The sequence below is a fragment of the Candidatus Frackibacter sp. WG13 genome (genome assembly GCF_900114655.1).
Classification (GTDB): domain Bacteria; phylum Bacillota; class Halanaerobiia; order Halobacteroidales; family Acetohalobiaceae; genus Frackibacter.
This window is the reverse complement of record NZ_FOTT01000026.1, coordinates 1-46762: the sequence shown is the minus strand read 5'-3', so window position 1 is coordinate 46762 and position 46762 is coordinate 1. Positions and strand designations below refer to the sequence as shown.

The 46762-nt window shown below is 34.5% G+C and carries 39 protein-coding genes and 1 pseudogene; 1 reads left to right on the top strand and 39 read right to left on the bottom strand.

Annotation, left to right across the window (positions count from 1 at the left end; all coding sequences use genetic code 11):
* From BM077_RS12000 to BM077_RS11820, 38 genes and pseudogenes are all read right to left on the bottom strand, one after another.
* Positions 1-298, bottom strand: a 298-nt coding sequence (locus tag BM077_RS12000) for an FAD-dependent oxidoreductase (protein ID WP_177188348.1), incomplete at its 3' end; no start/stop codon positions are given.
* A gap of 219 nt (positions 299-517) precedes the next feature.
* Positions 518-805, bottom strand: a complete 288-nt coding sequence (locus BM077_RS11995; RefSeq protein WP_089750674.1) for an ArsR/SmtB family transcription factor — start codon at positions 803-805, stop codon at positions 518-520.
* Positions 806-871: 66 nt separating this feature from the next.
* Positions 872-1078 (bottom strand): DUF2283 domain-containing protein, encoded by a 207-nt coding sequence (locus BM077_RS11990; RefSeq protein WP_089750671.1) that lies wholly within the window; start codon positions 1076-1078, stop codon positions 872-874.
* Positions 1079-1281: 203 nt separating this feature from the next.
* The gene (locus BM077_RS11985) at positions 1282-1485 is read right to left on the bottom strand and encodes a cold-shock protein (protein WP_089750670.1); all 204 of its coding nucleotides are present in this window, start codon (positions 1483-1485) and stop codon (positions 1282-1284) included.
* A 174-nt stretch (positions 1486-1659) separates the two neighbouring features.
* A complete protein-coding gene (gene rlmD, locus BM077_RS11980; RefSeq protein ID WP_445082269.1) occupies positions 1660-3039 on the bottom strand; it encodes a 23S rRNA (uracil(1939)-C(5))-methyltransferase RlmD in 1380 nt (459 codons plus the stop codon).
* A gap of 34 nt (positions 3040-3073) precedes the next feature.
* On the bottom strand, positions 3074-3874 hold the full coding sequence (locus tag BM077_RS11975; RefSeq protein WP_089750668.1) for an amidohydrolase family protein: 801 nt from the start codon (positions 3872-3874) through the stop codon (positions 3074-3076).
* Positions 3875-4108: 234 nt separating this feature from the next.
* Entirely contained in the window at positions 4109-4837 is a 729-nt protein-coding gene (locus BM077_RS11970) for an amidohydrolase family protein (protein ID WP_089750665.1), read from the bottom strand.
* 524 nt (positions 4838-5361) lie between these two features.
* Positions 5362-6357: an isocitrate dehydrogenase (NAD(+)) gene (locus BM077_RS11965; protein ID WP_089750663.1), complete on the bottom strand. Its 996-nt coding sequence runs from the start codon at positions 6355-6357 to the stop codon at positions 5362-5364.
* Positions 6358-6413: 56 nt separating this feature from the next.
* Positions 6414-7556, bottom strand: a complete 1143-nt coding sequence (gene nifV / locus BM077_RS11960; protein ID WP_089750661.1) for a homocitrate synthase — start codon at positions 7554-7556, stop codon at positions 6414-6416.
* A gap of 493 nt (positions 7557-8049) precedes the next feature.
* The gene (gene gatB / locus BM077_RS11955) at positions 8050-9486 is read right to left on the bottom strand and encodes an Asp-tRNA(Asn)/Glu-tRNA(Gln) amidotransferase subunit GatB (protein WP_089750660.1); all 1437 of its coding nucleotides are present in this window, start codon (positions 9484-9486) and stop codon (positions 8050-8052) included.
* A 22-nt stretch (positions 9487-9508) separates the two neighbouring features.
* On the bottom strand, positions 9509-10969 hold the full coding sequence (gatA, locus tag BM077_RS11950; protein WP_089750658.1) for an Asp-tRNA(Asn)/Glu-tRNA(Gln) amidotransferase subunit GatA: 1461 nt from the start codon (positions 10967-10969) through the stop codon (positions 9509-9511).
* A gap of 22 nt (positions 10970-10991) precedes the next feature.
* A complete protein-coding gene (gene gatC / locus BM077_RS11945) occupies positions 10992-11288 on the bottom strand; it encodes an Asp-tRNA(Asn)/Glu-tRNA(Gln) amidotransferase subunit GatC (RefSeq protein WP_089750657.1) in 297 nt (98 codons plus the stop codon).
* Between the two features lie 216 nt (positions 11289-11504).
* On the bottom strand, positions 11505-13448 hold the full coding sequence (locus BM077_RS11940) for a methyl-accepting chemotaxis protein (protein WP_089750655.1): 1944 nt from the start codon (positions 13446-13448) through the stop codon (positions 11505-11507).
* 210 nt (positions 13449-13658) lie between these two features.
* Positions 13659-14558, bottom strand: a complete 900-nt coding sequence (locus tag BM077_RS11935) for a carbon-nitrogen hydrolase family protein (protein ID WP_089750653.1) — start codon at positions 14556-14558, stop codon at positions 13659-13661.
* 29 nt (positions 14559-14587) lie between these two features.
* Positions 14588-15559 (bottom strand): annotated as a pseudogene (gene arcC, locus BM077_RS11930) (carbamate kinase).
* Between the two features lie 316 nt (positions 15560-15875).
* A complete protein-coding gene (locus tag BM077_RS11925; RefSeq protein ID WP_089750649.1) occupies positions 15876-16628 on the bottom strand; it encodes a cyclase family protein in 753 nt (250 codons plus the stop codon).
* Between the two features lie 108 nt (positions 16629-16736).
* Positions 16737-17918: a CaiB/BaiF CoA transferase family protein gene (locus tag BM077_RS11920; RefSeq protein ID WP_089750647.1), complete on the bottom strand. Its 1182-nt coding sequence runs from the start codon at positions 17916-17918 to the stop codon at positions 16737-16739.
* A gap of 43 nt (positions 17919-17961) precedes the next feature.
* Positions 17962-19212, bottom strand: a complete 1251-nt coding sequence (locus tag BM077_RS11915; RefSeq protein WP_089750646.1) for a YlbE family protein — start codon at positions 19210-19212, stop codon at positions 17962-17964.
* A 99-nt stretch (positions 19213-19311) separates the two neighbouring features.
* Positions 19312-19488 (bottom strand): fdrA domain protein, encoded by a 177-nt coding sequence (locus tag BM077_RS13560; protein WP_095206364.1) that lies wholly within the window; start codon positions 19486-19488, stop codon positions 19312-19314.
* Between the two features lie 50 nt (positions 19489-19538).
* Positions 19539-21092, bottom strand: a complete 1554-nt coding sequence (gene fdrA / locus BM077_RS11910) for an acyl-CoA synthetase FdrA (RefSeq protein WP_089750643.1) — start codon at positions 21090-21092, stop codon at positions 19539-19541.
* Positions 21093-21130: 38 nt separating this feature from the next.
* Entirely contained in the window at positions 21131-22072 is a 942-nt protein-coding gene (locus BM077_RS11905; protein ID WP_089750641.1) for an oxamate carbamoyltransferase subunit AllH family protein, read from the bottom strand.
* A 353-nt stretch (positions 22073-22425) separates the two neighbouring features.
* Positions 22426-24135 (bottom strand): PucR family transcriptional regulator ligand-binding domain-containing protein, encoded by a 1710-nt coding sequence (locus BM077_RS11900; RefSeq protein ID WP_090095272.1) that lies wholly within the window; start codon positions 24133-24135, stop codon positions 22426-22428.
* A gap of 259 nt (positions 24136-24394) precedes the next feature.
* Positions 24395-25792 carry a uracil-xanthine permease family protein gene (locus tag BM077_RS11895; RefSeq protein WP_089750636.1) on the bottom strand — a complete coding sequence of 466 codons (1398 nt, stop codon included), beginning with the start codon at positions 25790-25792 and terminating at the stop codon, positions 24395-24397.
* A gap of 211 nt (positions 25793-26003) precedes the next feature.
* Complete coding sequence (locus BM077_RS11890; RefSeq protein ID WP_089750633.1) at positions 26004-27950, bottom strand: OadG family transporter subunit; 1947 nt, start codon at positions 27948-27950, stop codon at positions 26004-26006.
* Positions 27951-28009: 59 nt separating this feature from the next.
* On the bottom strand, positions 28010-29560 hold the full coding sequence (locus BM077_RS11885; protein ID WP_089750631.1) for an acyl-CoA carboxylase subunit beta: 1551 nt from the start codon (positions 29558-29560) through the stop codon (positions 28010-28012).
* 392 nt (positions 29561-29952) lie between these two features.
* Entirely contained in the window at positions 29953-30765 is an 813-nt protein-coding gene (locus tag BM077_RS11880) for an Asp23/Gls24 family envelope stress response protein (protein ID WP_089750629.1), read from the bottom strand.
* A gap of 30 nt (positions 30766-30795) precedes the next feature.
* On the bottom strand, positions 30796-32091 hold the full coding sequence (locus BM077_RS11875; RefSeq protein ID WP_089750627.1) for an MFS transporter: 1296 nt from the start codon (positions 32089-32091) through the stop codon (positions 30796-30798).
* A gap of 403 nt (positions 32092-32494) precedes the next feature.
* Positions 32495-34540: an NAD-dependent DNA ligase LigA gene (gene ligA / locus BM077_RS11870; protein ID WP_089750625.1), complete on the bottom strand. Its 2046-nt coding sequence runs from the start codon at positions 34538-34540 to the stop codon at positions 32495-32497.
* A 93-nt stretch (positions 34541-34633) separates the two neighbouring features.
* A complete protein-coding gene (locus BM077_RS11865) occupies positions 34634-34900 on the bottom strand; it encodes a ubiquitin-like small modifier protein 1 (protein ID WP_089750623.1) in 267 nt (88 codons plus the stop codon).
* A 12-nt stretch (positions 34901-34912) separates the two neighbouring features.
* Positions 34913-36712 (bottom strand): aldehyde ferredoxin oxidoreductase family protein, encoded by a 1800-nt coding sequence (locus BM077_RS11860; RefSeq protein ID WP_090095270.1) that lies wholly within the window; start codon positions 36710-36712, stop codon positions 34913-34915.
* Positions 36713-37198: a 4Fe-4S dicluster domain-containing protein gene (locus BM077_RS11855; protein WP_089750622.1), complete on the bottom strand. Its 486-nt coding sequence runs from the start codon at positions 37196-37198 to the stop codon at positions 36713-36715.
* Between the two features lie 247 nt (positions 37199-37445).
* On the bottom strand, positions 37446-38609 hold the full coding sequence (locus tag BM077_RS11850) for an iron-containing alcohol dehydrogenase (RefSeq protein WP_089750620.1): 1164 nt from the start codon (positions 38607-38609) through the stop codon (positions 37446-37448).
* 477 nt (positions 38610-39086) lie between these two features.
* Positions 39087-41051: a sigma-54-dependent Fis family transcriptional regulator gene (locus tag BM077_RS11845; RefSeq protein ID WP_089750618.1), complete on the bottom strand. Its 1965-nt coding sequence runs from the start codon at positions 41049-41051 to the stop codon at positions 39087-39089.
* A 215-nt stretch (positions 41052-41266) separates the two neighbouring features.
* Positions 41267-41437: a Sec-independent protein translocase subunit TatA/TatB gene (locus BM077_RS11840; RefSeq protein WP_089750616.1), complete on the bottom strand. Its 171-nt coding sequence runs from the start codon at positions 41435-41437 to the stop codon at positions 41267-41269.
* A 14-nt stretch (positions 41438-41451) separates the two neighbouring features.
* A complete protein-coding gene (locus tag BM077_RS11835; protein ID WP_089750614.1) occupies positions 41452-42225 on the bottom strand; it encodes a C-GCAxxG-C-C family (seleno)protein in 774 nt (257 codons plus the stop codon).
* A gap of 397 nt (positions 42226-42622) precedes the next feature.
* Positions 42623-43150: a YeeE/YedE thiosulfate transporter family protein gene (locus BM077_RS11830; protein WP_089750612.1), complete on the bottom strand. Its 528-nt coding sequence runs from the start codon at positions 43148-43150 to the stop codon at positions 42623-42625.
* Positions 43151-43190: 40 nt separating this feature from the next.
* Positions 43191-43415, bottom strand: coding sequence for a sulfurtransferase TusA family protein (locus BM077_RS11825; RefSeq protein WP_089750610.1), 225 nt, complete (start codon positions 43413-43415; stop codon positions 43191-43193).
* An 18-nt stretch (positions 43416-43433) separates the two neighbouring features.
* Positions 43434-44048 carry a YeeE/YedE thiosulfate transporter family protein gene (locus BM077_RS11820; protein WP_089750607.1) on the bottom strand — a complete coding sequence of 205 codons (615 nt, stop codon included), beginning with the start codon at positions 44046-44048 and terminating at the stop codon, positions 43434-43436.
* Positions 44049-44153: 105 nt separating this feature from the next.
* On the opposite strand from BM077_RS11820, the gene BM077_RS11815 reads away from it, so the two are divergent.
* Positions 44154-45065 (top strand): LysR substrate-binding domain-containing protein, encoded by a 912-nt coding sequence (locus BM077_RS11815; RefSeq protein WP_089750606.1) that lies wholly within the window; start codon positions 44154-44156, stop codon positions 45063-45065.
* Between the two features lie 104 nt (positions 45066-45169).
* On the opposite strand, the gene pdxR is transcribed toward BM077_RS11815, so the two are convergent.
* Positions 45170-46660, bottom strand: coding sequence for a MocR-like pyridoxine biosynthesis transcription factor PdxR (gene pdxR, locus BM077_RS11810; RefSeq protein ID WP_089750604.1), 1491 nt, complete (start codon positions 46658-46660; stop codon positions 45170-45172).
* Positions 46661-46762: the final 102 nt, after the last annotated feature.

Sequence of the window (46762 nt, the reverse complement as noted above, 5' to 3'; positions counted from 1 at the left end):
CTTTTGCCAAATCTTTTACCCTTGCTTCTTTCTTATTCGTATCAATATCAATAACTTCATTTTGAACTCTAACATCAATATTGAATCTAGCTTCCATCCGTTCTGGAGTCTGGACTAATAATTTATCTCTTTCTTCAATCGTTCCTCCAATATAATATGGCAACCCACAATTAGCAAATGAGATATATTCTCCTTTTTCAAACATAATAATCTCCGCATCTTCATCCATTCTTCTTAGTCTAGCCGCTGTACTTGCTCCGCCGGCTACACCACCAATAATTAGTATCTTTTTAGCCATTAATTTAACCTCCATCAGTTGTAGTATAATTTAGTTGGTCTATTATAATATATATAATTCATCTGTATCTCAGTTAATTAAATCGGTTAATTATAATATATTAATTGTATAATTAAAAAAATAATTGAAACTTAAATTTCAATCATAACCACTCTATAGAAGAACTATAGTTATTTACTCAATTAATAATATATTTATAATTAGAATTGTAATTATAACTTAACTGAATAACGTCTCAACTATTGCCTTTGCATCTTCATTAATTACTGAATAATTAATCTCAACACCATTTCTTTTTCCTGTAATAATTCCTGCATTACGTAATTTAGCTAAATGTTGTGAAACTGTAGATTGTGGCACCTCTAAACAAGACTGCATATTTGAAACATTACAGCTACCAACCTTTAATAAACCTTTTACAATGCATAACCTTACTGGATGAGCTAGAGCTTTTAATATCTTTGCTTTTCCTTTTAAAAGCTCCATATCCACATCAAAATCTTTCATTTAACCTCTTCCCCCTAATTAATATTCATATTAATATATTATAATAATTAAATTTGACTGTCAAGATTAATCTAATTTAGATAGGAGAGACTTGGGTAGACCATCCTTCCCATCTAAAAACTCTATCCCTAATAATCTACCATCTTGGTCAAAATCTAAGACCTTATCCCCTACTCTAACCGATTCATTAACTCCACCTGGTGGAATATCTTCCAAATAAATATATGCTAAATCTGCTTTTTGGTCATAAGTGATTCTTAATTTAATTTCCATCGTATTTATTAATCCCTCCAAGGGAAAGTAGATTATGTATCGCTATCATTATTATTTATCTACAATAACGTAATTAAATACTTAACCAGAAATTCCTCTTTAAAATTTATGAACTTTTTATGTAAACACTTAAAAAGGTCTAGGGAAAGCTCCTAGACCTTTATTTTCTAATATTCAATTTTTGATAAAACATCTCATTATTTCTACTGGCGTTTTATTACATTAGAGGCCTGTAATCCTCTTTCTCCGTCTACCACATCAAACTCGACTTGTTCACCTTCTTCTAAACTTTTAAATCCTTCATCTTCAATTGCTGAATAATGTACAAAAACATCTTCTTCTCCTGGAACTTCAATAAATCCATAACCTTTCTCATTACTAAACCATTTCACTGTTCCTGTTTTCATAAAACTAAATTCCTCCTAAATCATTTACTTAATTAATTCTGATTCTTAAGATACATGCATAGTATCCGAGTTATTAAAGTGCTTTATACATAAAAGTTTAATTTTTTATTAAAAATCTTACATAATTAATTGCTGCCACCCAAAAATTTTATGTTAATTGTGTTTTAAATCTAATTATGAAATTGGCTTAATTAATTTTACTACTGTCTCTATATGATAAGTCTGCGGGAACATATCAACCGGTTGTACTTCTGCTACTTCATAATCTGCAGCAGTTAATATTTTTAAATCTCTAGCTAGACTACTTGGGTTACAAGAAACGTAGATAATCTTATCTGGTTTTAAATCTAAAAAAGTTTTTAAAACTTCTTCATGACACCCTTTTCTTGGTGGATCGACTACTATAACTTCAGGATACAAGCCATCCTGTTCCATCTGAGGTAATACTTCTCTTACCTTGCCCACTTGAAAGTCACAATTATTAATTCCATTTAACTTTGCATTATCTCTTGCATCTGCAATGGCTTGTGGTACTACTTCTATTCCATAAACTTTCTTTGCCGCTTGGGCTAAATATAGTGAAATAGAACCAATGCCACAATAAGCATCGATAACTCTTTCTTCTCCATTTAAATCAGCAGCTCTTAATACCTGCGCATAGAGTTTATTAGCTTGTAGTGTATTAACCTGAAAGAATGATTCTGGTGAAATCTTATATCTTATCTTACCGATATAATCTATGATCTTGTCTTGACCTGCTAATAGAATTGTCTTATCACCTAAAATAATATTTGTTTTACGGAAATTAATATTTTGGTGAATGCTAATTAACTCTGGTATCTCCTCCATTAACTGCTGACTGAGCTCTTCTTGGTAAGGTAGTTCTTCATCTTTGGTTACAAAGACTAACATAGCTTGATTTGTGCATACACCAACCCGAACTATTAAGTGACGTAAGATACCACTATGCTTCTCTTCATCATAAATGGAGATCTCATATTCGTTAATTAAGTTTAAAGTCTTCCTAACTATCCTATTAATTAATTGGTGTTGAATCAAACACTCTTGTGTCTCTATAATTTGATGACTACCAGCTGCATAAAAGCCTGCTACTACCTCTTCTTCCTTAATACCTAAAGGAAATTGAGCTTTATTGCGATAAAAATAAGGATTATCCATGCCAATTACTGGATTAACCTCTATTCCCTCCAAATTACCTATTCTTTCTATAGCATCTTTTACAATCTCTTCTTTATATTCTAATTGGGCTGCATAATCAATATGTTGCAATTGACAACCGCCACAATCATTACTTACTTCACATTGTTCAGTTACTCTTTCAGGAGCAGCCTTGACAATATCAATGATTTCACCTCGAGCATAATTCTTTTTAACTTTAGTAACTCTTATCTTGACTCTTTCCCCAGGTACTCCTTGAGGAACAAAGATAGCAAACCCTTCTTTTCTCCCGACTACATCGCCACCATAAGCTAAATTTTCTAATTCTATTATTACTTTTTCTCCTACTTTAACTGGTCTATCTTTGCTCAACACTTTTCAACTCCTTTGTTATTCTCTTTCTAATCTTTTATTCTACCCCTAATTCTTCTAATAGTTTTAGTCCATTCTTACTTAAAATCTTTAATCTATCTACTAAATCTAAACCTAAATCTGTTAACTGCCTCATCTCAGTTAATGGATCTTTGATAGGAAAGTCAGAGCCAAATAAGACCTTATCTACTCCATGAGTATTAATAATCTCAACTACTACTTCTTCTGGTAAAAAGTCTAAGGCACTAGAAGTATCAATGTAAATATCCTCTCCAATTAAATATTCCTTAGCTTCTTGCCACATTTGATAACCACCTAAATGGGCTGCAATAACTCTTAATTCAGGAAAGTCAGCTATAACCTGTGCTAATTTTTGTGGAGTACTATAATTATTAGCTGGCTCTTCTACTTGGTCTCCGACATGGAAGAGAACCAAAAAATCAGCACCTATTGCCTCATAAATAGCATATGCCTCTTTTGAAATAATATCAAACTTCTGAAAATCCGGATGAAGCTTAAGCCCTCCAACCCCTGCTTCTTTTAAACGAGTCAATTCTCCTTCTATATCTTCATATTCAGGATGAATTGTACCAAAGTTGACTAAATTCTCATCCTTAATTTTTAATAACCAGTCATTCACTGTTGGCACCTGTCTCGGTACAACAGCTGCTGCATGGACTACTGCTTTATATAATTCAGCTTCTTTAAACTTATTCATGAAATTATCAAAAGTCCCATTATTCTTAATCTGCAATTGATAGTGATTCTCTAACTGCTCTACCGCTCTACTTGCAATCCCTTCTGGAAAAATATGAGTATGAAAGTCTACTACCTTCACTTTTTAATCTCCTCCTATAATCTCTTCTCCTTTTATCTAAAATCGTCAAAGAAAACTCCATCTAAACTACTGTATTAGGTGGAGAGGTTCACAATAGGTCAAATCTAGACAATAACTCAAATCCGTTCTTATATAGTATCTTCCATTTATCTGTTAGACTAAGGTCTAAATTCAATACATTCTTTATCTCTTTAGCAGGCTTTTTGAGCAATTTGATTAATCTTATGGTCGTGTTTAGTCTAAATTCAATACATTCTTTATCTCTTTAGCAGGCACCTCCATTGGATAATCAGAACCAAAGAGAACTTTATCTGTTCCATGAGCCTTAATTAACTCACTCGCTCTTTCTAAAGATATGTAACGAAAGACGCTAGAAGTGTCTAAATATATATCGTGACCAATAATATTCTTTTCTGCCTCATCCCACATTCGATAACCACCTAAATGACCGGCTACTGCATTTAATTGAGGAAAATCTTTAATTACTTGTGCCATCTTTTGGGGGGTGCTATAGTTATCTTCAGTAGGATAAACATCATCTCCTACATGAAATAAAACTAAAAATTGGTCACCAATCTTTTCATAAAGTTCATACATCTTCTGATCTGTTAAATCGAACTGTTGAAAATCAGGATGGAGCTTCAAACCTTTAATCCCTAAACTTTTTAAGCGAATTAATTCCTTTTCAATATCTTCGTATTCTGGATGAATAGTCCCAAACCTAATTATACGTGGTGAAGTCACATCTGCAATCCAATTATTAACTGCTTCTACTTGTCTAGCATTTGTTGCTGAAGCATGCAAGACTGACCGATGAATGTCCGCCTGAGATGCTGTCGTTACTAAATGTTCTAGAGTCCCTACATTCTCTATCTCTATATTATAATGAATCTCTAATCTATCTATTGCCTTTGTAGCTACTTTCCTTGGAAATGCATGGGCATGAAAGTCAATTATCTTCATCAATTATCTCTCCCTTAATCTTTTTATAGATTCATCCCTCCTAATCATGAAGAATACTATCAGCTAAATAAGCCTAATGTTTATAGGGGTTCGTAAGCCCTTATAGATTTGCTCACCTCAATCATATTTGAAATCTAGGTTCTTACATAATCAATTGATACCGCCTACAAATTCCGCAACGACTTCCATAAATAAAGCATGGGTTGTTTTCAAACTCCCTAACGGTCAAACAGAAAACAACTTTTACCATGCTTTATTTATTTCAGTCTGCTCCATTCTAAATGGCTAACATCAATCGATTATGCGCGAAGTCTAACTTTTTAGCCGATATTACTCTATGAACAAAGTCAATATACCAAAAGTATAGTTTCCTCTTGTTACAGTTTGTGTTCGACTAACTTCTCACTTGTTCGCAAATTACTTTCTAATTATAACAAAATATGATCCTGCTTCTAAAAACGAAAATAGCACTACCTAATGAATTTAGGTAGTGCTGAAATAATGTTTATATTTTAAAGTTTAATCTATAGTTTATCAATTATCGCTTCAGTAATCTCAGTTGTACTTGCTTGACCACCTAAGTCTGCAGTTAATGTTTCACCTTCGGCTAAAACCTCCGCAACTGCATTTTCAATACTATCAGCAGCTTCTTTTTCGTCTAAATGACGTAACATCAAAACTCCAGATAATAATAAAGCAATTGGATTTGCCTTGTTTTGACCAGCAATATCCGGCGCGCTACCATGCACAGCTTCAAAAACAGCTATATCATCGCCAAGATTTGCACCTGGAGTTAGTCCTAAACCTCCAATTAATCCAGCACAGAGATCAGAAACTACATCTCCATATAGATTAGGTAGTACTAAAACATCATACTCTTCTGGATACTGAACTAACTGCATACACATATTATCAACAATCCGATCATCAAACTCAACTTCTGGATAATCTTTAGCTACTTCTCTCGCTACTTCTAAGAATAATCCATCACTTAATTTCATAATATTAGCTTTATGAACAGCAGTTACTTTCTCTCTATTCTCTCGCTTAGCATATTCAAAGGCTGCTCTAACAATTCTTTCGGATGCCTTTCTCGTAATTACTTTAATACTTTCTGCCGCATCGTCACCAACCATATGTTCAATACCAGCGTATAGACCTTCAGTATTCTCCCTTACAACTACTAAATCAATATCCTCAAACATAGTAGGAGAACCAGCAAAAGTCTTAGCCGGTCGCAGGTTAGTATATAAATCTAACTTCTTTCTAATCGCTACATTAACACTTCTAAAACCGCTACCAACAGGAGTAGTAATTGGACCTTTCAAAGCTATCTTATTATTACGAATGGAATCCAATACCTCTTCTGGTAACGGAGTACCATACTCGTCCATTACGCCAGCACCTGCTTCTACTTCCTCCCAATTAATCTCTACTCCAGTAGCTTCAATTATTTCCTGTACTGCTTTTGAAACCTCTGGTCCAATTCCATCTCCAGGGACCAATGTTATATTATACATCCTAGACTCCTCCTCAACTTATTATCTCTAATGTTCATACTTTAATTATCTATTCTTTATGCCCCTTCTTCTTGTTCCATCTCTTCTTTATAATCTTCATAAATATACATTAATTCTTTATCAAATAAAGCTCGCTTCAACTGTACTGCTGTTTCTCTAATTCTTGCTAAAAGATCATTTGCCTCTTGGTCTGTTAAATCAATTCCGTACTCTTTAAATTTGCTAACAATTGCTTTTTTCCCAGAATGCTTACCGATGATAATCTGTCTTTCTAATCCTACTTCTTCAGGAGCAAAGACCTCATAAGTAGAAGCGTTCTTTAATACCCCATCTGCATGAATCCCAGATTCGTGAGCAAACACATTAGTACCTACAATCGCTTTCCAAACCGGCAATTCACGGGATGAAGCCTGAGATACATACTCTGAAAGTTGTCTAAAATCTTCCGTTGAAAAGTCCATATCTACATTATATAAGTATTTCAACGCCATAACAACCTCTTCTAAGGCAGCATTACCAGCACGCTCACCTAAACCGTTTACAGTGACTCCTACGTAATTAGCACCAGCTTTAACACCAGCTAAAGCATTAGCAGCCGCTAAACCAAAGTCATTATGCGTATGCATTTCGATATCAATTCCTACTTCCTCAATGATATCTTTTACACGATCATGAATAACAAATGGCTCCATAATCCCTACTGTGTCACAATATCTTAATCTATCAGCTCCTGCTTCTTTAGCTTCCTTAGCAAATTTAACTAAAAAGTCTCTGTCACTACGAGAAGCATCCTCCGCATTTACTGACACATATAGGTTATTCTTTTTAGCAAACTCTACTGCTTTAACCATATTAGAAAGTACCCAGTCTCTATCCTGCTGTAACTTATGCTCAATATGAATATCAGAAGTAGATATCGAAATCGCTACTGCATCTACTCCACAATCTAAAGACTCTTTAACATCTGAAACAACCGCACGGTTCCAAGCCATAATACTAGCATCTAAGTCTGCATTAACTAAAGTTTGAATGGCTTCCTTTTCATCTCCACCCATAACAGGAATCCCAGCTTCAATCTGGTCAACACCAATCTGATCTAATAATTTAGCAATTCTGATCTTTTCTCGATTTGCAAAGACAACTCCCGCTGTCTGTTCACCATCTCTTAACGTAGTATCTACTATCTTAATCCCTTCCATCTAATCCACTCCTCTTCTTAATTTTTATACTTTTTAATGTATATTATTACATCATAGGTATAAAGAAAGACTCTAAAGTAGAATACTTAGAGTCAGAATTAATGTAATCCAAATTATAAATGTTTAAACTACTATATTTTGCTACTCTATACTACCTTCTTTAATTTTTAGAAAATTATGAAAAAGTAATAATTAAGACTAAGTACTCACTATTTAAAGCCCTCGTATATTAAATTATTAAAATATAGAATCCCTATCGTATAAAACCTACATATTCATTATATAGTTTTTTTTATTTTTTGTCAACCAGAATTATATAGAAAGAATGTCATATTAATAATTAAATCAATTCCATAATAAAATTCCTAGTATAATTAAATTATAATTTTTAGACGTCAGCAATCAATTATATAAGAGTCTTAATTATTATATAGTGGATTAGACTTAAATAATAATTCTCTACCTCTCTTATAGAAGTAGAGAATTATTAACTTTAGCTTAACTTTTCTCTTAACATTTGATTAGTCAATTGTGGATCAGCCTTACCACGTGTTTCTTTCATAACTTGTCCTACCAAATAACCGATTGCCTGGTCCTTACCACCTTTATAATCCGCAACCGCATCTGGATTATTTTCGATTACTCCATCGATTACATTTCCTAATTCATCTTCGTCACTAATCTGTTTTAACCCTTTTTCTTCTACAATTGTATCTGGGTCTTTTCCTGTCTTAAACATTTCCTCAAATACAGTTTTAGCAATCTTACTAGAGATTGTTCCATCATCCATTAATGCTAGCATTTCTGCTAAACCATCAGCAGTTATATCAGCTTCATTAATTTCTAAGTTCTCTTCATTTAATAGTCTCATTAAGTCACCCATTACCCAGTTACTAACACTTTTTGGATCGTCATGTTTATTTACAGTAGCTTCAAAGAAATCAGCAATATCTTTAGAATCAGTTAAGACTTCAGCATCATACTCTGGTAATCCAAATTCATTTATGAACCTCGCTTTACGGTCTGTTGGCAACTCCGGAATATCTTCTTCAATCTTCTCTAACCAAGATTCATCAACTTCCATTGGTACTAAGTCTGGCTCTGGGAAGTAACGATAATCATGAGCCTCCTCTTTTCCTCGCATCGAGAAGGTCTTTCCAAGATCATCATCCCACATTCTTGTTTCTTGAATTACTTCTTTACCGGCATTTAATACTTTTGCTTGTCTTTTTATTTCATATTTTAATGCTTTCTCAATTGCCTTAAAAGAGTTCATATTCTTTAATTCTGTCTTAGTTCCTAATTCCTCTTGTCCTTTAGGCTTAATAGAAGCATTAGCATCACAACGCAAAGAACCTTCGGCCATATTACAATCGGAAACCTCTAGGTATTCTAAGATACTCTTTAATTCCTTTAAGTAAGCAACTGCCTGCGCTGGAGAATGAATATCTGGTTCAGTTACAATCTCAATTAATGGCGTTCCAACTCGATTGTAATCTACCAAACTCCCTTCATCAGTAGTTCCATCGTGTACTAACTTACCAGCATCCTCTTCCATATGAATTCGATTAATTCTTACTCTTACCTCTTCATCTTCAGTCTTTACATTTATATGCCCATCTGTACATAAAGGTAAATCAAATTGAGAAATCTGGTATGCCTTTGGTAAATCAGGATAGAAATAATTCTTACGATCAAACTTACTAAAACTAGCAATATCACAATTTAAGGCTAGTCCTGTTTTAATTGCATATTCTACTGCTTTCTTATTTAATACCGGCAACACTCCTGGTAAACCTAAGCAAACCGGACAAGTATGTACATTCGGCTCTGCTCCAAACTCTGTACTACAACTACAGAATATCTTAGTATTAGTATCTAATTGAGCATGTACCTCTAGCCCAATTGTAACCTCATAATCTGCACCCATTCTTTACACCTCCACGATTAAATTACAATTCTGCACTTTCTTTATGAAAATCTGTATTCTGTTCAAAAGTATAAGCAACCTGAATTAACTTTTCTTCATCAAAATGATTTCCTAATAACTGTAACCCTATAGGCAAACCATCATTATCAAATCCACAAGGAATTGAAATTCCAGGAATACCAGCTAAGTTAGCCGGAATTGTACATAAATCAGACATATACATCTGTAATGGATCATCACTCTTCTCACCAATCTTAAATGCAGTCGTTGGTGATGTTGGCGAAATTAAAACATCATATTCTTCGAATACTTTTTCAAAGTCATCTTTAATTAAAGTTCTAACTTTTTGAGCTTTTAAATAATAGGCGTCATAATACCCCGAACTTAAAGCATATGTACCCAACATAATTCTACGCTTAACTTCATCGCCAAACCCTTCACTCCTAGTCTTTTTAAACATATCAATTAAACTGTTAGCCCCTTCGGCACGGTAACCATACCTAACTCCATCATAACGAGCTAAATTCGAACTAGCCTCTGCGGGAGCGATTAGATAATAAGTAGGTAGTGCATACTCAGTATGTGGTAAAGATACTTCTTCACAAGTAGCACCTAACTCTTCTAATTTAGCGATAGCAGCTTCTACAGCTTCTTTTACTTCAGCATCTATTCCTTCACCAAAGTATTCTTTTGGAATTCCAACCTTCATCTCCGAAACATCATCTACTAAAGATTCAGTAAAGTCTGGCACTTCTCTTTCAACCGAAGTAGAATCATGTGGATCATGCCCACAAATATAATTTAATGCTAATGCACAGTCTTCTACATCCTTAGAAAAAGGGCCAATCTGATCTAAAGATGAAGCAAAAGCAACTAATCCATATCTCGAAACAAATCCATATGTAGGCTTCATCCCAACTACACCACATAAAGCAGCAGGCTGTCTGATTGAACCACCTGTATCCGAACCTAAAGAGATAATAGCTTCATTAGCAGCAACCGCAGCAGCTGAACCTCCACTAGAACCTCCTGGTACTCGTTCTAAATCCCAAGGATTCTTAGTAGTAAAGAAACCTGAATTTTCAGTAGAAGATCCCATAGCAAATTCATCTAAATTGGTCTTCCCTATCATCACCGCATCTTCATCATTTAATTTCTGTACTACTGTCGCATTATACGGTGGCTTAAAGTTATGTAATATATTCGAAGAACAAGTTGTCTTAATCCCTTCTGTACACATATTATCTTTTATAGCTACCGGAATTCCTGCTAAAGGATTAATATCTTCTCCGTCTGCAAGCCTTTCATCTACTTTCTTAGCCTTATTTAAGGCTTCTTCTTTAGTTAAAGTGACATAGGCCTTAACATCTTCTTCAGTCTCTTCTATACGCTGATAGATTGAATTTATAACTTCTTCAGCACTTACCTCTCCTGCTGTTAATTTCTCATGTAATTCATGAGCAGTTAATTCATAAAGTTCCATTCCAGTCCCTCCTTTAACCGATTTATTCTCCTGTCTCTATAACTTTTGGTACTTTAAACGAGCCACTCTCTTTTTCAGGCGCGTTCTTTAAAGCAATATCCCTATCTAAAGATTCCTCAACAACATCTTCTCTAAAAACATTCTTAATTGGTAAAGCATGTGCTGTTGGTTTCACATCTTCAGTATCTAGTTCGTTTAGCTTGTCCGCATAGTCTAAAATATCATTTAATTGTTCTGTCATCTTTTCCTCTTCATCACTTGCTAACTCTAATCTAGCCAACATAGCTACTTTCTCTACCGTAGCCTGATCAATCTTCATTAACTTCACCACCCTTTCTTAAATATACATCTAGACATCTTTTATCATTATAACATAGCCTGGTAATTGAAGCAACAATCTCTAATCAATAGCTAACATAAAATTAGTATATACAGCCTTTAAAGAAATAATTACAAACAAAATGGTCAATATACCAACTATTGCTTTATGGTATATTGACCATTTTTGATTCAATATTAACTTTAAAGCCTACTTCTAAAGCTTTTTAACCTTGTCATCTATATCATTTACTAACCGTTCACTATCTTTAGCTATCTGCTCTAACATGCTCTGCAACTGGTCTATTGAATCTGAAACTTCTTCAAATTTAGAATTAACTTCTTCTGTAGAAGCCCAGATCTCTTCAGTAGAAGCGCTAGTCTCTTCGGTTTTACTAGATTGAGCTTCACTAATTTCGATTACTTTATTCATATTGCTTGTAATTGAGCCTGAAGAATCAGAGATAGAATCGAAGACATCAACAATGCTATTCTGTTTAGACTTTTCTGTGCCAACAGTAATCTCCTTCATCTTCTTCGTAGCGTCTTTAACTGCTTCAGTAATATTCTGAATCTGTTTAGCTGACTTGCTACTTCTTTCTGCTAACTCTCTTACTTCCTCTGCTACTACTGCAAAGCCTTTACCCTCTTCTCCAGCTCTAGCAGCTTCAATAGCAGCATTTAATGCTAATAAGTTAGTTTGTTCGGTAATATCCATAATAGTATTTGAAATTTGACTGATTCGCTCTACCCTTTCTTCCAAATCCTGAACAGCTTGTGTTGCACTATCTAAAATCTTATTTCCATATTTGATATCCTTATCGGTATGCTGCATCTCTTCAAAGGTCTTACTTCCCGCTATATGCATCTCTTGAGACCGTTCAGATAACTCTTCAATAGTAGCTGCTACTTCACCGATAACCTTGCTTACTTCATCAACTGATTCGGCTGATTGGCCTGTGTTTTGATTAATCTGAACAATATTAGCCGTTGCTTCTTGCAGAACAGTCTCTAATTGCTCTGCATTTTGATAGATACCATTAATTATCCCCCGAATAGTTTCTAACATATAATTATACGCTTCTTCTAATTGACCAATCTCATCTTTACTCTTAACCTCAACTTGCTGTGAGAAGTCTCCTGCTGCTACTAAATTACTTACATTAACTAAATCTAAGATTGGCCGACTAATCCTCTTAGCAAATAGATTAATGATTATAGCAGCACCTACCAATAAAATAATACTAATAATAATTACATTATTCCTAGTTTGCACTAAGGCAGCCATGGCTTTATCAAATGAAATCCCTATATTTAATGCCCCATCTTTATAAGGTAGTACAATTTGATAAATATGATGATCATTCAAATTTAACAATTGAGTCTTAACCGCTGCTTCATTTATTACTTCTTTAAATATATCATCACTCTTAGAAGCCTTTTTTATCTCTGATGCAAACTCTTCATAAATACCACTCTTAGCTACTACCTCTTTATCTTTATCTAATACTGTTATGTAATCTATTTCATCTTTACTACTTAACTCTTTCAAAATACTCTGCAATCCAATCTTATCTTCTAGCTGCTTTAAAAAACTAGCATCCATACCAACCTGTACTATACCTGGTTTATCTTTTCTGCTAACACCGACAAACTTAAATAGTTTACCATCTACATCACGAACCATTGCCTTTTGTGCTACTACTTTATCAGGGTTATCTAAAATCTTTCTAAACTCATAGGCTTGTGCTTTAGGGTCATCAGGAAAAGTCCATCCCAAACCATCGGTGAAATTAGTTAAGGTTACTGTACCTTGACCATTAGTTATCCAAAATTCATCAATTCCTGTTTTCTTTGATAATCTAATTAAATCTTGGTTATTAATATCTCCTTCATTTAACAGGTCAGCTATTAATTGAGCTTCAGCAATCATCTCTTTTTCTAAAACTTTTTCAGCACTTTTATAGGCAGTTTCAGCATTAGCACTACTGGTCTTAATTACATCTGCTAATAACTCTCCTTGCCTTTTAAAGTTAGCCATAGTCTCTACACGATTCTTATAAATAATATAACCAGAAATAATAGCAAGTGTCCCAATAATAACTACCAACATTAAACCTATCATCTTCACTCTTAAATTAGAATTTAATCTTTTAAGCAAAATTATCTCCCCTTAAATATGTAATTTGAAATCTAATTTTGTATAAATTTGTCCTTTTTTATATTATACCACTTGTTATAATAGATATCAATCTGATGTTTGTTATCTTTAAATATAAAACGAGGTAGCAGAGTTAACATCTATAATAAGCTTTGAAAGGGGGAGCTATTATGATGACCTTCTATTGCTACCTCGGGGGTCTAACTATTTTTATTTATTTTCAGTCTTTTTATATGGAATACGTTTAGCCGGTTCAAACTGACTCTTAGCTTCCTTTAATATATCCTTATAAAGTCCAACGTTTCTATCCTCAAGATGGTCAAAAATCATTGGAGATTTCGTACCATAGCTTACATTCTTAATTGGGTCATCATCTAACTCAACTGCAATAATCTCTTCTACACCACGAGCCTGTGCCAACTTCTGTGCGATTGGACTAACGATCATGCTGTGTCCAAAGTTATAGTTATTACCAGCATCCGGTCCAACAGCATTAACTGAAATCATATAAACGTGGTTATCATAAGCCCGTGCCATATTAGTCATTTCCCAAATATCAAAGCTTCTCAACAAAGCAGCCGGTCTAATGATTATTTCTGCTCCTTTAACTGCTAGCAATCTACTTAATTCTGGGAAGTCACCATCATAACAAAGAATCATTCCGATCTTTCCTAATTCCGTATCAAATACTTCTGCTTTATCACCTGGAGTAGCCCAGCCGCCACCGGCTAATCTCTCTGTTGGGAATGGATGAGTCTTACGATAAACACCTACTACGCCTTCCGGTCCGATTAAAGCAACTGAATTATAAACGATTCCTGGCTCTTCTCCCTGTTCATACGTAGGTAAAGCAACATAAACTCCGTGTTCTTTAGCTGCTTTCTCTACCGGCTCTGTTACCTTGCCAGGAATAGGGCTTACTAGTTCATATAACTCTTCTGCTGACATAGCTGGATCAAAACCAGTAGTTACATCCTCTGGAAAGACAATAAGTTCAGCATCATATTCATCTACAGCTTTATCTATCCACTTAACTACTTTGGCTAAGTTTGCTTCTACATCATTTGGTTTAATAGCAATCTGTACACCTGCTGCTACAAATTTTTTCATTAATACTTTCCTCCTTATCTATAATCAACTTAGGCAATCATATTTGTTTCTTCTACTTCATCGCCATGAACTTGTGTGCCTAATCCGTTCTCAATAGCTTCTAATGCTTGGTCTAGAGAAGTAATAATTGCTCTTTCTCCACCGTTATTAACAAAATCTAATGCTGCTTGTACTTTTGGTCCCATACTCCCTGTTCCAAAATGGCCTTCGGCTTTATATTCTTCCATCTCTTCAACAGTTAGCGTACCTAAATTTTTCTGGTCTGGTGTTCCAAAGTTAATTGCTACATTAGGTACATCTGTTAGAATCATTAGAATATCCGCATCTACTTCTTAAGCTAGTTTACGAGTAGCTAAATCCTTATCAATTACAGCTTCAACTCCTGTTAACTGACCATTTTTATCTTCAGTTACTGGAATCCCTCCACCACCAGAAGCAATAATAACATTATCATTAGCAATTAATTCTTTAATTGCTTCTGTTTCTACAATCTTTTGTGGTACAGGTGACGGAACAACTTTTCTCCATCCTCGACCACTATCTTCTATCCAAACCTCATCTTTCTCGTCCATTGCTCGCTTAGCCTCAGCTTCGGAATAAAAAGGACCAACTGGCTTAGTAGGATTATCAAATGCTTCATCATCTTTTTCAACAACTACCTGAGTCACTGTAGTAAGCACATTCTTATTTATTCCCAATTTTCTAAAAACATTTCCTAAAGATTGCTGCATCATATATCCAATCTGCCCTTGCGTTTGTGCACCACAAATTTCTAAAGGCATCGGTGGCACTTCATCACTAGCTGCTTCGTTTTGAATTAAAAGACTTCCTACTTGCGGACCATTTCCATGACTTACTACTACTTCGTAACCATTCTCTATTAAGTTAGCTATCTGCTCACAAGCATTCCTAACATTAGTCAGTTGTTCTTGTGCAGTACCTTCCTGTCCAGCCTGTAATATCGCATTTCCTCCCAACGCTACTGCAATTCTCTTTGTCATCTTTATATCACCTTTCTAATTAATCAAATTTTATATATTTAAACTTTTAAGTGGGGTGGTATTAACTATTATTGATATAATCTTTAAGGTTAAGGTTTAGATTAAGGCAGAGGAAGACCATAATAAACCTTTATAATTTAAAAGTTTGAACTCCCTCAACCTTATCCTTAGCCTAAGCCTGAAAAACTACGTCTTTTATTAATAAAGATGTACTTTCAGACTGTAATTTTTTAGATAAATGTTTTATAATAGGCCAAGGAAGACATTTAATCAACCTTGACCTATTTAAGGCAAAAATTAAACTTAAACTTTAACTTTACATATCTTCAAAAGCTACTACACGACAGATACTAGATTCACCATCTACCATTCTCCATGGGAAACAACCAATAGTAGTTCTTTGGTTTAATAACTCATCAATTTCTCCACCTAAGTTTTCAACATGGATAATTCCGTGTGGGAATAGTTTAGTATGCATTAACTGACGACCTTCATCAGGGAAGATTTCAGTTAAAGGCTTTCCTAACTTCTCTTCACACTCTTCAGCTAGGTCAGGTCTTAACTTACGAATAACTGTGTTCATTGGGTGGTCAGCAGATCCACAATCAACACCTACCCATTTAATTTCTTTTTCTCTACACCATTCAGCAAATTCCATATTAGGTCCAGGGTGTTTACACATATAAGCTTCTTCATCAGCTTCTTCTTTATTGTAAGCATAGTGATGATATCCAGTATGGATAATTAAAATATCACCTTTCTTAACTTCTACTCTTTCTTCAATCATTTCTGAAGTATAGATTCCATACTCTCCTACAGCATCACTAACGTCAACTACTGCAGCTGGTCCAATTAAGTCTTCTAATGGAATACTAGCAATATCTCTCCCGCCAGTCCAGAAGTGACGTTCACCATCTAGGTGAGTACCAACGTGATTACTAGTTCTGATTATCTGTCCATTTACTCTTTCAGTAGACAATCGCTTGAAATACTTCATTTCTAATGGCTCATACGTTGGCCAAGGTGGTGTAGAAGTACTTAATGGTTGAGTTAAATCATAAAATTTCATTATAAATCGCCCCTTTTTAAATTTTAGTTTAGTTTTATATAGTTTTAATTAGGATAAGAATAAGAATCAAATTTACTTATCCTTATCCTATAGACTAACCAATCTTAATTAAACTGCTTCTATCTTAGGCTTGTCGCCATCTAAAAGTTCTTCAATAACTTCTTCAGTATGCTCACCTAACTTTGGAGCACGTGGTTTTGAATCCTCTTCTGGAACATTTGTCATCTTGATTGGATTCCCTGCGACTACCATATCATCTTCATAATCGTCTAAACCAACTAGCATATTTCTAGCTTCAATCTGTGGATAGTCAAATAAATCATCAATACTATTAATTGGACTAGTTGGTACCCCATGATTATCAATTATCTCTACCCATTCATCTACAGTCTTCTTAGCTAATTCTTCACCTAAGACTTCGTTTAATTCATCAATATTATCTGATCTGTCAGCATTAGTCTTAAAGCGAGAATCATCAATTAGGTCTTCTCTTTCAATAGCTTGACATAACTTAGCCCATAATGTATCATTTCCGGCTGCAATTACAAACCAACCGTCTTTAGCTTCAAAAGCCTGGAATGGAGTAATAGATGGATGCTTGGCACCTAGTGGTTTTGGTGCTTCGCCATCAACCATATAACGAGCAATGGCATTTTCTAAAATAGCAACCTGGCCATCTAACATCGAAACGTCTACTTTCTGCCCCTCACCAGTAATCGTTCTTTGATATAAAGCTGCTAAGATACCGCTTGCAGTAAACATACCTGCTACAATATCTCCGACAGACACACCTACTCTTACTGGTGGTCCATCAGGATAACCAGTAATACTCATTACCCCACTAGCAGCCTGAACAATCATATCATAAGCAGCTTTCTTAGAATCTGGACCGCTATGTCCAAACCCGGAAGTTGCTGCATAAATTATCTCTGGATTAATCTCTTTCAGTGTTTCATAGCCTAAACCTAACTTTTCCATAGTTCCTGGTCGAAAGTTTTCAGCTACTACATCGACTTTCTTAATTAATTCCTTAAAAGTCTGTATATCTTTTTCATCTTTTAAGTTCAGTTCAATACTCCGCTTTCCACTATTTAAGCTGGCAAAGTAAGCACTTTCTTCTCCATCTTCAAAAAATGGGCCAAAACTACGAGCATCATCACCTACTTCAGGACGTTCAACCTTAATTACATCTGCTCCTAGATTTGCTAGCATCATTGTACAGTAAGGGCCGGCTAAAACTCGAGTCATATCTAAAACCCTAACACCTTTTAAAGGCTTATCTTGAGTCATTTATTACACCTCCCATTGAAGTAAAAATATCTATTCAGATTAATTAACCTCTATACTTCTTAGCGAAAGCTCTTAGAGCATCTTCGAAACAGTTCTTTGGAGGGTCTACTAAACCAGCACCAACCTGTCCAACTCCTGGGTCTTTGTGAGCAATACCAGTATTAATTGCTGGTAAGATTCCCGTCTCTACTACTTTACGAACATCAATACCTGTAGCAGTTCCTCTAAAGCCCATACTTGGAATAGTAAATGTATTGTTCTCTTCAACACTGATTTCATACATTGACTTTGTAAAGTTAACTGCGTCTTCTGGTGTTCCACCTACGAAACCAACAATTGCTGGCGCAGCTGCCATCGCAAATCCACCAATTGCAGCAGTTTCAGAAATTGTACTATCACCAATATCTGGGTTAGCATCGTCAGTACTATAACCCGGGAAGAATAATCCGTCAATTACCTGAGCTTCTCCAGTAAACCACTCTTCATCTAACCCACTAACTCTAATTCCGAATTCAACTCCATTTCGAGCCATAGCAGTAATGATTGTGCTTCCTTCAATACCATGAGCAGCATCCATAGTCGCTTTACATGCTGGCATGGAGATATTTAAATAGAAGTGTTCGTTATCTGCCATAAAGTTAATAATATCCTTAATAGTGTTATTATCTGTATCAGTCTGTAGTAAATACGGAGTAATTTCTCTAATGAATAATGCACTACCAGCTTTATTACGGTTATGACACTCATCGCCCATGTGTAAAGCTTGGGAAGTCATATTTTTAATGTTAATACCGTCCTCTGTTAAAGCTAATGCTTCCTTAAGTGCTGGCGCTAATGTGTTCTCGATCCACTTTAACTTTTCAATTACTTTATCACTATAAGCTCCATATCTTAATACTTTTCCTAAACCTTCATTAATTGTACAGAATGCCTTATTCCCTTGGTCTCTATTCTCTACAACATAAACCGGCATTGAAGCAGAAACGATACCTGCCATTGGTCCAACAGCTTGGTGATGATGGCAAGGATCAAAAGTAATCTCACCTGATCCAGCTAATTCAACTGCTTCATCTTCATCTTCTGCTAATCCTTCATAAATAAGTGCTCCAATTACAGCACCTCGCATTGGTCCACACATGTCATCCCATTCTACCGGCGGCCCTGCATGAAGGATAGTCTTCTTAGTCATCCCTGGGATTACATCCTCTGCTGTTTCAATATCTACTAATACAGGTTCTGCATTTTGCATTCTTTCAACGGCTTTTGCATTTGCTTCTTTAATGCTAATACTCATTGTTAGTATAACCTCCTTGAAGTTTTTATCTTTGGTTTAAAATACTTTATTTTCAAGCTGAAATTCAGCAACTAACCGAATTTCAGCTTAATCACCTAATTAATCCATTAATGAATCTAATAACGATGCTAATTCAGCATCTCCTCCAGCTGGTGGTTCCCAGTCCATCTGAATTACATCTACACCTTCTTCTTTCAAGCTTTCAGCAAATGATTCTAAACCAATATTGATTACTTTTAACTTCTTACCAAAAAGCTCTAAAATCTTTTCCTCCATATCAGTCACCACCTTTCTTCAAGGATAGTAAACATTTTAATCTATATAAATTAATTAATTTCTTGAACAATTTTAGCTGCTAATCTAGCTGCTTGTGCGTTACTTGGCATTACAATTGCTCCAACTTCTTCTAACTTTGCAGTCTGCTCCGCTAAATCTTGTGGATCATTATCTGTTCCACATACTGATACAATTGTAGTTAAATGTCCGCCTCGTTCTTCCGCTTTAGCTTTTGCATCTTTAATAGATTCTGCTAATTCCCCAGCTGGGTCTTCATGAGAACCATAGCCTAATACAACATCTGCTAGAAGAATTGCCATTTCTTCATCTTCAGCTTCTACTTCTACTCTTTCTACACGAGTATAAGGTTCAATCATAGGGTGAGGTCTACCTTTTGTAAACTCATCTTCGCCTAAGTCAAGCGCTGTATTTTCTTGGCTCTTAGCATTATCTTCAAGTGCCCATTCTGGCTTTAATGGGATGTTAGAGTAAAGTGCATCTAACTCATCTGCTAGAATTAACATTGACTCATCACATAATGTTCCACCAGTATAAAGTCCTCTTAAGTACTTCTGGTCATCACTATACTTAGCAGTCTCTTCTTCTACAATCTTAGCAACTTCTTCTGGAATTGTAAAGTCTTTTGCTTCATAATCGTTACCTTCACTTAAGGCAACAGCTCTTAAGGCTGCTTCTTCTAAATTACTACTATAGATAGCTTTACTACCTTCAAATAAGTCTTCATTTCCACCTAAGAAGTTAACTACAACTGGCTTTTCAATCTTGTCAACTTCAGCTAATATCTTCTTAACTACCTCGTCAGCAGGTGGCTTAGAAACTAATACGATAACTTCTGTACTATCATCAGCAGCTAATGCTTTCAATCCTTTTAGCATTTCCATACCGCCAACTTCTGTAGATAAGTCTCTACCTCCAGTACCGATAACTTGAGAAACTCCTAAACCGCTTTTGTCAATAATTGTACTAACTTCTTGAGCTCCAGTTCCTGAAGCAGCTACTAAGCCAATATTCCCCTCACTAACTACATTAGAGAAAGCCAATGGTTTATTGTTAATTACTGCAGTACCACAATCAGGTCCCATCAATAATAGTCCTTTTTCAGCAGCTAATTCTTTTAACTCAATCTCTTCCTCCACTGGCACGTTATCACTAAATAACATAACATGTAAGCCTTTATTTAATGCCTTTTCCGCTTCTTTCTTAGCATAATCTCCTGGCACAGAAATAACTGCTAAGTTAGCACCTGGCATCGCATCTAAAGCAGAATCTAAAGTACGTGGACGATATTCATCATCTCCACCACCGCTAGCTTTAGCTTCTAATGCTTCTTCAACACCTGCTAATGCTTCTTCTGCTAGATCATCTGAATCAGCTTCAACAGCAATTACCATATCTTTTGGAGAAGCATTATCTGCCTCATCAGTTAAAAGTCCTACATTTTCTAATAACTCCTTATTATGAGGAGTAGCCATTACTACTACTGCTTCTGTTATACCTTCCATCCCTTTAATATCTTTAGAAATTGACATTAACGTTACAGAATCATAATAATTATTCTCATCAATTACAACCTTTTTAGCCATTTCATTTCCTCCTTCATTCTTTTCAAGATATTCTAACCTTAATTATCTTCTAATACCTTAGATAAAATATAACCTCCAGATAAGATTCCAGTTGCTATATCAGTCCCTGAAGTGCTACCTCGAGCTAAAAGCTGTAGTGTATAACAATAAACATCTCCAGCATCACCCAAGAATAATGCTTCAATAAGCTGTAAAATAACCTCTGGCGCTTCTGCATTAAGTATATGCTCTAGAGTAGTCTTACTAACTAAAGTAGTTTCTTCTTTGGCAGCAGTTAATATTTTCTCTCTTACTTCTAAATCTATATACTCAACCCCACTTGTAGTTTGCACCATTTGTAGGATAGTATAAAAACCTACTAAAAAGTCATCCCCAGCTGGTGTCAAGCCAGGTCCTAAACCTATTAACCTTTTAGAACTTTTTATCATCTTATCTTTATTATGAGTTAAAATAGCCTGCTGCAAATTAAGAATATTTGGATATGCCGCATCTGCAACACGACCAAAAGAAGACCTAAACCTTTCTCCATTTAACATTTGGACCAAAAAACGACTTATTTCCCCTACGCCTTCCATTTTGCCTTCTTCGACAACAATTTTCGCAAAGGTGCTAAAATTTTTTTCAAACTTATCTCGTCGTATAGCATCGATATTATTAAAGAGTTCACCATTCCAAACTTCAACTCTGTCTAAACCTATCCTTAACCCTGCTTCTTTAAAGAAAATCTCCTTTGGAGTCAGTTCTACTTCTTCACCAAGTTTAACATTAAAAGTTCTTAAGTCTAACCTATTGGAAGAAGCAATAATCAGATTATTAGGAGCATTTAAATTATTAGAAGTGGATATAGAAACCAACTTACCATTAGTCAATTTTAAATTAATAACTTTCTTAAAAACACTTTCTACCTTGGCTAAAGTAAGGTTTCCTTTTTTTAATTCTCTTTTAAACACTGAACCAATCTTTAACCCAGATAACCTCATTGCAAACTCCTTAATATTACTATATTTATTTTGTCTTGCTTTCAGTATATATATTCTACTTTTTATCAATAGTTGCCTTTGTAAATAATTGACGATAAGATGTTAATTGTATTGTGTTCATTTTATAAATGGATTCCTCGTTTACAATGCTTTCTTGTTTAACCGATTTTTGAATGTCAGCTTAATTATGCAGCAATTTTAGCTATAAAGAATAGCTGCAGACTTGTTCATAATTTCTCAAGTTCTTATTTTATAATCCACTCATTTAACTCTCTATATAATTAATTCTATTTTCAACAGGTAACTGCCTTTGTGATTTTATAACAATCATCATAGTCTTAATTGTGTACTTATTACAAGTTGTCTTTATTAAAGTCTAATAACTTCAAACCAACTTCTAAACTAAGACGTTGTTCATGGTTATTTAAGTCAATATCCATAATTTCTTGGATACGTTCAACTCGATATAGGACACTATTATAGTGTAGGAACAAATTGTCTGCCATCTTTTTGAGATTTCCGTTACAGATAAAGTATTGCTCAAGAGTCTTCACAAATTCTGTATTATGTTTCTTATCATACTGCATTAATGGTAGAATTGTATCTTGCAAAAAAGAATCTATTTCGCTCAAATCTAGATTATATAATAAACGATAGACACCTAAATCTTCAAAAAAGATAATATTATCGTCCTCTTGTTTAATGACATTAGCTACTTGCAAAGCACTATTAGCTTCTTCATAACTATCTTGAATCTTTTCTATACTTTCATAATAATTACTGATACCGACAATAATATCATGTTTAACTACTCTCTGGCTTATCTTTAATAATTTCTTTGCAAACTTTCTAATTCTATCCTTGATAGCTTCCTCAGACAACTCTTTTTCTAAAAGTGATTCAATTGGGTACATTAAAATAATATTTGAACCTCGATCACCTAAGATAACCTCCGGATAATTACTTTTTAAGTATAAATTTAATTCAGACAAAAGATTAGACTTTAATTCTTGGAACTTTTTTTGGTCATTATTAGAATTCTTCTGTCCATCAGTCAAATCGAACAAAAGCAAACTATAGGTTTTATCTAAATGCCAGCCAATCGAATGTGCCCTTTCAATAATAGTAGCCTCCGAATCGAACCGCCCTGAAATAATCTCATAAAGCAACTCATTATGATATTTCCTCTCTACTTCAAAGATAGCTTGTTGATTTATAATTTCTAAGGCCGCTACAGTTGAAGAACGCTCGATAGCCATTAAGTCAGCCCTTTTTAATTCTTCATTTAACTCCCAAACAAAGAGATGTCCTCTTAGCTTTCCGCCACCTACAATTGGAATCGACATCTGATAAATCTCTTTTTCATCAATCTCTACCTTAGTTCGTTTAAAACGTCCTACTATACTATCTTTCCTAATCAATTCTTCAGCTAAGTAATCACTAGCATGCTGGTCATCACCACTTCCAACAAATAGATCAACCTCTATTTCAGAAATATCCCCAGAAGCAAAAGCTAGAACTTTAAACCTAGGGTCAACAATAGCAACTGGATACTTAATCAAACGAGCTAAAGTATCTGCTATCTCCGATAGGCCTCCCCCGTCTAAAACTACCTCCATTAGATAATTATGCATATCTAATGACATCTTCAGGAAGTTTGCTTGTTCATTTAATATCTCACTTAAAACTGGTTCCATCAGTTCAGAAAAGGATACTTCATAAGGCAATTCTAATAAAGGAAACCCTAATTCATTAGCTTGTTCAATCATATTTTCGGGAATTTCTTCAATATATCGACCTGGTTTAATACCTAAGCCAGCTAAATTACTCTTTGCCAATCTAGGAATTAGATTATTTAATGCTTCTAAATCATCTTTCATTGAGTAAGTAGTGGTCAATAATAACTCACCCTCTTTGACCCAATCTAAAATATCAGGTACTTCCATCACATTAATATATTTAATATTCTTATCTAGACCTTTTTGGCCAGCTACCACCTTTACATTCTTTAATGGCTTCAGTTGCAAAGCTTCTCTAACTGTAATTCCAATATCTTTGGGCATCTTTATGCCTCCTCATGCTAAGAATTATTCTTAATCAGTAATTAATAAAACCTTATTATTAATATCGGCAAAAGTTCATCACAAATATACAGCCTATTTTTTTGTTATTAAACTACAAAATTTTATATTTTCTGCTTTAAAAATAATAATATGTAATAGTATCACTTCAAAATGTAGAGCCCCTTATCCACATATAAGCATGTAGATAAGGGGATAAGGAAGCTCAATCCTATTAAGTTGTATCTAATTAAATCTATTCTTATGCAATTCCTCTTTCCTCATCTGTACCAGGAATTACATTATCTAAGATTAAGGCAAGAATTGCAGTTACTCCCATACCTGTAGTTCCAATTGTATTAACAATTTCAGCTAACACTTGAGCATTTGGAAGTTCTAATGGATTATTACCAAAATAAACTGGAAGACTTAAGCCCATAAATAATGCAAAACCGACAATCATCTGATTTCTTTGTGATCCCATGTCAGCTTTCATTAAGTTACTAAGTCCTACAGCTGCAATTAAACCAAATAATGCACAATAAACTCCACCTACTACTGGTCCAGGAATAGTAGCTACTAAAGCTCCTGTTTTAGCAAATAATCCTAAAACTATCAATAGAACTGCTGCTACAGTTGTTACATATCTACTAGCTACTTTAGTCAGCCCTACTAAACCGATATTTTCTGTATAACTAGTATTAGCAAAAGCACCAACTAAACCAGCTAATAAGCAACCTATACCTTCTGAACCAATTCCTCGATTAATCTGCTTAGTAGTCGGTTCTGAAGCACCAGCTACATCTGCCATAGAGAAGTAATCACCAAAAGATTCAATAGCTGAAGCTAAATAAGCAGCTAAGATAGCGAAGAAGAATGATAACTTAAACTTTGGCATTCCCCAAGGGAAGATTAATGATCTTGGATCTCTAAACCAAGGCGCATTAGTTACTGGAGCAAAGTCTACATAACCTGGCATTCCTGGTTCTAAAATTCCAGTTAAAGTCATAAATAACGCCACAATATACCCTATAACTACCGCTATTAAAATTGGGAACAGACTAAGTTTCTTACTTTTTGACATTAAAGAGAAATAGAAGACTGCTAAAATAACTATAATAGAAATAATCCAATTCTGACCTGCTTGCGGGGCACCTGCCTCATATAATCCTAATCCAATTAACATAATAGTCGGTCCAATAACTACTGGCGTAATATACTTTCTCAAAACTCCCATTAAACCTGAAAATCCAATAAAAGCCTCAACTAATGCTCCTGAAATAACTGCACCACTAATATAAGCCATCGTTTCAGCTCCACCACCATCAACAGTAGCAATTATGGCAAAGAACGGGGCTAAGAAAGAGAAAGAAGTTCCCTGAATAATAGGCAAACGAGTTCCGAAGTTAACCTGTACTAAAGTTGCTAAGCCTGCTGCAATAAAACAAGCACTCACTAAAATAGCCATCTGAACCGGACCTAATCCTAATTTAGGACCTACTAATAAAGGCACGGCTACTGTTGCTCCAAACATAGTTAAAATTGCTTGAATACTTAAACCTAGTGTTTTACTAAAAGGTTTTGGGACATCATCTAAACCATAGATCATTCCATTGTCATTTGTTTCAATTTCTGTCTCTACGTTAGTCTCTGCTGACATTTTTATATAACCCCCCTGATTATTCTATGATTGACATTCTAGTAATAGCAATATGCTCCCTATCCTTAGCTTAACTACGCCTCCTTTCTCTTGAAGAGTTTAAAAGATCTTTACTTGTAAAATTTTCTGACATTTAAGTGTATAATTATATTCTTACTTAGACTGGCTGCTAACCAGTCTAAGTAAGCTTTACTAATCATAAATAAACACTTTAATTATCGTTCGCTTCTTTTTCTTTCAATGCTGCAAGAATTTTCTCTGGTGTGATCGGCATACTCTTCACTCTAACACCAATCGCATCATAAACAGCATTAGCAATAGCTGGGGCAGCTGGAATCATTGCTGGTTCAGCTACTCCTCGAGCTCCAAACGGACCATGTCCTAATGCATTCTCTACTATATTAGTTTCAATATTTGGTATATCCATAGCAGTTGGAATCTTGTAGTCAACAAAAGATTTGTTCAGAAGCTTACCTCCGTCATATACAAACTCTTCAAATAGAGCTGTACCAAATCCTTGGACTAATCCTCCTTCTAACTGTCCTTCTACTAACTCTGGGTTAATCGCCTTACCTACGTCAAAAGTAGTAACCATATTTAATACTTCTACTTGACCTGTTTCTGTGTCTACTTCAACTTCAGCAGCATGACAACCATAAGTCCAATGATTTACAGTTCTACCTTGACCATTTTCATCAAGATTACTTACGCCTTCTGGAATATATACACCACGACCGATAACTTGTCCACCACGACCACTACCGTCTTCATACATTATACCGATAGCATACTTACTAATTGGAGCTTGCTTATCAGTATTATCTGGGTCAGTAGTATCAAAGATAATGCCCTCTTCCATATCTAAGTCTTCCTCATCTACTCCTAAATCCTCAGATGCATAATCGAATAGTTGCTCTCTGGCATCTTCAGCAGCGTTAATGATAGCATTTCCTACTGAAAATGTAGTTCTACTACCTACTGTCTGCCATTCATAAGGAGTATAATCTGTATTTGGAGTAGAAACATTAATAGTATCTATAGAAACTCCTAATGCTTCTGCAGCCATCTGCGCTAAAGCAGTATAAGCTCCCTGTCCAATATCAGTAGCAGTGATTAATAGATTGATAGAACCATCTGCTAAAACCTGAATAAGTGCACTAGAAGCTGCATTCGGAGGAGTCGAAGGTCCTTTGTAACCTCCAGCAATTCCTTTTCCTCTAACTTTGGTAGGATTTGCTGTCTCCTCTTTTTCGTCTAACTCAATCTGTTCAGCAGCTAGTTCAAGAGTTTCACTATATCCTACATCTGATAATTCTTCACCGGTTACGTTCTTAGAACCATCTTTAAGAGCATTCTTTAATCTCATTTCTAACGGTGTTAATCCTAAATCTTCAGCGATATTCTCTATATGCTGCTCAATCCCCCAGTGAATTTCGCACATACCAAAACCACGATATGCACCTGTTACTGGACGGTTAGTATAAACACAGTATGAATCAGCCTTTACATTTGGAATTTCATACGGCCCAGCACAAGAATATCCTCCAGTCTTACTTACATTTACTGTATAATCGTTATATGCTCCACCATCCCAAATATACTCTATCTCTTGAGCAATAATATCTCCATCTTCTTTTACACCTGTTTTGAATCTAGCAATAATTCCTGGTCGTGCAGTTGCACATTCGAACTCTTCAGCACGAGTATAAGTGATCTTCACCGGACGACCTAATACCAATTTAGATAAAGCTACAGCAATCGGAGTCTCTGGATTTAAACCGGCCTTACCACCGAATCCACCACCGAACTGTTGTGCTAATAATCTCTGTCTGCCGCTTAAACTCCAGTTGATAGATGCAGATTTAATAGATGTAATAACAAATTCACCTTGTTCTGCATCTAAATAAGCTGAGATTGCTCCACTAATAGCCGCTATCTTTTTAGCAGTTATCTTTTTTGCTTCCTTTTGATTATTGACAGTTACTTCATTCGTCCTTTCTTTACTCTGACTTCTCATACTATTATTTTGTCGTTTATCAGGCTTTTCATGAAAAATTCTTTCAAGAAGTTTAATTATTAACGCTAACCCTCCTAATGAAACAACAACCGTTACCATCCCAATCACAGTAATTTGTAAGCCAAACCCTAAGTTTTCCATTGAATAATCTCCTCCCTAAGATACTTATTTTGATCTATTCTTAATTCTCAATCCTCAAATTACAGAGGCATATTCCCATGTTTTCTTTCTGGACGGTCAACCCTTTTACTCTGTAACATCTCTAAAGCATTAGCCAAACGAATTGTAGTCTTTTTAAATTCAATTACATCATTAACAATCCCTCTTTGAGCTGCGACATAAGGGTTTGCAAACTTATCTCTATACTCTGCAACCTTCTTTTCTAATATTTCTTCTGAGTTATCGGCATTATTAATCTCTTTACGATAGATTATATTTGCTGCACCGCGCGGCCCCATAACTGCTATCTCTGCAGTTGGCCAAGCAAGTACTAAATCAGCATTCATCGACTTACTACACATAGCAATATATCCCCCACCATAAGCCTTCCTAGTTACTAGAGTAACCTTTGGCACCGAGGCTTCTGTGTAAGCATAAAGCATCTTAGCACCATGACGAATAATACCGTTATATTCTTGACTAACTCCTGGTAAGAAACCTGGCACATCAACTAATGTTAATAGCGGAATATTAAAACTATCACACATCCTAATAAATCTAGCTGCCTTATCCGAAGCATTGATATCTAAACATCCTGCCTTATATTTAGGTTGGTTAGCTATAATACCTACAGATTTACCATTAAGTCTAGCTAATCCTACTACAATATTCCTGGCATAATCTGCTTGCACTTCAAAGAAAGTACCTGGGTCAATAATATGATTAATGACTTCTTTCATATCATAAGCTTCATTAGGGTTGCCAGGTATAATATCCTCTAATTGATCGTTCTCTTTTAAGTCGATATGATAATCTTCTATCTCTGGTGGGTCCTCCATATTGTTAGCTGGCAAGTAACTTAATAACTCTCTAATCTGCATAAGACATTCTTCTTCATTTTGAGTTGTGAAATGAGCTACACCACTTAATTGTCCATGAGCACCAACACCACCTAATTCTTCTGCTGAAACTTCTTCCCCTGTAACCGATTTAATTACACTCGGACCAGTTAAGAACATCTTACTTGTGCTTTCAACCATAAAGACAAAATCAGTTAATGCTGGTGAATAGACTGCTCCTCCGGCACAAGGTCCTAAAATCACAGAAATCTGTGGTACTACACCCGACATAAGTGCATTCCGTCTAAATATTTCTCCAAATCCATTTAAAGCCTCTACACCTTCTTGGATCCTTGCACCACCAGAATCATTCAAACCAATAAAGGGTGCTCCCATCTCATTTGCCATATCCATTACTTTACAGATCTTTTCTGCATGAGCTGCACCTAGTGAACCACCCATCACTGTAAAGTCCTGCGCAAAAAGATAGACCAAACGACCATCAATCGTTCCGTATCCAGTAACTACCCCGTCACCGACTGCCTTCTTATCTTCCATCCCATGTTCTGCATATCTTGGCTCAACAAAAGAATTAATCTCAACAAAACTATTTTCGTCTAATAAGAAATCAATTCTTTCTCTAGCCGTCATCTTCCCTTTCCTATGCTGCTTCTTGATTCTTTCCTTACCTCCACCTTGCCGTGCCTCTTCTTTCCGCTTACGAAGTTCATCTAATTTTGTTTCAATTCCCATCTCTATCTCACTCCTATAGGCTAAAATTTTTAATAGCTTATACTATTTAAGTTTATACTTAATCTTCATTCTTATTATTCCATTTATGCTAAATCTAATTTTTACATCTGCCGACATATTTCTTTGCCAGTATATATAACAATTTCTTTCCTTTCTTACTCATTTCCTGTGTTAGTCTTTTACAAAGAATCCTCAATTCTTTTGTGGTATCTATCTAAATGTTAAATATTAATCTCTTCTCACTAATTATTAGTTACGTTAAATAAAAAAAGCACCTACTCTTAGACCCTATTAAGATCTAAGAGTAGGTGCTTGAAAATTGTATTTTTAACTAAATAAATTTCATGCGGAATTTTAAATGTCAGCAATTAATTCTGCAAGAACCTTAAATATTAATTTTCAACTATTAAACCAGCAATTTCAATATCTACATTCATTACATTGACACCCGTACTATACTCAATCAGCTCTTTAACACTCAATTGTAATTCATGAGCAACTCTATGTAGTTGCCAACCGTACCCTATCGTCAAAATAATCAAAATTTTTGTTCCCTCATCATCTTGATCTACCTTAATCTTCTTAATGTCGACTATCCTTTGGTCCTGTTTCAAAGTATGTTCTATCAAATCTGTCATTGCCTGGTCTGCTATTAATAGTTTACCATAATAACTAAACTTAGGCCTTACTATAGTCTTTTCAGCCTTAATTTCATCATCCTTATTAGAAAATAGCAGTTCAAGTTTTTCTAATAATTGACCTGAAAATTTAGGTTTAACTTCAATATTAGGTACTGGAATAACATGCTTTCCCTTCTTTTGCCGATGATACTTGGCTTTTTCTATCTCTTCTGGCGAGGCTATATCTTCAATTCTAATTATCTCCTGTGGTTCAGGCAACTCTAAAGCAGTAATGATCCTATTAATCATCTTCAATGAAGTTCCTAAGATTAATAAGCTCTCTACCTCATACTCTTTAATTACCTCTTTGACCTCGCTAGCATGCTCTTTTTCCATAAAGATAGCACGTTTAACCGCTTTAATTTTACTATCTTCTTCTTTGGCTGACTTTCCTGCTATTACTTTACTTCCTCTAATCAAAAGTCCATCATCTATAATATAGTTAATATTATTACCAAAAGCTACCATCCGGGCCCGATGACTCTTCCCGGTTCCACTTGGACCTACCAACGCATATACATTCATATTTTCACCTCAAATGAACTAATTTACCTATTATCTATTATATCTAGGCTCCTTTACATAATTAGTCAAAATAAACCAACCGCCAGCCATAGCTATTCCAGCGAGACTAAATGCTGTAAAATAGTTAAATATATCAACTAAAACTCCACCAAACATAATAATTGCAGCTGTTGATAGACCCGCTAATGAATTAGTTACTCCTACATAGGTTGATACTTTCTCTGGCGGGCAAAATTCTGGAATAATATTTAATAATGAAATTCTATTAGCTCCTAAAGCAAAACCACTAAATATAAATACCAGATAAAAGACTAAGATACTCTTAGCGAAAATAGCTATGACTATAGCTAAAACATTTAAGACTGCTCCCCACTCTAAAACTAACTTATGGCCTTTCTTATCACCAACCCAACCCCAAAATAAATAAGCAACTGCCTGAGCTGATAATAGAATAGTCGTAAAGTACCCAACTGTCTTATCAGTAGCCCCTAGCAGATCAATTCCAGCTGCTGTGTAAAGACTGTTTGCCATCCAAAAGAATTGGATTAACACATTTGCTATTAAATAATTACGATAATTATCATCTTGTTTGATTATTTGCGGCAACTCACTAAAGTATTCTTTTAAACTCTTCTTTTCATTACTTACCGGATAGACCGGTTCCTTCGACCCCCACACAAAGATATATGAAATAGTAGTACCTATAAATGCTAGCGAAAATAAGTAAACAAAGTTCATAGGAAAAGCATATTCCTTTAATATCCATCCAGCAACCATTGCTCCTATAATTCCCAAGATTCTACCTATGAAACTTCTAGTCCCAAAAAACTTCCCTCTTTTTCTAGTCGGAATTATTTTAGATATAAAACCAAACCAAATTGGAGTAAAGAATCCCGAAGAAAAAGCATAAAGTGCAAAGAATAAGAAGAAACCGAATAATAACATATCCTCTGAGCTTTTAGCAAAGAATAATGTACTTAAAGCCATTCCTAACCAAGCTAACCGTTGTAAACCGCCAAAAAGTAAAACAAACCCTTTCTTTTTCTTCTTATCTTCTACAAACTTAGCGGAAAGTATCTGAGGAATATAGTTGCCTAATCGGTCGAGTCCGCCAATCAAACTTACTAAAAAAGTTAAATCCGTTAGCTTTCTAACAAAAAGTGGTAAGATAGTACTTAATGAAACAAAGCTCTTACCAAAAGCAAAGAAAGCACCATCTAAAGTATTTAACGTAAAGTTACGTTTAAGATTTTCATCTACTTCTCTTTCAAACGCTTCTAGTTCTTTATTAGAAGCTCCATTTTCTAATTTTTCTTGTACTGCCATTAAGTATTGCCTCCATCTTTATTTTTCTACTCTGATTTAATATTGTATATCAGATTCTATTGTAATTAATCACATTACATGGTATAACCACAAAAAGGTCACCTTTCGCGGCAGAATACATTTTTCGAAACATCTAAGGTTCGTATACGCCAAAAATAAGGCTTCCTAATCTATAGGACATCCTGTCCTGAGATTAGCTCACCACGTCCTGTGGTTCGGCCATATTTTCGGCTCCTACTCACCAAGATGTTGACCGAAAAATGTATGATTTGCTCAATATGACCTTTTTGTGTTCTAATCATTATATATATTATTTCTTTCACATACATTTGCCTTTGTATTTAATATATAATTATAATCCTATCGAGTAGTAGAGAAATAATAAATGGCGAAAGAATCTACCTTAACTATCTAATCCATAATCATCTAATAATTTCACAAACTCTTCTCCAGTTATGATTTTAGTACTAAGCTCTTTAGCTTTATCTAACTTAGACCCAGCTCTTTCCCCAGCAATTAAAATATCAGTATTACCACTCACACTGCTAGTAGCTTTACCACCTAATGCCTTAACCTTATCCTTAGCTTCACTACGGGTTAACCCTGGTAAAGAACCAGTAATAACTACTGTCTTATCATTAAAGATATTCTCATCTTCATCAGTCGCTATCTCTATAGCTTCATGAGTTGGATTAACACCAACTTCTAACATATCTTGAATACTCTGTTGTACATTCTCATCATTAAAAAAGTTAACTATTCCTTTAGCTACTACTTCACCAATTCCATTAATCTCTAATAATTCTTCTTCTTTAGCTTCTATTACTGCATCTAAAGATTTAAATTCATCAGCTAATAACTGAGCTATATTCTTGCCTACATTGGGTACACCTAAACCATAGATGAAAGATGACAACGCTACATCTTTACTCTCTTCAATAGCATCTAATAAGTTTCTTGCCTTCTTTTCACCAAATCTATCTAGTTCTAATAAATCTTCAAAATCTAATTCGTAAAGATCAGCTATATCTCGCAATTCTAACTCTTCATATAACTGCGCCGCTGTCTTATCACTAAAGGTTTCGATTTCCATTGCATCTCGACTGGCAAAATGTGATAATCTCGAAACTAATTGTGGCTTACAAGATAATGAATTAGGACAGAAGATATGAACTCCATCCTCTATTAATTCACTTCCACAAGCCGGGCACTCTTCTGGTTTATTAATAGGCTCTATCTCTCTTCTATCATCTTCCTCAATCTCTACTCTCCCCATAATTTCTGGTATTACATCATTAGAACGACGCAGCCATACTCGACAACCCTTCGCTACATCCTTACGTTGGATATCATCCCAATTATTTAAAGTTGCTCTTTGAATTGTAGCTCCTTCAATATCAACCGGCTCTAATAAAGCCACAGGAGTTAACTTTCCTGTTCTCCCTACTTGCCAAATGATATCTTCAAGAGTAGTCGTTACTTCTGTAGCAGCAAACTTATAAGCAATCGCCCAACGAGGTGCTTTGGCAGTATAACCTAAAACCTCTCGGGTGCGTAAATCATTAATCTTAATTACCATACCATCTATTAGATAATCCAATTCTTCTAATTCATCTTCAACTCTTTCCATCTCTTCAACAACATCATCTATATCAGTAAAAGTATTTACATAATCATTAACCATAAATCTATTCTCACGAAGAAACTCTAAAATTTCTAAATGTTTGTCAAACTCTACTCCCTCATAATAACCAATATTATAAAAGAAAGCATCTAGATTACGTTCTGCTGTTGTTTTGGGGTCTAAATTCCTCAATGCTCCTGCTACTGCATTCCGCGCATTCTTTAATGGAGTTTCAGCCTGTTTATTATATTCTTCTAAGACCGATAAACGCATAATTCCTTCACCTTGTACCTCTAAAGTTCCAGCTTGAAATGGAATCTCTAAAGGAACTGTCTTAATCGTCTTCACCTGTTCTAAAATCGCTTCACCTACTTCACCATTACCCCGGGTAGCTGCTTGAACCAATTTCCCATCATTATATGTAAGGTTAATAGTTAAACCATCAAACTTATACTCTACAGTATAAGTTGGTTTAGGCAAAGAAGCATCAGAGTTCCCCAGATTATACTCAGCAATTAAACGTCTTACTCTTTGGTCCCAATCTCGTAATTCCCCACCGCTTTGCGCTTTATCCAGACTCCATAATGGAGCTAGATGACGATGAGAATCAAATGCATCTAAAGGTTCTCCACCTACTCTTTGAGTTGGAGAATTCGGTAATCTTTCACCAGTCTCTTCTTCCAATTCTACCAATCTATCATAAAGTCTGTCATATTCGCGGTCACTAATTAATGGTTCATCTAAGACATAATAATAATAACTATACTTATTTAATTTTGCAACTAAATTTTTCATCTCTTCTTTAAGTTCCTTGGTCTCTGACATCCCAATCACCTCGTACATCATTTTAACATTAATTAATAAAGTTGTCTAGAAAGAAAAAAGACATGCCCTAAAGTAGGACATGCTTTCCTCATTCTATCCTCCAGCTACTTGTGGAAAGATAGTTACTATATCATTGCGCTTTAATTTAGTCTTTAACCCATTTAAATATAACATATTCCTACCATTAACTAAGATAGTAATGGTTTCATCTAGCTGATCGGACTCTAATAATTCTGTTTTCATTTCCTCACCATATAATTCGATTAGTTTTTCTACTACTTCTTGAATATTCTCTACTTCCAATTCTAGCTCATTACAATCAGTTATATTGCGTAAAGTAGCTAAAAGTTTTACTTTCATCGTATTAATCACCTAAATCCCTAACTCAGCTATCTTCTCCTCTTTAACATCCCCTTCAGGAGTCCAACCCCGTAGCTGATAGTATTCTTCCAACATCGTTTCTAAACCTACTACTTTACCTTCAGCCGGACCTTCAGGTAGAGGTTCTTCTACTAATCTTTTAGCTAATTTATCTTCATCTGGACCTACACCGGCTTCGTAATTAAAGAGTCTTTCTAAATTCCAGATTCTTTCACCAACCTTCATCATCTCTTCTTCTGTATAACCTACTCCGGTTACAGCCTCTAATAATTCATGAATATCTCCACCACCTAGAGCAAAAGTAGTAAATAAACAGATACCACTAGCATCAACTACTCCGGTTAGATCTTGGAAAATTTTAACCCATTCTGCTTTACCTTCTATAGTCAACGGATCAATAGCTTCAGGAATTCCCAGTATTTCAGGTGAAGTTAGATAACCTCTTACGTGACAGCCACCGCGATTAGAAGTAGCATATTCTAACCCCATCCCTTGTGATCCTCTTGGATCATAGGCTGGGTATTCTTGTTTCTTACTACTCATAGAGTATTCAGGGCAGTCATATTTTTCAGCTAAGCGATAAGAACCTTCTGCTAATAAGTCTCCGATCCCTTCTCTAGTTCCTGTTAATTTAACTGCCTCTACCATAGCTTGTGCATTACCAAATTCTAATTCTAAACCAAGCTCATCCTTAGTAATTATACCTTCTTCATACATTTCCATAGCACAAGCAATAGTCGTTCCCATAGTAATTGTGTCTAATCCTAATTCATTACAGATAAAGTTATCTTTAGTAATAGCTTCTAAATTATCAATGCCACAGTCAGGTCCAAAAGCCCAAAGGGTTTCATACTCTGGACCTTCTCCAAAACCTTTATATTCGCCATCCGGCACCAAAGATACTCTTCCACAGCCTATCGGACAACCGGCACATGCTTTATTTTTTACTAATAATTCATCTGCTAAAGCTTCACCACTAACTTGTTCCGCTCCTTCAAAATTGCCTTTCTGAAAATTACGTGTAGGCAAATTTCCATGTTCACTGATAATATTAACTAATACCGCTGTACCTAAAGCAGGCAAGCCTTCGTTAGTTACTCCCGACTCTTTAATCTTACCCAAGCAATTACGTAATACATCTTTAAATTTGCCCTTGTTAGCCACTCTAACTCCTTGCGTTCCACGCACTATTACCGCTTTTAAATTTTTAGAACCCATTACTGCTCCTACCCCGGAGCGACCAGCAGCCCTCTCACGATCATTCATTATACAAGCAAACTTAACTAAGTTCTCTCCTGCTGGACCAATAGCAGCAATCCTGAAGTTATCACCATATTTTGCTCTTAATTGATTATCTGTTTCTAGAATAGTCTCCCCCCATAGTTCTTCAGCAGACTCAATCTTTACTTGGTCATCATCAATCACTATATAAACCGGTCGTGAAGCTTTTCCTTCAAAGATAACAACATCATAACCAGCATATTTTAATTCTGATGGAAAGTAGCCTCCCGAATTAGATGCAGCTATTGTGCCAGTTAAAGGCGACTTAGTTACTACATTATATCTACTTCCTGATACCGCTGCTGTTCCTGTCAAAGGCCCAGTAGCAAAAATGAGTTTATTCTCATGCGCTAATGGGTCAACCGTTGGTTCAACTTCATCACAAAAAATCTTAGTTCCTAAGCCACGAGCGCCAATATAATCTTTAGCTAATGTTTGGTCTAATTCTTCCACATTTACTGTTTCCTCTGTGAGATTAATTCGTAAAATCTGTCCCATCCAGCCGTTCATCTATATCGCCTCCTCAATCAAACTACGTAACTGATTCGCTACTTTCTTCTTTCTAGTTAATAACATATCATCTGGACGTCCAAATTCTAAAGCACCAGTAGGACAGAACTCTACACACTCCGGCTCTCCATCACAAAGATTACACTTAACATTATATTCTAAACGTTCTTGTTCAACTGTGCTAATTGCTCCAATATGACAAACCATCAAACACATATTACAACCAATACATTTTTCATCAACAATAACAACCGCTCCTGTCTCCTTATCTCTCTCAATCGCTCCAGTTGGGCAGACATTTTTACAACTTGGCTCCTGACAATGAAGACAAGTTACTGGAATAGTTATTATTTCTTCTGGAAAATTTATCATAGTTACCCTCGATAAGCTAGGATTAAATTCATCAGTATGTTCTAAAGAACAGACTAATTCACAAGTTCTACACCCAGTACATTTTTTAGGATTAATCAATAAAGTCTTACGCATAAAGAAACCTCCTTATTATTCTCTAAAATAAGCACAAAATCAATATACTTCTTCTACTTACCATTCATTTAAAGAGACATAACTTTCTTAAAAACATAATTTTCTGATACTAAGAATAAGATTATTTTAATGTTTAATTATAAAACTCCATAAAGATATGCTTTTTGCTCTCAAACTGATACAAGTAATAAGATAAGTGTGAGCTATCTTTAATCCATAGCTCACACTCTTATTTATAACTTTTCAATTAAAATGCTGCGTCAAAAATTCCAATCACTTCTTCTTTAGTAGCTGTTCTTGGATTAGTTAAACTACAAGCATCTTTCATAGCATTTTCAGCTAATACCTCAAAGTCTTCTTTCTTAACTTCAGTCCCTTCTAAATCACTTAAGCTCTGAGGAATACCAATATCTTCTGATAAAGTTACAATAGCATCAAGAGCTTTATCTGCTGCTTCTCTTACTGATAAACCATCAATATTCTCACCCATTGCTTCTGCAATATCAGCCAAACGCTGTGGATTAGCAATCAAGTTAAAACGCTCTACATGTGGCAATAAAATAGCATTGCATACTCCGTGTGGTAAGTCATAATAACCACCTAATTGATGAGCCATAGCATGCACATAACCAAGTGAAGCATTATTAAAAGCCATTCCTGCTAAAAATTCAGCATAAGCCATATTATCTCTAGCTTCAAAATTATCTCCATTAGCTACCGCATTTCTTAAATTCTTGGCAATTAACTCAATAGCCATTAATGCTGCTGAATCAGTAACCGGTGTTGCTTCCGTAGATACATAAGCTTCGACAGCATGAGTTAAAGCATCCATACCAGTTGCTGCTGTTAAAGCTGGCGGCTTCTTCATCATTAAAAGTGGATCATTAATCGCCACATTAGGAGTTACTCTCCAATCAACGATAGCCATCTTTATATGTCTTTCTTCATCTGTAATAATACAGAAACGAGTCATCTCACTAGCAGTTCCAGCCGTAGTATTAACCGCAATTAACGGCATCATCGGCTTAGTCGACTGGTCAACACCTTCGTAATCATTAATTACTCCTCCATTAGTAGCAACTAAAGCAATTCCTTTAGCGCAATCGTGCGGACTACCTCCCCCAACAGAAACTACTACATCACAATCTTCAGCTTCTAAAAGATCTAGTCCTGCTTCAACATTTCCAACAGTCGGGTTAGGCTGTACTCCGTCAAATACTACTGTTTCAACTCCAGCCTCCTCAATCTGGTCTGTTACTTGTTCAACAATTCCTATTTCAACTAACACTTCATCGGTAACTATTAAAGCTTTCGTCCCTTTCAATTTCTTAATTTGGTCCCCTATCTCCTCTACTGATCCTGCTCCCATCAAATTAACTGGTGGCATAAAGTACCCATAAGTCTTTTTCATAATAAATTTCCCTCCTGATTTTTAATAATTGTTGCTTAATATTAAATGCAAGTTATATTCCAAGGATGGCCAAAAATAATTATTTTATAGATTTTTTAGCATTAATTACATAAAAGTTCATATTACTACATTTTATATTACATGTTATAACAATAAATATAAAAATATCCTAGTTATAAAAATCACAATATACATAATTGTCATTATATTTAAAGTATTATCTTCTAAACTTAGGTTTGCTTGTTAGATTTTATAACACTTTTTCTCTAAACCACTTATTAACAACTACTTAAGCTTACTGTTATATTTTTTACCACTGTTACAAAATATAACACTTCGAGAATACAGATAATAAAGAACAAAATCAATAATTTGAAATCAAGTATAATTTCCTAGTAAGATAAAAAAGGAGCTATTTAGAATTGCAATCTAAATAGCTCCTAATTCTCAAACATATTAAATTACTTGAATAATAATTTAATTTTCAATATCTATATCATATTTATTAAGTTTTCTATATAATGTATTTCTACTTATCTTTAGACATCGAGCTGTTTGACTAATGTTCCCTTCAAAATGTTCAAGCGCCTCTCTAATGGCCTTGGCTTCAGCTTCCTCTATAGACAACAATTTACTACCATTCTCTAATTTTGCTACAACCTCTTGCTTCTTAAGATAGTCAGGAAGGTGTTCTTTCTTAATTACTGTTCCCTCCGTTAGATTTAAAGCTCGCTCAATTATATTCTCTAATTCTCTTATGTTACCTGGCCAGTTGTAATTTCTAAATATTACTTTTACCTGCTCCGATAAATCAAGATTAGGCTTTCCTAATACTTTACCTAATTTTTGTAGCAAATGTTTAGCCAAAATAATTACATCGTTTTCTCTTTCTCTTAAAGGCGGAAGATTTATATTAATTACATTTAAACGATAATAAAGGTCTTTTCTAAATTTATCAACTTCAACTCTTGCCTTCAAATCCTTATTAGTAGCAGCAATAATCCTAACATTAATAGGAATTAGTTCATTGCTACCGATCCGACCAACCGTTTTTTCTTGCAAAATACGTAGTAATTTAACCTGAGCATTAAGGTTCATCTCTCCAATCTCATCAAGAAAGATAGTCCCTCCATCAGCTATTTCAAATTTACCAGGCTTGCCACCCTTTTTAGCACCGGTAAAAGCCCCTTCCTGATAGCCAAAGAGTTCACTTTCTATTAAATCTTTTGGAATAGCTCCACAATTAACCGCTACAAACTGTCCTTCCTGACGAAAACTTTGGTTATGAATAGCTTGAGCAAATAATTCTTTACCAGTACCACTTTCCCCAGTTAATAAAATTGTAGAATCACTAATAGCTACTTTTTGTGCCATCTTAATTGCATCAGTTATTGCTTTACTTTCTCCTATTATATTACTAAAAGAATAATTCGCTCTTTTTTCTATTTCCTTGGTCATAGACTTATCTTGTGCATTAAAATCATTGACCTTAACTACTAACCCTGTAACTTCTTCATCTTCATTAAAAATTCTTTGAGCTTTAGAAGTAACCTGCAGTTTTTCTCTCTTTAAATTCCAAACTATTTCTTCTTTATGCTGTCCTTCAGTTGTTAATTCCATTAATGAAGAGAATGTAGAATCCGGAAAAAAAGTTTCAAGTTCTTTACCAATACATTCTTGAGGTGCATGTCCTAATAACTTACTCCCTTTTTGATTTATTTGAGTAATGACTCCGTTTTTATTGATAGTAAAGAACCCTTCTGATGATGAATTTAAGATTAATCTCTGCTTCTTTTCAGAAATCATCAACTCTTGCTGCATATTCCTTAATAACAACTGTTGCCTGATAGCATTAGTAGCAGCCACTACCATTCCTAACGTATGCTGATGAGCACTCTGATAATTACCCGAAACATCTAAAACTCCTATAAAATTATCATCAGCATCAAATATTGGCGCAGCTGAACAAGTTAAGAAGTGATTTTCTTGAGAAAAATGTTCACTTGCATATATATTCAAAGGACTTTGCTCTTCAATAACTGTCCCAATAGCATTAGTACCTTTTATTCTTTCATGCCAACTTGCACCTTCAATTAAATAGACAGCTTGAGCTGAACTCATAAAGCTATCATCACCAATGCTTTTTAATATATATCCTTGCTCATCAGTTAAAAGCATCATGAAATTTGAGCCTTTAATAGCTTTATATAGCTCTTTCATAATCGGTGTAGCTATTCTAATTACTTCTTCATACTTATCTAGTTTCTCTCGCAGATTATTTTCCTGCAAAATGTGAGTTGAAGAATCTTGCAAAGGGTCAATTTTATATTCCGCACATCTTTGCCATGACCTTTTAATCTCCTGGTTTAAACCTTGCTTTATTCTCCCTTGAGAAATATAAGCCTGCCATGCATTAGTTATCTTCTCTAAATCTTTTTCCATTTATAATGACCCCTTCCTACTTGCAATGTTAGCTAGTAGTAATTATTGACTTCTTCTCAATGATAAGATTCTACAATTATTGTATTAATCCTGCAATACTTAAATAATTAACTATATTTAATCTTAATACTCCACAGAGAAAAAACTAGAAGCATAAAAGCTTCTAGCATCAATTATAACTAATATAACAAACACTCTAAATTATTTTTAAGACCTTACTCTTTAGAGTTATCAACAACTTTTTCTTCTATTTCCTGAGCTGCTGACTTAAATTCACTAATCCCTTTACCAATTGACTTACCTATCTCCGGTAGTTTACTAGGGCCAAAAATCACCAAAGCTATAACCAAAATTAAGATTAATTCTGTAGGACCTAAACCAAACATGTTTACCCCTCCTATTAAGAATCATGTGGGTCATCATGACATGTTGTACAGTTCATCTTGCCTCGTGTATTTTCTAGCATACTATCTTTAGTATGACAATTCATACATTCCTTCGCTTCTTCAGGAATTTCATAAGCTGGCACAAAGTTTCCAGCTAACTTTGCATTTAATAATTCTGCAGCTTTAGCCGCTACATCACCAGCTAATCGACCACAACGATCAGCTCGTTCTTGAGAAAATGACTTCTTACCTGATGCCTCACACCAGTTAGTAACTGATGCATGGCAAAGTGGATTTCCAGCTACACTTTTAGCTTGACTACTATTCTCCTTTCGAGGTAAAGGAGTTTCACTATACCAGCCAAATAACTCCTGAGTTAATTTCATTGTATCTCCTGTTCTACCATATAATAGTGAAAAAGCAGCTCCAGAACCATTTACTGTTCCACAAAGAGTTGCCCAACCTGCTCCACCTCCAGCTCCAAACCACATTGTTTGAGACGGAACCTTATCAAATGGATGTCCTAATTCTTCAGTTAAAGCTCTAAAAGTAGCTTCACCGCAATGATTACCTTCATGATAGTATTTAGTTCCTTTTTCTCTTACCTTCTCTACATCCAACTTTTTATCAAAATAATTTGTCCATGGATATTCCGGGAGTCCTCCAGCCTCTGCTTCTGAACTTGATAAACTTAAACCTGTACCTGCTACAATCGCTCCAACTGCTACTCCTCCTGCACTAGCTAAAAAATTTCTTCGAGACATCTTTTCATTCTTCTTATCTGTCATTTTTCGCACCCCCAAGTTAGTTTTAGTAAATTATTGTAAAAACCTATCCTTAATTCCCTTCCCCTTTTAACATGCTTTTATGTTAGAAATAAAATCTTAAATTATAAGATTTATCCCCCCTTCCTTAAAGCAATATATTTTTGTGAAAATGAATTCTTTCACTAATAAATCTTGAAAAATAATATTGTCTACTCTTATTATAATCTGTAAAACTTTATTATTTATTGTCTATATTTAATATATTCAATATTATCTTGTTTTCTCCTCTATACTCGCTATTAGTATGCATTATACCATTATAACTAAGTATTATAACCCAAAGCTATCTCATCAAAAAAAGGATACCTAATTAGGTATCCTTTAGTGAAAATATTTATTTTTTAATTATTACTCCAAACTATAACATAACTGCCTTTATATATTTACCTCCTATATAAACTCCTACCAAAAGAAAGATACCAAAGATCCAACCATGAATCGACATAGATGCAATTCCCGTAACCATAGCACCTATATTACATCCTCCGGCTATCCGCGCACCATAACCCATTAATATTCCACCAATTAATGCACTTATAGCTCTTTTCCACTTATGGATTTTTCGAAAACGAAGCTGCATAGACAATAGAATAGATAAAAGTGAACCAATAATTATCCCTAAATCTAAAATAGTTCCCCTATATGTTAATAAATAATCAATAATATCTTTCCCTTGAAGAATATCTCTTATATATGACCACTGAGAAATATCAACCCCTAAGAATTTCATACCACTAGCCCCTATAAGAGCAAAAGTAGTAGTAATCCCCCAAGGTTCATCTGTTAAAACAAAGATCAAAATATTTAATATAGCTAACAAAAGTCCCCCTAACCAATAAGACCAGTTATTCTTCACTAAAACAGATAGCTTATTAATTAATTGCATAATTATTACTCCCTTACTTTCTTCTTATTTAAATTACCATTTAAAGTTTGATTATTTCCACTTTCCAAATACCAGGAGCTACTTCATCAATATTAAATTCATAACCATTATCCTCACACCAATCCATAATATTTCTTACTGCCTGAGTATGATCCACCTTAATTATTAATCTATCACCAGCAGTTAATGTATTAATTTCACTCTCTGTCTTTAACAAAGGAATCGGGCATACTTCTCCTAATAATTCTAAAACTTCTTCTGTCATTTACTTCACCTCAAAATATTAGTTTCCTCTTTTTTCAAACCAACTAAAGAAATTATACAATAAAGATAAAACTATCACCTGTAATAAAACTGCTCTTACCCATCCTAAATACTTAGGAATAAAAATAGTTGCTACTGTAAACTTATCTATCCACCATTCCAAATGAACTATCGCAATACTATTCCCAATTATAAAACCAAAAATTACAATCACAAAGATAATTGTTCCTTCTCCAACACGCATCAAACTACTACATGCGCATCCTCCTGCTAAAGACATTCCTAAACCAAATATAAATCCACCAACAATTGTGTATAGTCCCCAAGGTAAAACCTGTCCTAAAACTTGGTTCCAACTATTAAAGGTAAGGTATTGATAAATAGCAAAACCTATAGTTGAAATTCCAATTAAAATAATAATTGCTCTTATTAATTTAGTGTTTCTAAATAAAAAGAAATTTAAAAAGCCACCAGCAAAACAGAAGTTAGCTCTCTGTAAAATAAACCCTATCATCAAACCTATAAACCAAAGTATCGATAAATCAAGAGATAAGTATAATAATAATAATCCAAAGCCTAAAGAAATTAATAGAATAATCACAAACCATTTTAACTGCTTCTCTTTTTTTAACATTTGAATCCCTTTCTTTATTATTAATATTCGATAACATGCAGGAATATTAATCTATTTAGTTGAAAAGTTTACTTAAGCAAAAACTTAAAATAAAAGGTGATAATAATGAAAATCTACCAATTTCAAATTTTTACTACTGTGGTAAAAGTAAAAAGTTTTTCGAAAGCAGCTAGTCTATTATATTTAAGTCAACCAGCCGTCAGCAAGCATATTAAATCAATGGAAGAATATTATGGTACTAGATTATTTAATCGAAATAACCAAGGAGTAAGCTTAACTTCAGCAGGTCAAACAGTCTACGATTATGCAAAAAATATCTTACAGACTCACGAAGAATTAGAAAAAGAAATTGATAAACATCTTAATTTAGAAAATTCTCAATTAATAGTAGGATCTAGTGTAACACCAGGAGATTATCTACTACCTTGTACAGTCTGGACATTTAAAGATAAACATCCTAAAATTGATATTAAACTACAGATTGGTCACACCGAAGATATTATTAAAAAAGTACTGAAAGAAGAAGTTAATATCGGTATTGTAGAAGGTGAAATCCCTTCGGAAACCAATTTAAAGCCCACGACAATCATGCATGATAAATTAAAATTTATAGCATCACCTACAGAATATGAACAAGATATATTTACTATTGAAGAATTAAAAGATATTCCACTTATATTACTCAATGAAGACTTCGGTATCAGACAAAAATTTAATCAATTTCTTGAAATAAATGAAATAGACATTAATAGTCTGAATATTGTTGCAGAAATGGGAAGCATAACTGCTATTAAATCAGCCGTAGAATCTGGATTAGGAGTCTCTATTGCTTCACATTCAGCTATAAAAAAGGAAGTTTATCAAGACCTTCTTAAAGTAATTAATATGCAGAACAAATTTAAAGACCGATTAACTATAGAGTTCAAGTTAATTCACCAAAATCAAACTGACCAACCTAATATTATTACTAGATTTACTAAATTCTTAAATATTCAAAATGAACACATCTTTTGTTGATAACTTATTAATTTTAAAGCTGCTATTATATTACTATTTTTATATTAAAGAAGATTCCCCTTTTTATTTGATTAGTTTTAATGAATAGAATTATAGTTAATTTCCTATACCATAGGCATCCAACTATTATCCCAGTCTTTATTGTTAGATAGTTCCTTACTAATAATTTTTCCTAATCTTTTTATTCCCTCTTTAATCTCTTCTTCAGTTACTGCTGCTATACTAAGTCTAACCTTATCCTCTTGAGGTTGAGTATAATAAAATACTGTGCCAGGAGCAATATTAACTCCTGCTGCAAACGCTTTATCATATAACTTCTTAACAGTAAGTCCCTGTGGCAACTCTAACCAAAGGTTCAATCCTCCCTGAGGAGTAATAAATTTAACCTCTTGCGGCAAATATTTATTCAAAGCAACAACCATAACTTCATATCGTTTCTGATAAGTCTGCTTTAACTTATTAATCTGGTCTTCCCAGAATTCTTCTCTAAAATAAAGGTCTAAAACTCGCTGAACTAGACCATCAGTAAAAATATCTGACATATACTTAGACAAAAGAATATCATCAAAATAACGTTCAGGAATGATTAAAAACGCTAATCTTAAACCAGGCATAAATATCTTTGAAAAGCTCTTGATATATATTACTCTATCATCCTTATCCATTGCTTTTAAAGCTAAAAATTTATTTTCTCCATAACCCACTCCATAATTTAAGTCACTTAAACAATCATCTTCAATAATCAGTAAATCATATTCTTCAGCTAATTTTAATATTCTTTCTTTCTTCTCCTGCGAATAACTATAACCAGTCGGATTTTGAAAATTAGGCATTAGATAAAGAAATTTAGGCTTCTCTTTTTCTAATTCCTCTTCCAACAAATCAAGATCTATACCATCTTTTCTAATAGGAACCTCTCGTATGTCAGCATGTCGCGATTTAAAGACTGAAATTGCCCCAGGATAAGTAGGGCGCTCTACAAAGACTTTATCCCCATAATCTAAAAAAGTTTTAGCTAAAATATCAATTCCCTGTTGAGCCCCAGAAATAATTTGAATTTCATCAATACTAGCTTCTATCTGACATTTACCTATATATTGACTAATAGATTTCCGTAACGGTGAATAACCTTGACTCTTTTGATATCCAAATGCATAACCCCCGTCCCTGTCTAAAACCTTATTAAGTAATCTTTTGAACGGTTTAATTGGAAATAAATCAGGAGTTGGCGCAGCAGTGGCAAAATTAATTATTTTACCTTCCTTACTACCTCTTTTCTTCTCTTCTATAAACTTAGTATCCTCATCAATATATACTTCTTCATCTAAGTAAATATCATCCTTCAATTCAACTATAGGAGCAACATAAGTTCCACTACCAACCTTTTTATAAACTAATTCTTCTTCTTCTAATAGATTATAAGCATTAACAATAGTTACATTATTGACTCCTAACTCTTTAGCAAACTTTCTAATTGAAGGTAATTTGGTATGGGATTTTATTTTTCTTCTCTCAATTAGCTCTTTTAACTGACTATATAATTGAATATATAAATGTTTAGATGAAGATTGATCTAATTGTACCCTTTCAATCATAACAATCCCTCCCTCTTTGAATTAAAATTATCTCACTCATACTCGCTTATTCTTAGTTTTTCATTTTTTTTGACTTTAAAAGACTAGAACAGAATGTAATAA

What these genes read in the sequence shown, in the direction of transcription:
- BM077_RS11995 (WP_089750674.1), bottom strand. Translation starts at nt 805, where the DNA reads ATGAAAGATTTTGATGTGGATATGGAGCTTTTAAAAGGAAAAGCAAAG.
- BM077_RS11990 (WP_089750671.1), bottom strand. Translation starts at nt 1,078, where the DNA reads ATGGAAATTAAATTAAGAATCACTTATGACCAAAAAGCAGATTTAGCA.
- BM077_RS11985 (WP_089750670.1), bottom strand. Translation starts at nt 1,485, where the DNA reads ATGAAAACAGGAACAGTGAAATGGTTTAGTAATGAGAAAGGTTATGGA.
- BM077_RS11970 (WP_089750665.1), bottom strand. Translation starts at nt 4,837, where the DNA reads ATGAAGATAATTGACTTTCATGCCCATGCATTTCCAAGGAAAGTAGCT.
- BM077_RS11965 (WP_089750663.1), bottom strand. Translation starts at nt 6,357, where the DNA reads ATGTATAATATAACATTGGTCCCTGGAGATGGAATTGGACCAGAGGTT.
- nifV (WP_089750661.1), bottom strand. Translation starts at nt 7,556, where the DNA reads ATGGAAGGGATTAAGATAGTAGATACTACGTTAAGAGATGGTGAACAG.
- gatB (WP_089750660.1), bottom strand. Translation starts at nt 9,486, where the DNA reads ATGGGTGCAGATTATGAGGTTACAATTGGGCTAGAGGTACATGCTCAA.
- gatA (WP_089750658.1), bottom strand. Translation starts at nt 10,969, where the DNA reads ATGGAACTTTATGAATTAACTGCTCATGAATTACATGAGAAATTAACA.
- gatC (WP_089750657.1), bottom strand. Translation starts at nt 11,288, where the DNA reads ATGAAGATTGATCAGGCTACGGTAGAGAAAGTAGCTATGTTGGCTAGA.
- BM077_RS11935 (WP_089750653.1), bottom strand. Translation starts at nt 14,558, where the DNA reads ATGAAAAAATTTGTAGCAGCAGGTGTACAGATTGCTATTAAACCAAAT.
- BM077_RS11925 (WP_089750649.1), bottom strand. Translation starts at nt 16,628, where the DNA reads ATGAAATTTTATGATTTAACTCAACCATTAAGTACTTCTACACCACCT.
- BM077_RS11920 (WP_089750647.1), bottom strand. Translation starts at nt 17,918, where the DNA reads ATGACTCAAGATAAGCCTTTAAAAGGTGTTAGGGTTTTAGATATGACT.
- BM077_RS11915 (WP_089750646.1), bottom strand. Translation starts at nt 19,212, where the DNA reads ATGAGTATTAGCATTAAAGAAGCAAATGCAAAAGCCGTTGAAAGAATG.
- BM077_RS13560 (WP_095206364.1), bottom strand. Translation starts at nt 19,488, where the DNA reads ATGGAGGAAAAGATTTTAGAGCTTTTTGGTAAGAAGTTAAAAGTAATC.
- fdrA (WP_089750643.1), bottom strand. Translation starts at nt 21,092, where the DNA reads ATGGCTAAAAAGGTTGTAATTGATGAGAATAATTATTATGATTCTGTA.
- BM077_RS11905 (WP_089750641.1), bottom strand. Translation starts at nt 22,072, where the DNA reads ATGAGGTTATCTGGGTTAAAGATTGGTTCAGTGTTTAAAAGAGAATTA.
- BM077_RS11900 (WP_090095272.1), bottom strand. Translation starts at nt 24,135, where the DNA reads ATGCCCAAAGATATTGGAATTACAGTTAGAGAAGCTTTGCAACTGAAG.
- BM077_RS11895 (WP_089750636.1), bottom strand. Translation starts at nt 25,792, where the DNA reads ATGTCAGCAGAGACTAACGTAGAGACAGAAATTGAAACAAATGACAAT.
- BM077_RS11890 (WP_089750633.1), bottom strand. Translation starts at nt 27,950, where the DNA reads ATGGAAAACTTAGGGTTTGGCTTACAAATTACTGTGATTGGGATGGTA.
- BM077_RS11885 (WP_089750631.1), bottom strand. Translation starts at nt 29,560, where the DNA reads ATGGGAATTGAAACAAAATTAGATGAACTTCGTAAGCGGAAAGAAGAG.
- BM077_RS11880 (WP_089750629.1), bottom strand. Translation starts at nt 30,765, where the DNA reads ATGAATGTATATGCGTTGGTAGGTCCAAGTGGAACCGGGAAGAGTCAT.
- BM077_RS11875 (WP_089750627.1), bottom strand. Translation starts at nt 32,091, where the DNA reads ATGGCAGTACAAGAAAAATTAGAAAATGGAGCTTCTAATAAAGAACTA.
- ligA (WP_089750625.1), bottom strand. Translation starts at nt 34,540, where the DNA reads ATGTCAGAGACCAAGGAACTTAAAGAAGAGATGAAAAATTTAGTTGCA.
- BM077_RS11865 (WP_089750623.1), bottom strand. Translation starts at nt 34,900, where the DNA reads ATGAAAGTAAAACTTTTAGCTACTTTACGCAATATAACTGATTGTAAT.
- BM077_RS11860 (WP_090095270.1), bottom strand. Translation starts at nt 36,712, where the DNA reads ATGAACGGCTGGATGGGACAGATTTTACGAATTAATCTCACAGAGGAA.
- BM077_RS11855 (WP_089750622.1), bottom strand. Translation starts at nt 37,198, where the DNA reads ATGCGTAAGACTTTATTGATTAATCCTAAAAAATGTACTGGGTGTAGA.
- BM077_RS11850 (WP_089750620.1), bottom strand. Translation starts at nt 38,609, where the DNA reads ATGAAAAAGACTTATGGGTACTTTATGCCACCAGTTAATTTGATGGGA.
- BM077_RS11845 (WP_089750618.1), bottom strand. Translation starts at nt 41,051, where the DNA reads ATGGAAAAAGATTTAGAGAAGATAACTAATGCATGGCAGGCTTATATT.
- BM077_RS11840 (WP_089750616.1), bottom strand. Translation starts at nt 41,437, where the DNA reads ATGTTTGGTTTAGGTCCTACAGAATTAATCTTAATTTTGGTTATAGCT.
- BM077_RS11835 (WP_089750614.1), bottom strand. Translation starts at nt 42,225, where the DNA reads ATGACAGATAAGAAGAATGAAAAGATGTCTCGAAGAAATTTTTTAGCT.
- BM077_RS11830 (WP_089750612.1), bottom strand. Translation starts at nt 43,150, where the DNA reads ATGCAATTAATTAATAAGCTATCTGTTTTAGTGAAGAATAACTGGTCT.
- BM077_RS11825 (WP_089750610.1), bottom strand. Translation starts at nt 43,415, where the DNA reads ATGACAGAAGAAGTTTTAGAATTATTAGGAGAAGTATGCCCGATTCCT.
- BM077_RS11820 (WP_089750607.1), bottom strand. Translation starts at nt 44,048, where the DNA reads ATGTTAAAAAAAGAGAAGCAGTTAAAATGGTTTGTGATTATTCTATTA.
- BM077_RS11815 (WP_089750606.1), top strand. Translation starts at nt 44,154, where the DNA reads ATGAAAATCTACCAATTTCAAATTTTTACTACTGTGGTAAAAGTAAAA.
- pdxR (WP_089750604.1), bottom strand. Translation starts at nt 46,660, where the DNA reads ATGATTGAAAGGGTACAATTAGATCAATCTTCATCTAAACATTTATAT.